Origin of the sequence: Helicobacter sp. MIT 03-1616 (assembly GCF_000765685.2) — a bacterium.
In the GTDB taxonomy this organism is placed as follows: Bacteria; Campylobacterota; Campylobacteria; order Campylobacterales; family Helicobacteraceae; genus Helicobacter_C; species Helicobacter_C typhlonius.
Genome location: NZ_JROY02000012.1, coordinates 1 through 57,671, shown reverse-complemented (window position 1 = coordinate 57,671; position 57,671 = coordinate 1). Strand labels below are relative to the sequence as shown.

Here is a 57,671-nt window from a genome sequence, read left to right as displayed (position 1 = left end):
TTTCAAAAGGATTCTCAAACTTTTTATACTCCTCAAGCAAAAATGCCATTTCTGTATAAAGTCTTTCGCTTGAAGGTAGAGGCATATATGCACAGCCACTAATAGCATCTATATGTGTTTGCCTCATTGTGCCTAAATTTTTATCTTGAACCAAATCTCTAGCGATAAGAGAGTGGATATTATGTAAAGAATGTCTATCTATTGTGATTTCATCGCTCATAATTTTGTCAAACACATTGCGTAAATTAAGAATCATTATGGCGTCTGTGTGCTTTTTACCCCCTGCTGTGATACCCATTTCAAGCAAACTTAATGTTTCAGCCTTTGTATAGGTATTCCCCTCAATTTGCGCTGAAGTATAGATAAAATCAAAACCAAACTTTTCATTAAGGCTTTTAGATTCTAAAAAATATTCAAGTGCCATATCTTTTTGTAGCGAATCTAAATAATCTAACTCATTTGCGCTAAATATGGGCTTTTTCTCCAAAAATTCAGGATTGTATTCAATCATCATTTATCCTTAAAGTTATAAAATTGCAAAACTTATACCTTAGGCTATCTCTGTGCTTGAGGCTACTTGTAATATCTCGTCTTTGATATTTAAAAACTCTATTTGGGCTTTTGTATCATTATATTCATTAATACCTAAGCCCTCACTAATAGCTCTTTTGTATGAGATTCTATCATAAAGAATAGATTGAAGTAAATACAAATGCTCATAGCTTTGCTGTGCTTCTTTAATTGCGTTACATAAGTCTTGTAGCTCTTTATGCAAAAGCACAAACAATTTTACTCTTTAGAATCTATGCCATTTATAATCGTACATCTAAAAGCTTTTATGTCTCAATTCTACTTGCCTAATCCTCGTGAGTTATTGCTTTTTGCTCATTGACTGCTTGAATGGCTAAGTCGCTTAATGTCTTTGCAAGCTCACGGCGTTCATGCACTACGCCATATACGCCATTAGCTTTCATTTGGGATTCAATGGCGCTACTCTTTGTTTTGAGTATGACTTTACACATAGGCGCGATAGATATAATGTTATGGTAGAGGTGCTGCACCACCTCAATCGAATCTATGGCAATAATCACTGCCGCACATTTTTTTATGCCTAAAAATTCAAGCATACTTCTATGTGTTACATCGCCATATATAATATGCTCGTCTTTTTTTATACCCTTTTCGACTTTGGCGTGATTTTTATCCACAGCGATATAGCTTACCTCGCACCCTTTGAAATATTCTAAAATCTTGACGCCAAGCTCACCATATCCACATACAATGATATGCCCCTCAAGCTCCTCTCCTTCCTCTTTGGTTTCGTGTGTTTGCTCATTTTTGTGAGTTTGTTTATTTTTGCGGAATAGATTCAAAGGGCGCATATAGCGCAAGAAAAAGTCTGTTACTTTATCTAATCTATCAAGTATAAAAGGCGTGGCAATCATAGAGAAAATTACCATTAGCGTGAGGAATTGATAAATTTCTTCAGGTGTAATTGCGGCAAAAAATGCTTCGCCAAAAATGAGTTTCAAAATCCCACCATCAAGGGTGAGATTTAAAATCTTATATTGACTTGCAAGGAGGAAAATAGCAAAAGAAAATTCCCCGATTTGCGCGAGAGACAATGCTATACGCATACCAATTCTCTGCCCTTGAAAAAAGAATAAAAACAAATACATAAGGAGTGTTTTTGCGCCCATCATCAAAGCCACAAGCAAAATCACCACGATAAAATGTTTAAGCAAAAATATAATATCCACTTGCATTCCCACGGTGATAAAAAATACGCCAAGGAGTATGTCGCGGAAATGCACAAGGACAGAGGCGACTTGGTATTTATATGGGGTATTTGATATAATCATACCAGCCAAAAACGCGCCAAGCGTGAGTGAAAAGCCAAAGACTTTACTTATATACGCTGAACCTAGCACAACAAGAAACACTGCTCCCACAAAAATTTCATCAGTTTTCATAGTGGCAGAAAAGCGCAAGGCTATTTTTGCAATAAATCGCCCCGGTAGCACGAGCACGGCTAAGAGAATGAGCGCGGAAAAGAGGGTTGTGAGAATAAGCACCCATAGATTGGAATCTTTGTCGCTCAAAAGCTTAATCATAAGCAAAATAGGGATAACCGCAATGTCTTGAAAGATAAGAATCCCTACTGCCGCCTTGCCATAGGGCGTTTTCGCTTGATTGCTTTCGTTGAGGAATTTTAGCACAATGGCAGTTGAGGAGAGGCTTACCGCACTTGCTACGATAATAGAGGTATCAAAATTGAATCCTAAGAAAAAATAGAACGCCACAAAGAAAAACGCCACAGAAAGCCCGATTTGTAGCCCACCAAACACGAGCACATCTTGTTTCATCGCACTAAGGGTTTTGAAGCTAAAATCTAGCCCAATCATAAACATCAAAAATACAATGCCAAGTTCAGCTATGTCGTTTATGCTCTCTGAATCTTCAAGCCGAAAGCCAAAAATATATGTCGTTAGCACACCTGTGATGATATAACCAATTATTGTTGGAATCTTCAATCGATTGAGGATTACTCCAAATACGACAGCCATTCCCAACACACATAAAATAATCAAATACGGGTCGATAGTACACCTCACATAAAAATAAAGTGACAGATTCTATTTGGTATAATATTGCATATTGCAAAAAAAGTTCATATTCTATCTCAAAGATGCTTAAGATATGTCAAATTTGTGTGTATTTATAGTAAGGTTAAAGTAATGGAAGGCGGTGTTTACATATTTGTGGGTATTATATTTTTAGTCCTAAGCGCGATGAAATGCTATGTGTATCTGCGCTTTTTACGGCACAATAGATTTATTCATAGGTATATTTCACTTGGTTTTCTCATTGTTTTGGCAATAGGGGAGGTTTTGCCTTGGCAATACTTTCTTGTTGGTTCTTGTGTAGTGCTTGATTATACACTTTTTATCGCGTGTGTATGTGTGGATATTGCAAGATTCTGTTTTAATCTTGCGCGGAAAATTGTCGCGAAAAAGAGACGGGTGGAAGTTTTGGAATCTAGCGCGCAAAGTTTGCAAAGCACGCCTTTAAACACAGCAGATTCTAAAATTTCTAAGGCGCAAGAGAGATTATCTTATGAATCTTCACAATTTTTATCATCTCTTAGCACATCTCCCATTATAGAATCTCCTTGCCCCGCGCCATATCCATCTATGTGTTCTCAACCTATTTCTGCCCCTCGCCGTGCATTTTTGCACATCATTGTTGATGTAATGGTGGGTATTTTGTTTGTGTGTTTTAGCATAATAGGCTTTGTCAGTGCCCTAAGTGTGCCACCTGTGAAACGCGTATCTGTGCGCCTCCCTAAGCTCAAAAGGGCTTTGCGTGTGGCGATGATTACTGATGTGCATATTGGTAAAACTTTGAAGGGTGCATTTCTAGCAAAAGTTGTAGAGAGGATTAATGCCCTTGATGCTGATTTTGTCGTCATTGTGGGTGATTTGGTCGATGATAAGATTCATAAAATTAAAGATGATTTAGAGCCATTGCGAGAACTCAAAAGTCGGCAAGGTGTGTATTATGTCGCGGGAAATCACGAGTATTATCACGGATTAGACCCTATTCTTGCTCATCTTAAAACGCTCAATGTGCGTATTTTGCATAATACACATATCGAGCTAGATGAACTCAATCTCGCAGGGGTGAGTGATTTGGCGGGATTGCGTTTTAACTATTTGCCACCAGATATAGAATCTGCCAAAAAGGATTTGAATCTACTTAAGCCGAGTGTGCTTCTCGCGCATCAGCCTAAATTTGTGCGCTCAAATGATGTAAGCGAGTTTGATTTGGTTTTATGCGGACATACACACGCCGGGCAGGTCTTTCCACTCTCATTTTTCGTATGGCTCGATCAAAAATACATACACGGGTTATATAATGTGCCTTCAAAAATGCCAAAAAATTTGCCAACACAGCTTTATGTAAGCAGTGGCGTTGGTTTTTGGGGTCCCGCAGTGCGCTTTCTGGCACAGAATGAAATCGTGCTTTTAGAATTAGAGGGCGTATAGGATTTGGCAAACAGATTCTATTGCCAAATCTAAAAGCCTTAAATATTTGTTTGATTCTAGGATTTGTCAAAACGAACGCATTTTTATGAGAATCTAGAATCTTTGTGTCTAAAGATTCTAAGGCATTGAGCCACAAAAGTAATGAAAAATTTTAACTTTAAAGAGGCTTTGAAAGCTTAAAATAGGGATTTACACGATTTATCAAAAGTTTTTCATAAATTGTGTTTTGTTTGTAAAAAAGTGCTAAAAATTCTTTTTTATTTGTCGCCCTGCAAAATTATGTAGCACATAAGCATTTTAAGGAGAAATGATGATAAGTTTAGAAAGTCTCAAAGCTGCCTATCCAGAAGCCCTCAAGTATCATATTGGTGGCAAGGTGGGGATTGTCCCTCGCAAACGATTGCGTTCCATTAATGAATTAGGCTTGGCTTACACTCCTGGCGTGGCTGTGCCTTGCAAACAGATTGAAGCTAATCCTTTAAGCGCATATGACTACACTTCTAAAAGTAATCTTGTGGCGGTTATTAGCAATGGCACAGCTGTGCTTGGACTTGGCGATATTGGCGCAATGGCGAGTAAGCCGGTAATGGAGGGCAAGGCGATTTTGTTTAAGACTTTTGCCGATGTCGATGCTTTTGATATTGAAGTTAATGAGAAAGATGTGGATAAGTTTGTTGCTGTTGTTAAGGCGATTGCACCGACTTTTGGGGGCATTAATTTGGAGGATATTAAGGCTCCAGAATGCTTTGAGATTGAAAGGCGACTTATCGAGGAGCTTGATATACCGGTAATGCACGATGACCAGCACGGCACAGCGATTATTTCTACTGCAGCAATTATGAATGCCTTACATCTTGTGGGCAAGGAGGCAAAGGATATTAAGGTAGTCGTGTGTGGTGCGGGAGCGGCGGCTATGGCGTGTGCGAAGATGTATCTTGCACTTGGTGTAAAAAATCTTGTGATGTTTGATTCTAAAGGGGCGATTAGTGCGGATAGGACGGATTTAAATGAGTTGAAAAAGGCGTTTGTATGCAAGGAGAAGTATCACTCTATAAAAGACGCGCTCAATGGTGCAGATGTGTTGCTCGGGCTATCAAAGGGTGATTTGCTTACAGGAGATGATATTAAGGGAATGAACGAATCTCCTCTTATTTTTGCTCTAAGCAATCCAACACCAGAGATTATGCCAGATGTCGCTAAAAAGGCGCGACCCGATGCGATAGTAGCCACAGGACGAAGCGACTTCCCAAATCAAGTGAATAATGTGCTTGGATTTCCTTATATCTTTAAAGGTGCGCTTAGGGTGCGTGCGAGTAAGATTAATGAAGAGATGAAGTTTGCTGCGGCAAAGGCGATAGCCGAGCTTGCGCGTGAGCCAATTACTGACAAGCTAGAACAGCTTTTGCAGCATAAGGTAAGCTTTGGCAAGGAGTATATTATCCCTTCGGCATTTGATGAGCGACTGATTGATGTCGTCTCAAATGCAGTTGCAGAGGCGGCGATAAAAAGTGGCGTGGCGAGGGTGTAGCAAGGGTAGTTTTATCTTAAAAGGCTTTATGCACTAAAGCGAGGGCATAAAGTTTTACTGCATAGATTCTAAGGCAATGAGTTCTTTTATAAAAGTAGAATCTATTAAAGAGGAGCAAACAAGAGTATTGTTCGTATCAAATTGCTTTTGCAAATCATAAGGTAAAGAATTTATATCTATGCCTTACAATAACATTTTTAAAATTATCTGCTAGTAACATCTTACTCCTTGTTCTATGGCAAATTTGGTAATTCTTGTTCTAAAAGATTAAGGGCATTTTGTGTGCGTATTTCAAAGGTATCATAGTAATCTTGCATTTGCTTTTGTGTGAGTTTGTGTTCTTGTGCTGTATATCGTGCCAAATCGTCAAAAATTTGCATATAAAGATTGCAAGTAGCTTCAAACTCCAAACCATCAAGGCGATGACATACATTGATAACATCTTGCAAGTAGTAAGCCACTTCAAAGCCTAGCACATTATGCAAGGCTTGTATATTTTCGGTGCTTAAAAAAGCAATGATTTTATAATGCAGAATAGAATCTAGTGAATGTATATCAGTGTTTATATGTTTTTTTGTTATAAGCTCTGCAACCTTAGTTCTAAGACTATGTATTGCTGCATAATAACAACTCTGCTCTTCACGATAAACCTTATTGCCATTTTGTGAATCTTGCAGGTTTGTGCTATATGCGTGTTGTAGCTTTTTGCATTCCTCCTGCGTCAAACTATTTAGGGAATCAAGTTTAGCTACATTGATAAGATTTTCTAATACAGAATCTAATGACTGAATAGTTTGTGTTATAGATTTTATGCTTCGCATACCCTGATTGTTTGATATGCCCAAAGCATAACATACAATACCACATAGCAACAAGCCTAAAACTTTCATTCCCTTATTTCCTTTTTGCTTCTCTCTCCATTTGCTTTCTCGCTCCGCCTTAATCTCCCCACCCTTAACTACTGATCCATTAGAATCTATGACTACTTCTACTCCACCAGCTTTAATAATAACACAATCTCCCTTAGCAGTAATAGAAGTGTCTCCTACTTGGTGAAGGATAGTGTTATCTGTATTGACACTATAATTAGTTTGAATCTCACTATATTTAGAAATTGCGGTTTCTGTATTCAAAGCGGATATACTCGATAATTTCTATTTTATCGCCGAGTTCTTTGCCCTTTGATTCTATACTCGCAATGCGGCGCACAACGATGTTCCCGCCGATTTTGGTATGCTGCTTACAAAAAATAATGTAGAATCCTGTCTCTCTTTATTAAGCGCACAGATTAAAAACTATCGCATACAATCTAAATAAATTAAAAATTAACCCCTTTAACTTTAGCATTTGTTATGAGCCCTCCCATAACAACCCCAAAAGGTATAACTAGAGGCGCACCCCAAACATATATAGGCATACGAATAGAGAGCATAAGACTATCTTGAGATGGGTAATGCGAAGTGTAATCTGTGCGATGTGTGAGTGCAAGATATATCGGTGAGCTTGGCAAAATCAAAATACCCTTATCAAAATACGCTCCATTTATCGCACTATCCCTATATCCACCACCTACATATAAACTCAGAATCTGCCACCCACGAATATTAAAAAATGTAGGATGCCAATAACCCTCAACCCCAAACCGATGAGAAGTTTGCTCATTAAAGCCATATTCATAGCGAAATTTTGCTCCAAAAAATTGAGGAAATCTTTGCCCAACACCACCAAAAGAAAGTGTGCCAAAGTCAAAGGCAATATGCTTTTGTGAGAGTTGCTCTAAGCTGTTATGAGCAAGGGGAGATTCATTGAATACAAACCCATATTCAGTGCCAAGCACATTCATTATTATGCTAAAATGCGATATATCTCCGCCAAATGTTGGTTGTTCTCCCAGCTCTTTATCATAATAAAAAGTCTTAGAATAAGTAATCCTCTCATCAGAAGCAAAATCCCAAAAGCTATATCCATAGGCATTTACTACAAACAAAATACCTAAACCAAATCGTAAGATATAATTTATGCTTAATCTCCTATTGCATTTGTGCAGCAACTTCTGCGGCAAAATCCTCTACTTTTTTCTCAATACCCTCGCCTAATTCAAAGCGGATATACTCGACAATCTCTATTTCATCGCTGAGTTCTTTGCCCTTAGATTCTAAAACTTGAGCAATTGTTTTCTTATCGTCCATTACATAAAATTGCCCCAAAAGTGTCATTCTTTGGTCGAGCAATGTGCTATCAGCGACAAATCGCTCCATTTGTCCGGGTAGAATCTTATCCCAAATCTGCTCTGGTTTCCCTTGAGCTTTCAAGTCCTCTCGTAATTTTTGCTCTTGCGCTTTAAGCACAGATTCGCTAAGTTCGTTGCGGCTGATGTATTGTGGAATCTTATGAAGAGGTTTGCCAAGCCTTTTAAGCTCCTCATTTTCTTTCTGCAATTCGGCAATGATAGCAACCTTTTCTTTTTGGATAAAGTCATTATCAAGCTCTGTATAGCTTAAAACTTGAGGTTTCATCGCTGCTGCGTGCATACAGATATTTTTCGCAAGTTCTACACAAGCAGCCTTTGAAGATTCTTTGCTATATTTCATTGCGATAAGCACACCTACGCGTCCATTTGAATGCACATAACCATTAACGATGCCGTTGCCCTTTGATTCTATACTCGCAATGCGGCGCACAACGATGTTTTCACCAATTTTTGCAATGTTTTGTTGCAAATATTCCTCAAACTTCGTGTTACCAACATTCATCGAGTGAAGCTCTCGGGTGCAAGAGAGAGAGTTTTCATAAACGATTTTTGCGGTATTTGCCACAAGCTCTTTAAAGGTATCGTTTTTAGCTACAAAGTCTGTCTCGGAGTTGATTTCAATAATACTTGCCTTGCTAAAATCACTTGCTACCTCTACACTCACAATACCTTCGCTTGCTACTCTATCAGCCTTTTTAGCAGCTTTGCTTAAGCCTTTTTCACGGAGATATTCTACCGCTTTATCAATATCGCCATTGGTTTCTACAAGTGCCTTTTTGCAGTCCATCATACCTGCGTCTGTCATTTCTCGGAGTTGTTTCACAAGCTGTGCTGGAATATCTGCCATATTATGCCTCCTCTTGCATTTGTGTAGCAACTTCAGCAGTTACTTCATCAAGAATCTCTTGCTTTTCTTCATTAGTGACTGGAGCAATTTGCTCTCCTTGCTCATTCTGCTCATCTTTATTTTCAGATCGTCCCTCTAAAATTGCCTCACTAATCTCCTTACAGAAAAGTTGAATAGAGCGGATAGCATCATCATTTCCCGGAATTGGATAATCCACCATATCAGGGTCGCAGTTTGTATCAAGCGGTGCGACTACGGGAATACCAAGTCTTCGTGCTTCGGCTACTGCGATTTTTTCTTTCACTGTGTCAATCACAAACACCATATCAGGGGCTTTTTTCATATGGCGCACACCACCGAGATATTTATTGAGCTTTTCTTTTTTGCGCTGCAACATTAGCTTTTCTTTTTTAGTCAGCAAGTCAATTTGTCCGCTATTTTCCATTTCTTCGATGATTTCAAGCTTACGCACAGATTTTTTAATTGTGCTGAAGTTTGTGAGCATTCCGCCTAGCCAACGATAATTGACATAGGGTGCATTCACAGATTCTGCGTATTGTTTGAGTGTTTCACTCGCTTGTTTTTTTGTGCCTACAAACATAATTACTTTGCCTTCACTCGCGGCTTCTTTAACGATATTATAAGTGAAGCGGAAGTATCGCAAAGTCTTTTGCAAGTCAATAATGTGGATATTCTTTCTCACGCCAAAAATGAATCTTTGCATTTTTGGATTCCAGCGGCGCGTTTGATGCCCAAAATGCACACCGCACTCGAGTAGGTCTTTCATTGTTGCCATAGTGTCTCCTTGTAGTTATGTGGTTTATCCTCCATACCCATTAACAACCCCAGACTAAGTAATTTCAGGGGTTTGCAACCTAAAAAGGATTGGTATGTGTGAATTTGAATGATAAATGCTCAAATCCTTGAGCCAACAAGGGTTTGGAGCATTTTGCAAACAAAGGGTGCGATTGTATCTTTTCTTTACTAAAGTTTTGCTTATGCGTGAAATTTGCTGAAGTCTTCGCACCTACTCATAAAAACTGCCAAACAAAATGGAATCTTGCCTACTCAAAAATCACTTATCATTTTTATGTTTCTTAATAGAATCTTTAGTGCTTTATTTGTTTAAGCTCTCACAAATATAATAAAACTTAAGCCCTAAAAAGCTACAATATGCCTCTTGTTTTATTATTTCACATTTTTAAAGAGGCGGATACAATGGCAAAAAAACTGCATACTTTTATGGGAGATACCCCAGCCCAAGCTCTCAAAAAAGCGCAAGATACTTTTGGAGGCGATGTTTTGCTTGTGGAAAATAAAGAGATACGCAAAAAATCGCTCACACAGCCAGGTTTGTATGAGATTGTCATTGCTGTTGATGGTGATGTGCAGCCTGCCACACCAATTGAATCTAGTCCAGCGACCTTTCAACAAGATGCAAAGCAAGAGGAAGTGCTGTCTGCGCCAAATAGCGTGCAAAAAAGGCTTGATGAGATTGCGGACAAAAAAATAAAAAAGCGCAAAGAAGCCCAAAAGCCTAGAATCTACGATGAGGTAACGCTCCAGCTTTCTGATGCGGTGAAGCAGATTTCAAAAATTGCAAATGTTCCAAGCAATATGCCCGAAAATCCACAGATTCAGCCCGCAACTCGTCCTTTCCCAAGTGCCACTCCTGCGCCAAAATCTCAAGCTAAGGCATTTGCGCCAACTATGATAAGTCAAAGTATTGATGAACGTGCTAATGAGAAGATTCAGGATTTGCAACAAACGCGCTTAGAGCAGCACCTCAATGATAAAATGGAACTTAAAAGCATAAAAGCCGAGCTAAATGAGCTAAATGATAAATTAAAAATTATTCAAAATATGCTGTGGGACGAGAAAAGCCCTAAAAATGAGGGGCTCAATATCCCACAAGAGTTTGCTGAAATTTATAGAATTGCAAAAACGAGTGGTATGAAAAGGGAGCATTTGGATACAATAATGCAGCTTTCTTTGGAGCTTATGCCTCTAAAAATGCGCTCAAATTCTACGACAATCAAACGTTATTTTCGTGAGGTTTTGCGTAAGATGATTTATTGTCGGGGTGAGAATCTACAAAATAATGCAAAGAAAATTCTAATGCTTGTAGGACCCACAGGTGTGGGCAAGACAACGACTTTAGCAAAACTTGCCGCGCGATACTCTTTAATGCTTAATGCACGCTATCGTGTGGGTGTGATCACGCTTGATACCTATCGTTTGGCGGCAGTAGATCAGCTGATGGCGTATGCGCGTATGATGAAGCTAAGCATTGACACGGTGGTAGAGCCTGAGGAGTTTGGTAAAGCCATAGATTCACTTAAGCATTGTGATTATATCCTTATCGACACAGCGGGGCATTCACAGCACGACCACAAAAAACTACAAACGCTTAAAACCTATCTCAATAGCGACTATAAGATTGATATAAATTTAGTCTTGTCAGTAAATACCAAATACGAGGATTTGCGCGATACCTATAATGCTTTTAGTGAGCTTGACATTGACACGCTTATTTTTAGCAAACTTGATGAAAGTCGTTATTTTGGGAATATTTTCTCACTCGTGTATGAGACAAAAAAACCCATTTCCTATCTCTCAATCGGGCAGGGAGTACCTAATGATTTAGTTTTAGCAAGTAATGACTATTTGGTGGATTGTCTGCTTGATGGATTTAGGCGACCAGAACCAAGATAGCCATAAAAAGGCACACAATGATACACAATCAAGCATACGAACTGCAGTCTATAATCAAAAGCCAAGATAAGCGCAACTTCAGCTCCACACGATTTGTGGCGGTTACTTCAGGTAAGGGCGGAGTGGGTAAATCAAGTATAAGCGCAAATCTTGCCTATTGTCTATGGAAGCAAAAAAAGCGAGTGGCGGTTTTTGATGCGGATATTGGTTTGGCAAATTTAGACCTCATCTTTGGTGTGCGCACACAGAAAAATATCCTTCACGCATTGCGTGGGGAGGTGGGTTTTCAAGAGATTATTCATACCATTGAAGAGGGCTTGTATCTTATTCCCGGTGATAATGGTGAGGAGATTCTAAAATATGCTAATAGCGGGGTGTTTGAGCGATTTTTGCAAGAAAGCGATATTTTAAATGATATTGATTATATGATTATCGACACAGGCGCGGGGATTGGTGGTGTTACGCAGGATTTTTTAAACGCAAGTGATGTTGTGATAGTGGTTACTATGCCAGATCCTTCCGCGCTCACTGACGCATACGCGACAATTAAGCTAAATAGCAAAATACATAGTGATATACTTATGATTCTTAATATGGTGAAAAATGCTAGAGAATCCCAGCTTGTCTTTGAACGCGTCCTTTCCCTCGCGCAAAAAAATATCCCCTCTTTGAAGCTACGCCTTTTAGGATATATCGAGCAAAGCCAAGTCGTGGCAAAGGCGGTGCGCCAGAGGGAACTTTTTGTTAAGGCAGAACCTATAAGTGCAGTAAGTGGGCAGATAGAGATTATTGCTAAAAATCTACTTGCTAATGTGGAACACAATATGCTTGCTTCACCTCAAAAGCAGCATTTTGCCGATTTCTTTAGGCGTGTGTTTGGCTATTTTTAGGGCTTAGAGTAGAGGTAGGATATGAAACCAGATAATTATATGAGTTTTAGCATTGTCGCAGGGTTTTTTGTTGGACTTGCTTTTTCTATTAGCAAGTTTGATGAGCCTGAAATTATGGTGTTATGGACGATTATAACGACAATGGGTGTATATCTTATTGTGGCGGTGAGTGTGTCGCTCTATTTTTGGTTTTTGGATTTTGAACGTTCAAAATTAAAAAAGTCTAAGTTTGAGAATAATTTAGAATTTTATCGCACTGAATTTGACAAACGAGAAAAAGAGTCCGCCAAGATTCGCAATTTCATTAGAAGTATAGAATCTGATGACGAGGAAATGGTGCAACAAAATGAAGATTCACATTAGGAGCAGTGTGTGAAGAGCATAAACAAAGGCAATGGGTATAATCAAACACTAAAATACGCGCAAGATGAGCTTGCTCTGCAGTATCTTCCAGCTGTTAAGGCAATGGCATTTCGGCTTAAGGAGCGTTTGCCTAGTTCGATTGAAATGGCAGATCTTGTGTCTATTGGCACAGAAGAGCTTATTAAACTTGCAAGACGTTATGATAGTAGCATCAATGATTCTTTTTGGGGATATGCGAAAACGCGCGTAAATGGGGCAATGCTTGATTATTTGCGTAGCCTTGATGTGCTTTCTCGCTCTAATCGCAAACTTGTAAAATCCATTGACTATGAAGTATCAAAATATTTTAACGAGCATCAAGAAGAGCCAACTGATGAATATCTTGCGCAGATTCTAAATGAGGATATAGCAAAGATTAAGGAAGCACGAGTGGCTTCGGATATATACGCACTTGTGCCTATTGATGAGCAATACAATGCCATTTGCGAGGGCAATATCGTAGAAGATGTGCAGAAAGAGGAGCTTATGGAGATTATTCATAATATCCTTAAAAAGCTTAGTAAGAGGGAACAAATGGTGATTCAGCTCTACTATTTTGAGGAGCTAAGCCTCAAAGAAATTAGCGAGATTTTAGATATTACTGAATCTCGTATTTCGCAGATTTCAAAAGAGGTGATTAAAAAAATTCGACAAGGACTAGGAGATATAAATGGCTGATATATTAAGTCAAGAAGAAATTGATGCCCTCTTAGAGGTTGTCGATGATGACGGCGATGCCTCCGATATTGATGAGCAGGATTTAGCCCACCAAAAGCAAGTTACGCTCTATGACTTTAAGCGTCCAAATCGTGTGAGTAAGGAGCAGCTACGCGCCTTTAAGTCTATACACGACAAAATGGCAAGAAGCTTGTCTTCGCAAGTCTCTGCGGTAATGAGAAGTATCGTGGAGATTCAGCTCCATAGTGTGGATCAAATGACTTATGGTGAGTTTTTAATGAGTTTGCCCTCTCCTACAAGCTTTAATATCTTTTCAATGAAGCCCCTTGAAGGTGCGGCGATTTTAGAAATTAACCCAAGTATCGCCTTTCCTATGATTGATAGACTTTTGGGAGGGAAAGGCGACCCTTATGAAAGCTCAAGGGAGTTTAGTGATATTGAGCTTAACTTGCTTGATACACTTTTGCGACAGATTATGCAAAATCTTAAGGAGGCGTGGAGCTCTATCACAGAGATTTTTCCAAGTGTTGATGCTAAGGAATCTTCTCCTAATGTTGTGCAAATCGTGGCACAAAATGAAATTGTTATTATGGTAGTTATGGAGATTATTATTGGGCATAGTAGCGGTATGATGAGTATTTGTTACCCTGTTATTTCGCTTGAAACAGTGCTTTCGCGTTTGGCAAGTCGTGATTTAATGTTGAGTGATACAAGCTCTAAAAAATCTCGTAACAAAGAGCTTCAGGCACTCGTATCTGGTGCGAATGTCGTAGTAAATGGCTATTTGGGAGATGCTACCCTGACGCTCAAAGAGGTGCTTGATTTACAAGTGGGTGATATTGTGCGGCTTGATACCGTGGCTGATGATACTATCATTGTATCTGTCGATGGTAGGGAAAAATTTGTCGCCACAATCGGTTTGCAAAGATATCGTAAGACTTTACAGATTAAAGAAGTGATTAAAACCGAAAAAGACCAAGTCAAAGAAGTGCTTGAAATGCTTGAAGCGCAGCGTAAAAATAAAATTGCTGATATTTCGGAGGATGGAGAATGAAAGCCTTTATAGATTTGATTGTTGCTGAAACCATAGCTACTTTAGAAGGATTAATGGGTAAAACGCCTAGTGTAACACATACCAGCGATACCGATGTGAGTCTTGAAAACCTCCCTGTGCCTTATTCAATTAGCTATATTGTTGCAAGTGGCGATGGGAGCGGTGAGCTTGCTATGGTAATTCCTGTGGCTATGGGGACAGCTCTTGCTGATATGATGCTTGGCGGAGATGGTGAAAGCAAAGATGATATGAGCGATGATGATTTAGATGCGATAAAGGAGATTAGCTCTAATATTTTTGGAGCGGTTTCTACCTCACTCAATGCGCAAAAAGAATTACCAAAACTCAATTTTAGCTGCACCAATATTGAATTTGTAAAAAACGAGATTGATTTGTCTCGATTCAGCAAGGCGTATCTTTTCAATTTTTCGTTAGATTCTATTCAAGCAACCTTTGTTGTTTTGGCTAATGCGAGTTTCGCAGGGCTATTTGAGCAAAATGCCCAACCTCAAGGCGTTGCGGTAGGGACTGCGAATACTGCTCCCGCTCACGCACTTTCCCCCGTGGAGTTTAAAAATATTAATATGATTCTTGATGTGCGCCTCAATGTCAAGGTGCGTATCGGGCAAAAGAGAATGCTCTTAAAAGATGTCATTGCGATGGATATTGGGAGCGTGATAGAGCTTAATCAGCTCGCTAACGACCCGCTTGAAATACTTGTTGATGATAAGGTAATTGCTAAGGGCGAAGTTGTGATTGTTGATGGGAACTTTGGGATTCAAATCACAGATATTGGCACGAAACGCGATAGGCTAGAGCAGCTTAGAGGCTAATTTATTGCTTTTTGGCTCCCTAGAGGGCTTAGATTCTTAAAAGTATGGTGTAAGCACTTCTTGCATATATTCAATCAATATGTCTGCTTGATTTCTAAAGGAGTGGATTAGTTCATCTTCTCTTTGCTGCACTATTTGAAAAATACATTCTTGTTTGCCCTGATATCTTTCGTGCTTTTTTAAATGTGTCCTCTGCATCTGCAAAAACTTTTTTATCGTTGTCGTTTTGAGAATCCCCAATTCTTGTTGCAGCTTAATCTTTAACTTTATTATGAGATGAGTAAAATTAAAATGTAAGTCGCCTAAAAAATGAGCGAAGCAAAACCTAAGGTGTGTGGATTGTAATGATTTGGGCTTATTTTATTTGGATAAGCCCAAATGGGCGTGGTGCTTTATTCTTGCTCTTTGTCTTTTTTAGAGATAGGGCAAGCGCCAAGTGGACAAGCCTGTCTCCCTGTCCATACATACAGAGGACAAAAACCAAATGCACCTGTGAGTAAAGGGATAAGCCCCACAAGTCCCCACCAAGATTCAAAATAAAATCCAGCAGCAAAAATCACAAAGGCAAGCACGACTCTTATAATTCGTTCTGTTGTTTTCATATAAGCTCCTTTTTTGCAAAATGTGTGAGGGAGTATAGGGTAAAAAAATAATGATGTCTGTGATAAAATCACATTTTAATGACAAAGCAAGGAGGGTGAAGTGAGCAAAGAGCGACTGAAAGCTATTTTTGCCCCGCTAGGCTTAGCACAGCAAGATATTGAAAGCATAGTCCAACAAGCATATTTTAAAAGTTTTGCGCCAAATACACTTATTAATCAAAATGAGAATTGCTTGGGCTTTATTTATGTGTTTTCAGGGGCTTTACGCGTTTATATTATGGGTGAGAATGCTAAAGAAATTACACTTTTTAATCTTAAAGAGAATGATTATTGTCTTCTTTGCTCGCATTGTGCGCTGCATTCTATACATTATGATATTTTACTTGAGAGCAGCCAAAACACAGAAGTGCTTATTGTGCCCCATCAGTTATTTTCTAGGCTTAAAGATACTTATCCTACGCTTTCAAATTTCACACTCACGCTTATTTCTAAGCGACTAAGCCAAACCATATCCACACTTGAGCAAGCATTATTTAAGCCGCTTGTTGAACGAATCCGTGAATTTTTGTATGAAAATGCGCATAATGGGGAGATTCTCATAAGCCACGAAGAAATTGCTAATCATCTAGGGAGTTCGCGTGAAGTCATCTCACGAATCCTCAAAGAAATGGAAAATAAAGGCGAAATTAAACGCGCTTACAAAAAGATTATTCTGTTAAAGATAAAGGGACAAAATGTTTTTTAAATGGTGTCTTAAAATCGGTGGTGCATTAGCTGTGGGCTCACCTGTGCTTTTTGCTATGATTGCAATTATGATTGAGCCTGTGGGGATTGGATTTGCTATTGGCTATGCTCTTGCCTTTGCACCTTTTATATTCCTTGCATTTTGTGTATTGGGTGTTATTTTAGAGGGTATTTATACTTTTTGCACGCGCAAACTCCTTTTGCCCAAACTCAAAGAATTTACTATTTTTCGTGCCCGAAATGGACATTTTCTCATCTCTTTTAAAAGGCAAAATATTTTTCATAAGCTAGAAATTAAGCTTTTAGGGGATATGCGATGTCAAGTGTGGCATAGCACGAGGCAGAGTGTGAATCAAGAGTGGCGTGAGCAATCTTCACAACAAAGCCTTATCAATGAATTTTGCAATAAAAATCTGCCTTTGGTTGGCAATCTCCCAGCACTTTTTACCTTTCTTGATTTTTGTGCAAAAGTGCCTTTAGTAGGGGATAAAGATGCAATCCTGCTTCATCGGGGTATGTCTATCTATTGGGATTTTCCGCTTTTAAATGATGAGCCACTTCCGCAAGAAATTCAATCTCTGCACAAGCGAGAGAAAAAAGTCATCATCAAAAGATTTTTCGCATTATGCTTGTTGATTATCACGCCTATATTTGCTCTGTGGTTGTATTTACAGAGTGCTTTTTATCCTTGTAGTATTTATTATGCCGTGCAAGAGGGCGATATAAAAAAGTAGGGAATCTTTTAAAAAATGGAGCAAATCCAAATGTGTTATGTTGGAAAAGCAAACTTGCTGCATTTTTATCTGCGATATTGAATATAAATTGGGCAATCTCCGCTCCAAAAAGCGATTGAGGATAATGAAAAATACATTGAGCAAGAGCGCACATATCGTAATAATAGTGAAATAATCAAGCTCCTTATAGAATTTGGAGCAAAATAGAAAATCCTCTCTTCAATAGCAAAGAATCTTGATTGTCTTGTTGCTATAAGATAGAAAAATAAAGAGCAGAATTGAAACCTTGCGTCTACAATTACAAAAAAAAAAAAAACGATATTTTTGCAGATGAATGTGCTAGAATGCAGAAATTTGTTCTTTGGGGGTGGCTATGAATCTTAAAGATATGCAGAGGAGAGAACTTGAATCTTTAAAGAAAATTGGTTTATATTCTAGTGTAAGCTTAAGCACAATGCAAAAAATATGCAAATATGTATCGGCTATCATTGTGTTTGTGTATCTTGTTTTTGTTCAGGTGAAAACACCTTTTCTTTCACATACTTTTATTAATGTATTGATAGGAGCGGGTTTTGCTTTTTACCTCTTTAAAAAAGACTATTTTAAAGTTGGGTTGCTTACGCTCTATATCGCTTTTGGCGGTATATGCCTTCTTGGTGTGCTCTTTTATCAAGGAATTTTTGGAGTAGAACATTTTAAATTACAAGAAATACTTGAAATTATCGCATCAAACAATGAGGATCTACACTCTCCTTATCAAGTAGGTTTATTGATGACTTGGAGTTTTGTGCCGCCACTCCTTTTTACACTATTAGCAGCCTTAAGCGTCTTTATGCGGCGATTTGAAAGCAAACTCCCTGCTTTATTTTTACTCTATTTACTTCTTTTGCCTTTTGTATGGTTAATTGGCTGTATAATTGTGGGTGTATTTATAATTGATGATATTTAATTCTTTGCTCTTTTTGCAATCTCTTTGGCAATATCATATCCATACTTGATAGCAGCAGCGATTGAGCCACCATTTTTAAGCGCAATATCCCCCGCTACAAAGATATTTTTCACACTGCTTTCCCATAAAGGAGAGCAAAGCGGCACACCCTTTTCATCTGTGGCAATAGAGCATTTTTTCAAAAAATCAATAGGTGAAGCACCACCAATAGCATAAATCACCCTATCAAATACATCTTTACTCCCATCGTTAAAATGCACTCCTACCTTTCCGTTATTATCACTTAGCTCTGTAATATCAATGCCAAGCTTTGTGTGAAGTGAGCCATTTGCAATCACATTTTTAAGTGCAGCCGCATTTGTATCATTAATGCGTGAAAACTCACTTCGGCGGTAATTAAGTGTTACGCTCCCACCATTGTCTGCACTTTGGGCTAAATCATACGCATATTCCACAGCAGAGTTTCCTCCACCTACAACGAGAATCTTTTCATTTTTTTGCGCATCATTGGCATTGAAATTAATATATTTACGAATCGTTGGAGGTAGAGCATAGCTTGGCTTGTTGGGTTGTCCCATTTTCCCTATACAGATAACGACAAAATGCGCCTTATAGCTGCGATTATCTGTTGTAGTAATCACAAAGCCTTCACTATCTTTGCAAGGCACAACAGATTCCACATCGCTTTGATAAGTTACTTCAACAGGAGAGAGAATCTCATCAAAAAGTGCTAATGTGCTTTCTCTATTGCCATCTTTAAAGTCAATCTTTCCTTCTAATTGCACAACTTGCCCTTTGTAGTCCTTATCCACGCGTTTGCCTTCTTTGTAAAACTTGCGAATACTCATATTGTGCGAATCACCTTTTTCAAGTGCTATCACACTTAAATTGCGTGCTTGAGATTCTATAATAGCACTAATCCCAGCAGGTCCGCAGCCTACTACAGCTACATCATATACTTTATTCATCATTGCCTCCTTTATTTTGTATGGCAGGTTTATTTTGTTTTTTATCAGTTTTTGCAGCAAGGTTTAAGTCTTCCACAGAATCAAAAAGCACACCCTGCATCATTTTGTTTGCATCATCAAATTGTCCATTTTTTAGCCCCCATATAAACGCAAGTAGCCCAATCAAGCCAAGCACAAGCGATACAGCAAGCATAATCGCAACCATTTCAACATTCATTTTATGCCTTTGGTAGTGATTTAAGATGCACGGATTTTAGCATATTTTGGTAGGTTAAGTTAAATGAATCTATAAGGATTTTATATTTACTAAATTGTAGCTACAATAATTGTAGTATTAGTAAAGTCATAACTATATTTAGGAGGTATATGATGTCAAAGGAACAGCAAATATTAAAACCAAAGAAAAAGATGGGTGTGGTGCTTCTGCTAAGCATAGGCTTTTGTATGCTAATGCTTTTTTCGTGTGTTATCGTGTTTTTAAGTCTTAATCGCGTGGGTAATATCAACTCGGCACTCACTCAAATCAATGATGAAAATGCTCTTGCTCAACGTTATGCGATTAATTTCCGCGGCAGTGTGCATGATAGAGCTATTGCCATTCGTGATGTAGTGTTGATTGATGGTGAAGACAAAAAGGGCTTACAAGACCTTTTGGGGCAGATTAACTCATTGGAGCAATTCTACAAAGAAGCCGAAGATAATATGAAAAATATCTTTATTAATACAAATAGGCTTAGTCAAGAAGAACTTGCTATACTCCGCAATATTGATGAGATACAATCAAAGGCTATTCCGCTTATCGTGCAAATCACTCAAGCAAAACTTGCTGGAGATTCTAATAAAGCCTATGTTTTACTTAAGAATGTCTCGCCATATTTTACACAATGGCTCAAAGAAATAAATGTGTTTATCGACCACAAGGAAGAGCTGAACGGGAAACTAACGCAAAAGTTAAGGAGTGATGTTGATAGCTTTAGAATTGAGCTTTTGGTTATTTTGGCACTCAGTATTGTTTTTGGTGTGATTGTGGCGGTTGTTATTGTGCGCACATTGCATAGTTTGCTTGGTGGTGAGCCTTATATCGCTTCACAGATTGTGGCAAAAATTGCAAATGGTAATCTCATTGATCCTGTAGGATATAAAGGTGAGGATTCAATGTTGGCTTCCATTGCAATGATGCAGCATAAACTTAGAGAAATTGTGGAGTTTATCATACACTCTTCAAATAAAATTAATGATGCAGCTATACAAGTGGCGGATACTTCACACAAAGCTCAAGATGCTGCTCATACACAAATGAAAAGTTCAATTGATGTAGCAGATAAGATAGGACAAATGAATCAATCTGTCATTGAGGTGTCAAATATTGCCAAACAAACAGAGGAAAACTCTATGAAGAGCGTAGAAGTTTCTACAAAAGGTGTGGAGATTATTAATATCACAGCTCAAGAAATTGGTAAAATTACAGAAATGATTAGCTCTTCAGCAGATAAGATTCGTAGCTTACAGCAGCAATCTGTGGAGGTTGGCGGAAGCGCCGAGCTGATTGCAGAGATTGCCGATCAAACAAATCTTTTAGCCCTTAATGCAGCTATTGAAGCAGCAAGAGCAGGAGAACACGGAAGAGGATTTGCTGTTGTTGCTGATGAGGTGAGAAAGTTAGCAGAACGCACTGCTTCTACAACGACAGAAATTGCAAATATGATAACACTTATTCAAGAAAATATAGGCTCTTCTGTTAGCTCAATAGAGGCTATTGTGCCACAAATTGATAAAGGACAAAAGCTTATTTTAGATTCTGTGCAAACACTAGAAGAAATCCAATCTCAAGCCCAAGATTCTCTCCAAAAAGCCCAAGTGGTAGCTTCTTCTTCAAGTAAGCAGGAATATACTATGGAGAGTATTTCACAAGATATACAAGACATCACAACGCTTTCACAAGAAACACGCACTGCTTTAGAAAATGCAGCTCAGACAATTGAAGAGCTTCAGCACATCTCTGATTCACTCAAAAACTATATGGCATACTTTAAAGTATGAGAAAGCCCCACAATTTATGAGAATGTAGCCTTTTAGATTCTCATAAATTTTTAAGGAAAAGATATGCAAATTTATGTGCTTGGTGTGCATACGGATACAGGTAAGACGCATTTTAGCGCAGCATTTTGTAAGGCTTTTTCTTATGATTATTTTAAGCTCATTCAGGCAGGGGTGCCAACTGATAGTGATTTTGTGAAGACATTAAGTCCTACAACACATATATTTGAATCTGGTATATTTTTACAGACCCCCGCCTCTCCTCATCTTGGAAAAAAAATAGAACATTTGCATTACAAAGCTTTTGATATTGCTTTGCCTCAAAGCAAAAACCTTCTTATAGAAACTGCGGGTGGGCTTTTTACACCTATTGATGAAACTTACACGATGGTTGATTATGTGCAAAGATTCAAACACCCTTGCTTCTTGGTGGCAAAGTATTATCTTGGTGTGATTAATCATATCTTGCTTTCACTTGAAGCTTTAAAGCAAAGGCAGATTCCAATCCTTGCCTTGCTTTTAATGGGTGAAGAAGATATTTCAATCGATGAATTCATCACTTCATATACAGGAGCGAGAATATTCCATTTACCTTTTTTTACACCTCAAGACTTTGAAGCAAAAACTCAACTCCTCAAAACTCAAATGCAGGAATTGATGCAAAATCTATCTTTTTTATAAAATTTTGCACTATGCAAAGATTCTCAAGGTAAGCCAAGTTTCAAATATCAATTCAAACATTACAAAATTAAATAGAGTATTGTGATTAAGATTCAAATATACTTGATTGCACGATGAATGTATGCCAACACTGCCAATTTTATAAAACTTATCAGTCATTTTATAAATAAACTTGACATTAAATGACTAAACTTATATAATGCTATCTATATAAAATTTAAGGAGTTTATTATGAATTTATTTGAAAAATTAACAAATCAAATGAAAGAAGCACTTGATAGCGCAGCTTCACTCGCTTTGCATTCTAAAAACCAAGAAATTACCCCCGCACATATGTATTGGGCGCTTTTAAGCAATCATCAATCCGTGCTTAATCAAGCCCTTAATAAAATGAATATCCGAAAAGAAGCCATAGAACTTCAAGCAAGAAGCGAGGTTGATAAGCTTCCTAAAAGTTCAAATGTTGCAAAAGAGAATCTAAGTTTGAGTAAAGATTTATCCTCTGCGCTCAATCTTGCTCAAGGCGAGGCAACTAAGAATGGTGATAGTTTCATTGCGGTAGATATGTTTTTAATTGCCAATATCAAAGAAAGTGTTTTTGTAGCGATATTTAAGCCTTTTATGGATATTACAGAGTTAAAAAAGACATTATTAAGCCTAAGAGGAGAAAGCAAGATAGAATCTCAAAGTGGTGATGATAATTTAGAATCTTTAAGCAAATTTGGTATTGATTTGACCCAAAAAGCTTTAGAGAATACGCTTGATCCTGTGATAGGACGCGATGATGAAGTAAATGCAATGATGCAGATTCTTATACGCAAGAGTAAAAATAATCCTATTTTGCTCGGCGAACCCGGTGTGGGTAAAACTGCTGTTGTAGAGGGACTAGCCCAAAAAATTGTGGCGAAATCTGTCCCCATAAGCCTACAAAATAAAAAATTAATTGCCCTTGATATGAGCGCACTTATCGCTGGAGCAAAGTATCGTGGGGAATTTGAAGAGCGATTAAAAAATGTTGTTGATGAGGTGAAAAAAGCTGGAAATGTGATTTTATTTATTGATGAGATACATACGATTGTAGGTGCAGGAGCGAGTGAGGGCAGTATGGACGCGGCAAATATCCTTAAGCCTGCTCTTGCACGAGGCGAACTTCATACCATTGGAGCAACTACATTAAAAGAATATCGCAAATATTTTGAAAAAGATGCTGCGCTTACACGGCGATTTCAGCCTATAAGTGTGAATGAGCCAAGCATTAATGAAACATTGCAAATTTTGCGCGGGATTAAGCCAAATTTGGAAGCTCATCATAATGTAAGTATTACAGATAGCGCACTTGTGGCTGCAGCAAAGCTTTCAAGTCGTTATATTGCTGATAGATTCTTACCTGATAAGGCAATTGATTTAATTGATGAAGCGGCAGCAGAATTAAAAATGCAAATAGAATCCGAACCTTTAGAATTGAGTAAAATTAAGAAACATATTGCGAATTTGCAGGTAGAAAAACAAGCTTTAAATATGGAAAAAAATAATGCCAATGATGTGCGTATAGGGGAGATTGATAAAGAATTGGAGAATTTGCGCGAAGAGAGAGTGGCATTGGAGGGGAAATTTGAGCAAGAAAAACAAGTTTTTACAAATATAGCATCGCTTAAATCAAATCTCGATAGTTTAAAAAGAGAATCCGAACTTGCCAAAAGAAGCGGGGATTATAATAAGGCTGCAGAAATTGACTATGGCAAGATTCCCCAAATTGAGGCACAAGAGAAGGCATTGCAAGAGCAATGGGAGCAAATGCAGCAAAATGGCACTTTGCTTAAAAATGCTGTTACACAAGAGAGTATCGCAGGAGTTGTTAGTCGCTGGAGTGGCATACCGATTAAAAAAATGCTCCAAAGTCAAAAGGAGCGTATTTTGGGTATAGAATCCGAGCTAGAAAAAAGCGTAGTGGGGCAAGATGATGCGATTAAAGCGATTGCTCGGGCGATTAAACGCAATAAGGCGGGATTAAGCGATGTAAATAAGCCTATTGGAAGCTTTTTATTTTTAGGACCAACAGGCGTTGGTAAAACACAATGTGCGAAAACTTTAGCAGAATTTTTATTTGATAGTGCCAAAAGTCTTGTGCGCATTGATATGAGCGAATATATGGAAAAACACGCGGTGAGTAGGCTCGTGGGCGCACCCCCGGGCTATGTGGGCTATGAAGAGGGTGGTGTGCTGACTGAAGCTATAAGGAGAAAGCCTTATAGTATCGTGCTTTTTGATGAAGTGGAAAAGGCGCACCCTGATGTGTTTAATATCCTTTTGCAAGTGCTTGATGATGGGCGACTGACTGATAGCAAGGGTATTGTTGTGGATTTTAGCAATACGATTATTATCTTAACAAGCAATATTGCAAGTGATAAGATTATAGAGATTGAGGATAAGCAAGAGAGACAAAAGGCTGTTAAAGAGGCATTAAAGATGTATTTCAAGCCAGAGTTTTTAAATCGCCTTGATGATGTGGTGGTGTTTAATCCATTGGGAATAGAGGAGATTACAAAAATTGTAGATATTATGTTTGAATCTTTAGCAAAAAGGGCGCAGGAGCGAGGCATAAATATTTCTTTAAGCAAAGAAGCAAAAGAGCATATAGCAGCGATTGGTTTTGATAGTATTTATGGTGCGCGTCCGCTAAAAAGGGCATTGTATGAGGAGATTGAGGATAGGTTAGCAGATTTAATTTTGCGCGATGAGGTGAGTGAGGGTACTAAGGTGCGCTTTGTGTATGAGAATGAAAGTATTGGCACACAGATTGAAAATGCGTAAGAGTAAGCAGTAAAGTATCTGTGGAATTTGCTAGATTCTAAAACTCCCTAAAAATTGCCTCTAAGCTTTCTTTTACATAGCGCACTTCATCATAGCTCACAATGTAGGGGGGCATAAAGTAGATTGTATGACCAAGTGGGCGTAAAAGTAAGCCTTTTTGCAAGGCTTTTTGAAATACCCAAAGCCCGGCGCGTGCTCGTTTTTGACTTAGAATATCAAAGGCATAAATCATACCTTTTTGCCGAAAATTCCCCAAAAATGTAAATTGTTTTAAAGATTCAAATTCTTTGGCAATATACGCACTTAAAATGCGATTTTTTTCTATAATATTATCTTTTTCAAAAATATCAAGCACTGCATTTGCTGCCGCACACGCTAGAGCATTGCCTGTGTATGAATGAGAATGTAAAAATGCCCTTTGAGTTTCATATTCTGCATAAAAAGCATTATAAATTTCATCATTTGTTACGACCACAGATAAGGGCAAGAATCCACCGGTAATGCCTTTTGAGAGGCAGACAAAATCGGGTTTTTCCTTGCATTGCTCCATTGCAAAGAGTGTGCCACTGCGCCCAAAGCCCACAGCAATTTCATCAAAAATGATTTGCACGCCAAATGCACGACAAAGCCTTATGGCTTCATCGATAAATTTTGCGCTATACATATTCATATTACCCGCACATTGAATGAGCGGCTCGAGGATAAAGGCGCAAATATGCTTCCCTTGTGCGGTAAGAATGTGCTCTAAAGATTCTAATTCTTTGTGAAAATTGGCATTTTCAAAATCACTCACACTCTCTTGTGTATTTGCTATTGGCACGGGAGTGATGAGACAATCAAGCAGCAGTGGCTCATAAGTGCGCTTATAGAGTGCCACATCACCCACGCTCAAAGCCCCGAGTGTTTCACCGTGATAGGAGTTGCTTAAAGATAAAAATCTGTCGCGTTTTTGCCCGAGATTAAGATGATAATGAAAGCTCATCTTTAGGGCTACTTCAATCGCACTTGAGCCATTATCTGCATAGAAGCATTTACTGAATCTCCCTCCCAAAAGGGTGCAAAGTCTTTGTGAGAGTGTAATAATTTGCTCGTGTGAAAAACCTGCCAAAATGATATGGGCTAGTTCATCAGCTTGGGATTTTATCGCATTTGCGATATATTCATTACAATGCCCGAAAAGATTTACCCACCACGAGCTGACACAATCCATATATTTTGCATTATCAAAATCATAAAGATACATACCATTTGCTTTTTTTATGGGGATTAATGGCACATTTTCGTGGTCTTTCATCTGTGTGCAGGGGTGCCAAATATGTGCTAAATCAAGAGCCTTTAACTCGTTTGCATTCATCTCTAAGCCTTTTTTGTAGGAAAAATTGGCACAATAATACTTCAATTTTTCATAAATGAGGCTAAAATGCTACCAAAGCCTTAGAATCTAAAAAGCAGGGGCGAGATATGGATATTAAGCGGATTTTGTTGCAGTTAAAGAACAATGATAATTTTCGTTTCTTTGCACCCTTGAAGCATCACGACATATTTGTGTATGAAAATAACCAAAAGCTGCTTAATCTCGCGAGTAATGATTATCTCGGCTTAAGTGCTAATCACACATTGAAGCGGGAATTTTTAGAATCTGTGCGCACAGAGGATATGCTCTTTTCAAGTAGCTCCTCGCGCCTTTTGAGTGGGAATTTTGAGATTTATGAAAAATGCGAATCATTGCTTCATAGCCTCTACCATAAACACACCTTACTTTTTAATAGTGGCTATCACGCGAATATCTCCTGTATTCAGGCACTCTCCACCATTCCTCATACGCTTTTTGTCATCGATAGATTTATTCACGCAAGTGTAATTGATGGACTTCGTTTAGGCAAGGCACGATTTAAGAGTTTTGAGCATAACAATATGCACGAGTTGGAGCAGATTCTTAATGACAATACGAAATCTTATGAGAATATCATTATCATAAGTGAGGGTGTTTTTAGTATGGAGGGGGATTTTGCGCCATTAGATAAGATTGTGCGTCTCAAAAAGCAATTTGATAATGTTTTTATTTACCTCGATGAAGCCCACAGCGTAGGCATTATAGGTGAGAATGGTTTGGGCTTAGCGGCTTACTTGCACCTTTTAGAATCTATTGACTTTGCGATACTTACCTTTGGCAAGGCAATCGCCTCTGTGGGTGCGTGTATGCTATGCAGTGAGGATTTGCGGACATTTTTTATCAATTTTGCGCGTGGGCTTATTTTTTCTACCGCCCTACCTCCTATTAATGTTGCTTTTAGTTATTTTGTTTTCAGCAAGATTCACAGCTTTTGCAAAGAACGTGAATATATGAAAAATATATCTTCATATATCAAGGAGGATTTGCAAAAAAAGGGCTATAAAGTGCTAGGAGAAAATCACATTTTGTCCGTGCTTTGTGGTGAGAATACACAGGCTTTGGCACTTTCCTCTCGTTTAAAGGAGCGCGGGATTTTTGCTCCAGCTATTAAATATCCTAGCGTGGCAAAGCACAGCGCAAGGGTGAGATTCTCTTTAAATAGCGCACTTACACAGGAACATATAGAATCTTTACTCAAGGCATTTGAATGAAATATATGTTTTTGCATACACACGCCCAAAGCCCGAAGTGCATTGTGTTTTTTGGCGGATTTGGGAGCAGGGCGGAGCATTTTAGGCATTTAGAGGCGCAGTGCAGTGTGATTTTGGTATATGATTACAAGGATTTTATGCTTCATCATACTTTTTTGCAAGATATGAAGCGTTTTAGTGAAGTTATTCTTATTGCCTTTTCAATGGGTGTAAGTATTGCGCCATTATTTGTCTCTCATCTCCCATTTGTAAAAAAAATAGCCATTAATGGCACAAATGTTGGCATTGATAGAGTGTTTGGCATACACCCCTCTATTTTTAAAAAAACCATAACGCATTTTGAAAATAAGCTTTTTTGTAAGGCACTTTTAGGAGAGAAAGATAATACCCTTATTCTTGCACCTAAAGAAGAATTACAAGCAGAATTGCAAAGTATTTTTGATTTTCTTTTATCCCAAAATCAAGCTAAAAATATAGAATCTGCAAAAGATGAGCAAGTTTCTAAAAATTCACTTGATTCACAAAAAATACAGGAAAGACAAATACATTTTCATTATGATACTGCACTTTTATCACAATCTGATGCGATTTTTCCTTTTAATGCCGCTAAAAGTTTTTTTGCCTCTTTAAGTCCTTTGACACATATTACGATAACACATAGCCCACATTTTGTATTTTTTGATTTTAGCTCGTGGGAGGAATTGTGCTCTATTTAAAGCGATTTCTTAAGGCAAAAGATACTTACACACAAAATGCTATCGTGCAAAAATATATGCGTGATAAATTATTAGAGATATTGCGCGCGCAGCATAGAGTGGATTTTAAGTATATTTTTGAATTTGGAGCGGGTAATGGTGAGCTAAGCGCACTTCTTTGCAAAATGCTCACTTTTACCTCATATGTATGCAATGATATTAATGACTATAAAGTGCATTTTGATGATACGCGTATGCGCTATGAATGTTTTGATATGAAAGAGCTTTTAAAACAGAAAATATGTCAAATGCAATTTGAACTTATCGTATCAAATGCCACTTTGCAATGGCTTGATTTTGAGCAAACACTTTGTGATATAAAGCAGATTCTCTCCCCTAATGGCTATTGTCTTTTAAGCACATTTGGGGAGCAAAACTGCTATGAGGTAAAAGCCATTACAGATTATGGTTTGAGCTATATTTCACTTGAGTGTATGCGAGAGATTCTTACAAAGCATTTTACTATTATATTGCTTGAGGAAGAAATTATGAATCTAGATTTCCCTACGCCGCTTGATGTGTTTAGGCATTTGCGCCTAAGTGGAGTAAATGCCTTAAGCCAAAATGGATTTATCGGTAAAAATATGCTTTGTGAATATGAGCGGAGATTCAAAAATCGCCTTACTTATCACCCAATTTATATGCTTTTGCGTCATAAAGAGAATCTTTAAGCATTTACCACCGCAAAGTCTTTTTATAAATCATCAGCACGCTTGCAATAATATACAAAATGCCTAAAAAACATAAATTTATAAAATATTCCCACACACTGCCAAAGCTTGCTCCCATTTGATTGAGCTGCAAAAGCCCATTTATGCCGTGATATGCGGGGAGAAGGCTTACAATAGCACTCGCCCAAGGGGCGATTTGTGTTTCTTGCCACATAAAACCGAGCAAAAAAACCACCGGCATAGAGGCGAGCATAATGATTTGCGTAGAAAGGGCGCGTTTGGGTAAAAGTGTGCCAAAAAACACGCCAAAAGCAGCAGTTGAGAGGATAAAGGCAATACTAAAAAGCCAAAAGTCAAGGATATGTGCCCCCACATACACGCCATAAAACTCATAGGCGAAACCAAAATAAAACGCAAAAAGCACCATATAAATGCAAAAAAACACCAATATTTTTGAGATAACAAGCAGTAATGGATTGGATTGTGCATAATAGTTGCGCACATCTTGTGAAAACTGCTGATTTTGTGTGCCACCGATAATTCCCGCCCCTGCAACAAGTGTTTGATGAAGTATAAAAATCAATATGGGTGCTAGAGTGTAATTAATATAGCCCATTGAGGGGTTAAAAAGTGGTGTAAATTTGGGTTCTAAAAGCTCTTTTTGTTGCGTATTAAATGTGATTTTTATATGTTCGTTAAAAGATTCTATACACTCTGCTGCCGCGTTAGCTATCGTGCCATAAATGAGCAAATACGAGGCATTTCCCATAATCGCCACGACAGGTGGAATGTGTTGATAGAGATGCTTTTCAAAGTCGCGCGGAATGCTTATTACGCCATATATTTGGCTGGATTCTATAAGCTCTTGCACCCTATTTGCATTATGCAAAATCTCCACAATTTCCAAATGCGGCGAGGCGCGCACAAAGCCGATAAGTTCCCTTGAAGAGTGGGTATTGTCATAATCGATAATGGCGATTTTTTGCGCACTTACCACATCGGCATAATAGGGCGTGGGATACAAAAAAAGATAAAAAAGTGAGCCGCCAAAGATAATAATCATCGCCGACACAGAGGTAAAAATATTCTTTGCTTCTAGGATAAAGGTGGAAAATAAAGCCTTCACAATGTGATATCCTTAATATCGCCAATGCGTAAAAATTCGTTATACACGTCCAAAATGAGCATTTGGCGATTAGTTTTTAATGCAGGGTTGCTGTCATTAACGAGTACAGATTCAAAGAATAGCTCAAGTGGGGCTTTGAGTGCAAACAGAGATTCTATATGTTCTTGCGTATTTGTGAATCTATGCTTCTTCAGTTCTATAAGCGCGTTGTAGAGGGATTTTTCTGCCTCAATATGAAGCAAAGATTCATTAATTGGTGCTAATTTTATATCGTCCTCTAAAATATTTGCCACCCTTTTAAAGAGCCTCACCAACGCTTCTTTATTGCTTTTTTCAAAGAATGTGCTTAGGCTTTTGGTGTTTTCTATAATTGTATGGAGATTACGCACCTTTTGATTATCTACACGCGCATTAAGCACGCAACGCACAAGTGAGGGATTAATTTGTAAGAATCCTTCAAGCCGCTCTAAGAAAAAAGATTCTATATGTGCGAGGTTGCTTTGCTTATAGCCCACTGCTTGATAAATGTGAGGTATATCACTGCTTAAATCAAAATCCAACCCATAATGCGTAATAATCTTTAGCACACCATTTGCTGCGCGTCTTAGGGCAAATGGATCTTTTGAGCCGGTAGGAATCTTGTTGATACTAAAAAGGGCAAAAATATTATCAAGCTTTATGCTAAGTGCCACAATAGCACTTAAAATATTGCTAGGCAATGGGGAAACTTCACCTGTGGGGAGATACTGCTCTTTTATACTTAAAGCGACAAGCGGGTGCATATCAAATTTTTGTGCATAGTAATAACCCATAATACCCTGCAACTCTGTAAATTCATATACCATTTGCGTGAGTAAATCCGCCTTTGCGTAAGTGATAGCTTCTTTTAGAATCTGCTTTGCTTCGTTTTTATCCAAAGTGAGTTTGTGGCTAAAAGATTCTAAGAGAATCTGCGCGATAACGCTCTCTCTATGCGATTTATCAAGCATAGAACCAAGAGATTCAACAAATACAATTTGGGAGAGTTTTTCGGGTTTAAAGCTATTTTTTATGTCATTTTCATAGAAAAATACCGCATCGCTTAATCGCGCTTTAAGCACCTTTTGATTACCTTGCACGATAGGCGCTAAATCCTTTGCTGTGCTATTTGCCACAAGCACAAAGCCATTATGTAGGGCATTGTTGGCATAGGTAGCAAAGTATCGCTGATTTTCTTTCATTGAGGTAATAATCACTTCAGGGGGCAGGGCTAGAAAATCTTTTTCAAAGCTCCCATATGCCGCGCGTGGATATTCAGTAATCGCCACGATTTCATTCAGTAAATCCTCATCAATTTCTACCTTTATATTTTGGGTAGATTCTATATCTGCGATTTGTTTTAGAATCTGCTCTTTACGCTCGTTTTGGTCTAAAATGACCTTGCCATTTTTGAGAATCTCAAAATAATCTTGAGCTGATTTTACCGCCATAGGTGCAAAACTCACATCTCTATGAACGAAAGTCTGCGCCTTGCTTGTGATATTAAAGGCATTTACTGCTATTTCTTCATTACCCAAAAGGACGCAAATATTACGCACCGGGCGGATAAAGGGTTGTTTCACATTGCCCCAAAGCATACTTTTGCCAAAATGCAAAGATTCTAACCATTGTGTGATAATCTCATTAAGCAAAGTGCTTGTTGCCACACCTTTTTTTGTGTAGGCATAATACAGCACTTCTTTGTTGTCCTTAAGCTTTGTTTGTAGTGGCGCATCAAGGCTAAGATTGTTTTTTTTATAGAAGCTCTCTCCTGCCTTGCTTAAGCCCTGTGTCTTATCGCTATTATTAAAGGCAATGCTAAGGGGAGGACCATAAGCTTCTATGAGTGTATCTTGCGTAAAAGTAGGGAAGTTCTCCTCATAAAGCGTGATTCGTCTAGGTGTGTAATAGAGTGTAGGTGTGGAGGTAATATTTACATTTTGCGCACTTTTTTGCCATTTTGCTATGATATTTGGTAGCTCCTTTAGCAGCGGCAGGGCGGGAAGCTCCTCGGTTACAATCTCAACGAGCAAGGGTAAATGTGGCTCTTTCAAGTATATTCCTTTAAAATTAGATATGATTGCGTGATTGTAACGCAAGTGTTATTAAAAGTGATTTATATAGCCTAGATTTGATGATTTTAGGAGGAGTAAATGCTGAAAAGATTCATAAAATGTATGTGTGCGATGATGATATTGGCGGTGATTATGCCTATTTTTGCCCTGCCATTGTATAAGGTTGAGGGCAAATGCGTGCAGCCTAAAGATTTTAACAAAAATCAAAAGCAGGTGATTCTCAAAGCCTTTAAATATGGTGCAAAAAGTGGCTTTGGCTATACAATGGCAGCGATTGCGTGGAAAGAATCTTGTGCTGGGGAATATCGTGTAAATTTTGCCGACCCATCTGCTGGAATCTATCACGCACATATTCCGGGTGTTATCAAAAAGCATAAGCAAAAGGATACTAACTTTATGCGCAATATGGTGGGAGAACTTTTGATGCGCGATGATGATTTTGCCTCGCAAACCGCGCTAGAAGAGTTAAGCTATTGGCATAAGGTGAGAAAGGGAAATTGGTATGAAGTGATAAAGTCCTACAATAAAGGCTTTAGCTGGGAAAAGGATAGAGAGCGCAATAAAATGGCGCAGGAGTATTTTGAGGATATTTTTACGCGTGTGAAAGCCCTGCAAAACTATATCCCTAAGCTAAGCCCTGCCACTGCAAAACTTGCCAAAAAAGATTATGCACTAAACTTTGCCAAAAATGCACAGCTACAAACGCAAAATTTGCAGATTCAAAACACTATAAACAATACAAAAAGGGCAAATACAAAACCACAGCCAAAGCAAAAAGATAGTTTTGTGATTTTAGAGGAGTGATGTGAAATTTTATATTTGATAAAAGAAGTTGTAATGTAACCCACTCCTCTCGCAAGGGAGGGGCAACACCATCGTAAGGGACGCACTATGAAGCAATAAGTAAAAGGTGTCCCACAAGAGCGTTATGCTTCAATTTTTCCATTTTTGGGTTTAAATTTGAGATGCTACTCAAGCGGTAGCTTTGGGGGAGTATTCCCTGCGGTGATTGAAGCACTGCATTTTTAGAAACTAGATTTTATTCCAATCCACCAAAGCGTCTCTTGCGCTGTGAAAATTCATTTAGCATAGTATCTAGCTCATCGGTGCGCAAATCTGGCCACAAAGTATGTGTAAAAAATAGCTCCGCATAGCTTAACTGCCAAAGCAAAAAATTCGATATGCGCTTCTCGCCCCCTGTGCGGATAAGCATATCCACATCAGGTAAAGTAGCGGTATCAAGATGCGTGTTAATTAGAGCGCAAACCTGCTTTGAGTTAAGGTTATTGATTTTATCGGGGCTAAGCGTATGGGCGATTTTGATAAAAGTGCGCGCAATTTCATCGTGTGCGCCATAATTAAGCGCGAGAATCTGCGTGATATTTGTGTGATTTTGCGTGATGTGTTCTAGCTCTAAAATCGCATTTTGCAACGCACTACTAAAAACGCTAATATCCCCTATTGTGCGGAATCTAATGCTATTTTTCATATATAGAGATTTTTCGTTGTGGAGATATTTTTCTAAAAGACGCATAAGGAAATCTACCTCCACTTTCGGGCGCTTCCAATTTTCGGTAGAGAAAGCATAAAGTGTGAGGTAGGGAATATGCTTATTTACACACCACTGCGTGATATCCCGCACGATTTTTGCACCCTCTTTGTGCCCTTGTGTGCGCTTTTTGTCTTGATTTTTTGCCCAGCGCCCATTGCCGTCCATTATCATTGCGATATGCTGTGGATACGCGGGATTTGTGGAAATATGTTGCTTCATAATTTTTCTTTGCGTGGATTATTGGGCAAGGGGCGTAAGAATCGCGCGGGATTGCCGACATAGAATCCGCTTTGTGTAATATCTTTTGTAACCACTGCCCCCGCGCCAATCACCACATCATCGCAAATGGATACGGGTAAGATTGTCGCATTTGAGCCAATACATACGCGATTGCCAATGTGTGTAGATTCCCATATGTCGCTTGTTGGTGCGGGCGCACCGATGCTAAATTTATCATTGATAAACATTACATTATGCCCGATGAAGCAATCCTCACCAATACTTACGCGTGAGCAAATGAAGCTGTGCGATTGCACCCGCGTGCGTTTGCCAATATGCGCATCGCATTGAATCTCGCAAAATGGTCCCACAAACACATCATCATCTAGCGTGCAACCATAGAGATTGCTTGGCGTTATGACTTTGACATTTACACCTTCTTTGACATTGATAACTTTAGATTCTATAAGTTGCATTTTAGCCCCGCAGTTTTTGTAGCTTATCTTGTAGGGATTTGAGCTCGAATGCGTAATTTTGAATCTTGTCAAAAGTTTCTTTCGCGTTTTTGCTAAAGTTATTAGGAATAGGTAGCTGCTCTAAATCTGTAGGATTGAGATTGCCGAGATTCTTTTCATAGAGCACGGCGAGCGCGTTTTGCCCCTGTGTAGAAAATAAATAGCAGTAAATGCCTATGGCTGTTTGGGGATTTTTCGCACGAAGGATAATGATACCCGCGTTTGGCACGACTTTAGATCCTTTGATATCCGGGCTTAAGATGGTGAATTTTGGTGTTGTGCCACGAATGGAAATAGCGATGTCATAGGGCAGAAGGCTGTATTTGTGAATCTTATGCACATCGCCCTTAAACCTCTGTGTAGAAAACTCATAGCAGAATCCAAAGTCGGTAAAATCGGCAATGCCCAAGTCGAAATAAGCAATTTTTTCATCTTTGCTCCCGCCATATACGCGTTGTCCGCGAAAGATTTGAATGCCAAGTGTGCTAAGTGGCGAGTGATTCTGCGCTTTTTGTATAGGTTTTTGCACATAGGCAGCGGCGGTAAGGTCGTGGGGATTAATATCTCGCATAGGTGTGAGGCAAGAATGTTCGCTCGTGCGCTTATTGCGATAAATATCGAGCAAATCATCAAGGTTAATGAGGCGATTATATTTGCCGTCTTTGTGATAAAAATGTGATGTGTTGGCGTTGATATGCAAAATAGCGTCATTGTTTTGTGAAAGCACAATGATAGAAAAATCGTGTGTTTGGTGTGGAAAAAGATTCTTTGGTAGCTCGATAATCGCCTCTATCAGCCCCTCCTCGCAAAGCCTCTCGCGCAGTTTGCCTTCAAGGGAGGATTTAAGCAAAGTTTGTGTGCGCAAAATAAACACACCCTTGTCTTTGAGATAAAATAGAGAATGGATAAGAAAAAGTAGCTCCGGATAGGTTTTGATGAGGGATTCATAAGTAGCAAATCGCTTGTCCTCTTTTAAAAACTGCGCACCGATGTGGCTATTAAGCGGTGGGTTGCAAATGATTTTATCAAATTTTTGGTGCTTGAAACTCTCATTTGTTAGGATATTATTCAAAAGCAAATGGCTTGAATCTAAATCCAAAATCTTGCAAATAATCTTGGCAATGCGCGAGAGCGAAGATTCTAACTCTTCACCATAAAGTTCAAATTGATGTGTGTTGTTTGCGATTGCAAAAAATAGGCTTCCCATACCATAGCAGGGGTTATATACGCTTTGATTCTGTTTAATATCAAGTAGCCCCACGAGCAGTTCATTGACTTCAAGTGGTGTGGAGTATGAAAAAAGTTTGTGCGTAGTCTTTTTTTGCGTGATGATATGCAAAAATTCCTCAATAGTGTAGTTTGAAGCATCATTTGCAATGATGACTTTTAGAATCTTAAGCAGATTTGAATGTGGATTCAGTGGGATATAGAGCTCCTCACCAAGTGCATTTTTTAGGGTGCTGGTGCATTCCTCGTAGATAGGTTTGCGCTTTGCCGCTAGGGTAATGAGGGTCTCTATAAACTCGGGGAAATGCCGCTTGAGCCAAAACATTTCAAGTATAATGCCTATGCACTCGAGCATATCGGTGTGGTAGCATTTGATATATTCAAAGCAGTTTAGCAATTCTTTCAAATTTTGCTCGCGCTCTCCCATTCTGTTCCTTGTATTGCTTTTTTGTGTTCTATGCACGCACGGCAAGTTTTGTGATAGCTTCTATATTGAGGTCGTCCATATGGCTTTTCATCACTTTAGAGTACATATCCACGAGGCGGTTTGTCTCGATAAGCGAACTCATCTCACGCACCGCATTAACATTACTTTTTTCGATAAAACCCTGCGCAAGTATGGCATTATGCACGAGATCTCTCTCATCTTCTCTTTGTGTTGGAAATTCATATAGATTCTGTCCCACTTTTTTCAAATAACGTGGATTCTCAAAGCTTACTATGGCAAGTGAGCCGATGTTGATTTGCTCGGCTATAGCGTCATTATTGAGATTTCTCACATAGAGATTACCAAATGTATCGGCTTCGAGATTTAAACCCACAGAAATATGAATTCCTTCTTGTGAATCTAGCCCATCACGACTTATTACCAAATGTCCGCTTTTATTGACTAAATACCCATTGCTATCAATACTAAAGCTACCATCTCGCGTATAGCGGATTCCATCGGGAGTTTTAATGGCAAAAAAAGCATTTTCTTTTTGCAGGGCAAAATCAAGTGGATTGTCTGTCTGGGCGAGATTCCCTACGCTCCTATCAGTGTATTCCTCGCTAATAATTGGCACACGATTCATCGTGCGATTGATAAATTTAGCTGCTTTGCGCGTGTGGTCTTCAATGGGTAGTTGTTCCTTGTGCGTTTCAAAAAGGCGCAAATAATCGCCAATTACCACATCATCACGTTTAAAGCCCGTGGTGTTGAGGTTGGCTAGATTATTTGAGATGAGGTCAAGGCGGTTAAACTGCGTAACCATACCGCCTGTGGTGTTATAATATCCGCTTTGCATAAGCTTCCTTTACATCAGTATGTAAGCCTAAAAAGCAAAAGATATTCCTAAAACCTACTTGAAAATACTATTGAGGAGTTTTTGCGCACCCTCTTTTGCCTTGTCATCTTTGATGTATTTATCTATCGCCTTTTCTGCACCCTTTGAAATTGCCTTAGTCGCTTCAGCTTTGATTAAATCACTCGCATCAATGTTAATATCGGGCGAGGAGAGCTTGTTGCGCGCTTTGAGATAAATATATTTATCTTTGATTTGGAACTTCAAATCTGCGTTGATTGTGTTTTTATCCATATCAATACTTGCGCCTTTTGCTGCAATAATCGTATTATGGCTTTTTAATCCAATATCTGCGATTATAAGGTTTTTATCAATATTCGCATTTAGCCCTGCGTCCTCATAAGTCTCTTTAGTAATATCAGTCTTAAGATATTGCTGTGCGAGGTCTGTAATTTTATTTGGCATTAGCTTACCATTGCTTAGCACCGCCTTGAGTGTACCTTTTTCTGTTAATGTATCATATTGCAAGTTACCATTCATATTTGAGCTAAAGACTTCAGGGAGCTGTGCCATTGTGAAAAGTTTAAGTGTATTGACATCTTTGAGTGAGGCATTGAGTTTAGAATTATCAAGCACCGCGTCTATATTGCCCCCGAGTGATTGCGTATGAAAATCTGCATAGAGCGTTTCAGCGAGCTTTGCTATACCTGTGGCTTTAAAGTCTCCGGCAAGTTCTATGCCCGTGATAAATTTAAGCTTTTTAAGATTTGGAATTACCGCTTCGTAAGGGACATTCACAGCAAAGTCATTAAGATTAATGCTCGTTTTGGTGAGTTTAAGTGTAGCAATATCAGAATCGAGCCTAGAATCTGCGTTGCCTATGCCCTTATCAAGCATTATATTCGAGGCAAGGTTGAAATTTGTATTTGGCATATCTAAATCCATTTCTTTTTTCATTACCGCGTTGTTTGTTATACCCTTGAGATTAAGAGTCGTTTTTGTAGAAATACCTTTATCAAAATCGCTTAACACAGCATCGAGATTAAGCTTCATATTTGCATAGCGCGGCATATATATCATCCACAAGAGTGTATCAAGGGACATATTTTTTACCTGCACTTGCGCACTATGAGGCGCAAGGTCTCTAAGTTCCGCATTAAAGGTTGTCTGTGAATCTGCCACATTCGTGCTACCCCTTACCTCTAAAGATTCCATTCCGCCTATAATATCAGCTTTTGTCGCGTAGCTCCCGCGTATAGGCATACCTGCAAGTGGTGTGAAAGCCGATAAATCGCTCAAATTCACATCAATATGCGTTTTGGTTGTGAGATTACTAATGAGCGTTTCCCCTGTGGAATGGATATTGCCGACATTTGAGTTAAAGTTAAAGTCGTGGTTGAGTTTATCCATATCAAAAAGCGCATTAAGCACGATAGCAAAGGTTGTTTTTGGCACTTCTATTTCAAAGTCTTTTTTAATTAATGTGCTATCGACCAAGCCTTGAGTAATGTTTAAAAGCGCGTTGCCATTGAAATTCATATCCTTATCGCCCTTAATATCAGCATTGAGATTAAGGGCACCGTTTGCGTAGGGCTTCATACCTACCATAGCCAAAACCTCTTTGATTTGCAAGTCTTTGATGTGGGCGATGATTGAAGTAGGCGTGTAGTCTTGCAAAATTACAGCAATATCGGTAAAGGACTTTGCTATATCGCTTGTTGTATTGATTGCGAGATTATTGAACGCACCTTTTGCGGTGGTATTGATAATAAATCCTCCTTGCAATGGCGTATCCACAAGCTCACCAAGTGCTGAAATATCTCTTGCATCGACCTTGAGAGCGATATCAAGTGTTTGTGAGAGGAGTGAGAAATCCCCGCCAAGTGTGATAATAATCTTGTTGCTGTGCGTAATTAAAACATCAATGCTTGAGAATCCTAGCGAAAACTTATCCACATCAAGCTTGAGTGGCGCATACTTATCAATTTGAGATTGCAAAATGCTTTTTACGAGCATATTGCCCGGTGGCGTGAAGAGCACTATAATCACAAGCAATACTAACGCGCAAATAATCCCAAGAAACCACAATAAAACCTTCTTCATTTTTCCCCTCCAATTTTTTATGAAAGTTTAGGCATATTAAGTTGCCTATTTCTGCTCGCGATAATAACGAGCACAAAAATGCTTACGATGATGAGTTTAAACCATAGTGGTAGCGGTTCAGATTCACCCGCAGCATAGCTATGCATACCGGTAAGATAATAATTCACACCAAAATAAGTCATAAGCACCGAGAAAAAGCCAAGCACCGAGGCACTCGCAAAGACAAAAGGTAGATTTGTTTTGCATATGAGTCGCAGGTGCAAGATAATAGCATACACACCAATGCTAATAAGCGCCCAAGTCTCTTTAGAATCCCAGCCCCAGTATCGCCCCCAAGATTCATTTGCCCATACACCACCGAGAAAATTTCCCACACTTAGCAGAAATAGCCCTAAAATCATCGACATTTCATTGAGTGCAGTGAGGGAGAAAATCGAGCTTGTGATATTTTCCCGAGATTGTGTTTTGAGTGTGATTTTAGGGTGGCTAATGATAAACATTAAAAGCGTGATGAGCCCTAGCACAAAGCATAATCCTAAGAATCCATAACTTGCTGTAATCACAGACACGTGGATATTGAGCCAATAAGATTTAAGCACGGGCATAAGATTGCCAATTTGCGGGTCCATATCGCCAAGATAAGCGACAAAGAGCGTAACTCCAGCCAAAAAGCTTGACGCGCACAAAGCAAGGTTTGATTTTCTAAAAAATACCACGCCAGAGAGCATAGCAGCCCACGCAATGTATATCATTGATTCATAAGCATTGCTCCACGGGGCGTGTCCTCCCACATACCAGCGTAACGCCAAGGCACAAGTATGAATGATGAAAAGTAGAAGCAAAATAAGATAGAACGCATTATGTAGGAGTTTATGCAGAGGCTTATTGCGAACAATCGCGCTAAGCACAATGATAAAAAATACCACGCTTATAAGAATATATGGCAGGGTGAGTTGATAGAAAGGATTGTAAGTATTGAGGAAAATTTCTGAATCCACCTTTGCCTGTGATATTAATGTATCCTGCGCGTTTGCTTGTTGATACTCACGCATAGCCCCTATGGCTTTTATCGCCTCGTCCCACTTGCCCGCTTCTAATCCATTTTGGATACCAATGCCTAGCTGCTTATATATTTCTAAAAGCTTCGTTGCCTTTGCCATATCCTCTTGTGCCACAGCGGAGGATATCGCATCAAGCGGAGAGAACCATTGGTTATTTTCAGCCTTGCTATCGGGGAAGATTCTAAGTGCCTCTCCGGTGTAGATAAGATATGCGTAATTAACGCGCTTATCAACATTGATAACATCTTTTTCAAAGGCATTGCGTGAAGCGGGGCTTTTGAGATTTGCCTCCTCGACATAGTTTTGTAAGAGATATTGTCCATCTGCCAAAACATCAGCAAAAGAAATATATTTTTGTTTCTCATCAAGCCCTAGAATCTGACGTAATTGAGGGGTTTCTGTCGCTATCATTTTTACGCCCTGCATTGCATCGGGCAAAAAGGTCATTGTCAAAAATACTTGAGTAGAATCCATTCCTAGAAATTTTGTTTTTTTGGTGATTTGGTGGATATATTCATTTGCAAGTGTGTGAATGGGCTTCGTGCGTCCGCCAAAATCTTGCATTAGCACCTTGTCAAATTCCTTGCTAATCGCACCAAAGCTTTGTATTGCAAGCTTGAGTTGCTCCTCTGTGGTGACATTTAGGAGCGAAGAGGTATTATCCATTTTTTCCATTCTTGCGTGAGGATTTATAGAATCTCTCTCCTGTGTTGCCTCCTGCTGTAATATAGAATCTGCTTCATCTAGTGCCTCTTGCGTCATCTCCTGCGTGTTTGAATATGTTTGCAAATTTGTGGAATCTGTCTGTGCGTGGAGGGTATATGGCAAAAGAGCCGCGCTAAAGGCTAAGGCAATACAAAAGTTTTTTTGTGTTTTGAGGAATCTGCTAAGAGTTCGAAAGCGTCCATTTTTATCAAAAAGTAGCCAAATCACGCCAAGCACGAGCAGAGTATAGCCAATGTAAGTTGGTGTTTTGCCCGGGTCCCTATTCACAGAGATATGCGAACCTTTTTCGTCCGTATCATAGGAGGATTGGAAGAATCTATACCCGCCATAATCAAGCACATTGTTCATAAAGATTCTATATGGCATAGGCGGATTTGCGCCATCTAGCACCTCTACTTGCGAGGCATACGAGGCGGGGGAGTTTGAGCCCGGATATCGTTCAAGCTCAAATTTTTCTAGTTTTAGCTTAAAGGGAAGCGGGACTTGATCCACACCCCACGCGAGAAAAATCATATATTCATCGCTTGTAAGCAGAGTGATGCTTTCTTTTGTGGGTGTGAGATTCCCTTGTCTTAGAATCTGCGTGTTAGTGCTTTGCCCCGCAAAGTCTATCTTTGCATCAAGCACATATATGCCATTTTGTGGGATATGAACCTCGCCTGTGCTGATATGCAAAGGCTTGTCAAAAAATTTTATCGTGCGCTCTATTTTGCTATTGAGTTTTTCATCAATATGCGTTTGAATCTGCGCGTATTGCACATTATTTTGCAAATCCTTGACTTGTATAAAAATATAATGTTCGTTTGTTGTAATAAGATTTGTGCTTTCTCCCTCACGCAAATTCATCATACCCTCAAAACCAAAGTATCGCGTAATCCCCGCACCGAGTATGATAACGATAAAAGAAAAATGTAGGAGCAAGGAGGCATATTTCTTTCTTTGCCACGCCTGTGAAGTAATGAAACAGCCAATGAGTGCAACTACAAGCCATATATGCAGCACATCAAACCAAAATGCGCCATACACATAATATCGTGCCGCCATAGTGCCATCATATTTTTCAATAAATGTTGCAATCCCGCAGCCAATCGCATACACAGCCATTAGCACGAGGGCTACTCGCAAGTCGCAAAAAAGGCTTTTAATAATCTTCATTATATCTCCTCGTTGATTTCTCTATTGATTTGTTGTAAATTTTTTCCAGCCCACGCGCCACTTGCCATATACTCATAGAGTTTTAGCATCTTATCCTGTGGTAAGTAGCCGGGTAACTCATAAATAGCCTCGCCACTTTTGTCTATAAATACAAGCGTGGGTGTGGGGCGCATAGGGGATTTTACATAAGATTCCATAAGGTTATGGGTAGGGATTTTTTGCTCCTTTTCACCAAAATGCAAAATATGTGTTTTTGTGTAGCTTACATTGACATAATAGGGCAGGAAGTGTGCTTTTAGCATCTCTTTGAGCGCGGGATTTTTTGCAATATCATCTTTTAGTTTATCGCAATAGGTGCAATTATTTTTGCTAAAAATAAGAAGCGTGAGTTTGTTTTCATCAGTATTGATATGCTTTGTGTCTAAAAACACATCTTCTAGTCCTGCATAGCTTGATTTATCTCTATTTTCGGCTTGTTTTAGAATCTCGCTTTTATCCTGCGCAGTAGAGATTTTTACCTGTTCGTCCTCACAGCCTACAATACTCAGCATACAGAGCAAAAGAGATATTTTAAAGATTTTTTTCATTCCACAATCCTTCCTTGCTTTCTTTGATGATTTGCATAATGGCATTGGCAAATTGTGTATTATCATTAAAGCAACTACACACGCGATATTCAGGCATTCCTAGCTCCTTTGCTACTCCCGCATATAGAATCTTTAGCTCATACTCTGTTTCGGAATTATCAAGGGTGAATGATGGCGGATAGACTATCATCTTATGCTTTTTGTATTTGCGTATAGTGTCTTTGGTGCTAGGTTCTAGCCATTTCATACGTCCAACTTTTGATTGATAGCTTAGAGCAATTTTTTTAAAGACTATGCCCTTTTGTGCGAGGGCAGATTCTAAAGCCTCCTTGTTTTGATTACAATGCTTTTCATAGGGGTCGCCCTCGTCAATTCGCGCTTGTGGGAGACTATGCGCGGAGAGTAATAGCACAAAATCCTGTGCATTATCCGCCCCAAGAGTTTCCTCTATGCTTTTAACGATACAATCAATATAAAGCGGGTGAGTATGAAAATGTGCGACCTCTGTGATATGTGGCGTGTAATTTAGTCTTTGTAGTGCTTCCCTCGCATCAAGTAAAGATGATTTTGCCGTAGAAAATGAATACTGCGGATAAAGACTAAAAAGCACTATGGATTCTATATTTTGTCGTTGCAAATCCGCTAACACATCATAGTTAAAAGGCGGTGTGTAGCGCATAGCGTAAGTGTAAAGATTTGTAGAATCTAGCTCGTTTAGTTTATTTACAAGATTGAAAGTGTGGGCTGTAAGTGGAGATTTGCCCCCTATTAGCTCATAATTTTTTTTTGTATCTTCCACGCGCCTATGGGTGATGAAATTTGCCAACATTTTACGCATAAAATTGTTTTTTATCCCTAAAATCAAGGGATCGTTAAACACATTTTTTAGGAAACCTTCCACTTCGTAAATACTATTTGGTGCGCCCATATTGAGTAAGACAACAGCTTGAGATTTGATGATAGATCCTTCATATTATACTTTGGGTTAAAAATTTTAAGTGATAATAAACTACTAAGGTTAATCATTAATAAGGAGAAGCTATGCAAGAATTTGATACCCTCACATTACAAGAAACCTATATGAGCCTTTTGCTGTATCATAAAATCTTTGCCTATTTTTTCGCACTCCCTTTTGTTTTGAATCTGCTCGTTTTGTTTTTTGGCTCTCATAACCTCGTTAAGATGAATAAAAAAATATACTTCATCGCGCCTATCACCTTTTTCCTCCTCTCTGTGGCGGTGCTTAGCGGTGTGAATCTCTGGGTGTTTGGGCATATTGAGTTAGGGCTTAATCTCATTGTGATGATTACATTTTGCCTTTTTGTATTTGTGGGGGAAATATTTCGTATGAAGATTCTCAAAGTCGCTAGACGCACGAGCTTTGAGGCGATGCAAAGCTATATAAGATTTTCAAAGGTGCTTTATGTGCTTGATTTAGTCTTTTTCGCTCTTATCTTGTGGTTTGCCTAATGCAGTTTTTATATCATCAAAATGCTGGAGAATCCCCACTTACACTTAGCGATGAAACCTTTCATTATCTTTTTAAGGTGCGCCGCATTGCGCCAAATGAGCATATCAAAATGCGGAACCTGCGCGATAAAAATCTCTATATCTATGCCATAGCACAGGTGCAAAAAAAATCCGCGCTTATAGAGATTGTTGGTTTAGAATCTACAAATCCCGCAGATTCTAAACATTCAAATGAGGAGGATTTTACACTTTCAAATACTACACAAGATTTTAGAGCTAGTGTGTGTCAATCCCCAGCCTTACATTTATTGTGGGCGATAATTGAACCAAAAGTTATTGAAAAAACACTTCCATTTTTAAATGAACTTGATGTGGCGCGTATAAGCTTTTTTTACGCGCAATTTTCGCAGCGGCAGTTTGCACCCTCTTTAGAGCGATTAAACAAGATTCTTATCCAATCTTGCCAACAATGCGGACGCACCAATCTTATGGATTTAGAAATTTTCAAAAGTTTTGATGAGGTATGCACTGCATATACACCTTTTTACGCCTTTGACTTTGGCGGTGAGGACATACGCGCCTTTATGCCATATAGAGAATCTACACAATCAAATGCCACGCGAGATTTAGAATCTACACGATTAAAATTTGCACAAGATTCTAAAATCATCCCTCAAGATTCCCAAACTCTTCGTATAATGGTGGGGGCTGAAGGGGGTTTTAGCGATGCAGAAAGAGCGCGATTTGATAAGATTGTAAGCCTCAAAGAAGGCACGATTTTACGCAGTGAGAGTGCGTGTGTATTTCTAGCGAGTATTGCTAAACTTTGGCAGAAGCCATAATTACAAGGAGCGCAAATGCAAATGGAACAAATGAATATAGAGCAGATCAAAGTTGGGATTGTGGGTTTGGGCCTTATGGGCGGCTCTATGGGCTTGGCACTCAAGGCTTTGGGGCAGATTCAAAGTCGCCATATTAGCCGAATTTTAGGCTATGATAATAATCCCATTCACGCGCAACAAGCTTTGAATCTTGGGCTTGTTGATGAATGTGTAGAATTAGATGAGATTTGGCAATGTGATGTAATTTTTCTTAGCACACCGCTTGAAAGCATTGTTGCGCTCATTACATCGCTCACGCCCGATATGATAGGGCAAAAAACTACGATTATTGATGTGGGTGGGGCAAAGGTGGAGATTCTCTTACATATCCCATCGTGGCTTCGGCATAATTTTGTTGGCGCACACCCGATGTGCGGGACAGAGTTTTTTGGTCCAAAAGCAGCTTTTGGTGAGTTATATAAAAATGGCATTGTGATTCTTGCTGATGTGGAACAAAGTGGGGCATATCAAGTCGAGATAGCAAAGGATATTTTTATTGGCATTGGTATGAAGATTCTTAAAATGTCTGCAAAGGAGCACGACAAGCATATCGCGCTTATCTCACATATGCCTCATATTATGAGCTATGCTCTCGCAAATGCAACTTTGTCTCAAGAAGACCCTCAAACGATTCTCGCGCTTGTAGGTGGTGGATTTCGCTCAATGAGTAGGCTATCTAAAAGTTCCCCGTTGATGTGGAAAGATGTGTTTAAGCAAAATAAGGCAAATGTGCTTAAGGCTATGGCGCATTTTCAAGAGGCATTTGATGTGGCGCGAGAAATGCTAGAAAATGAGGATTGGAAGGGATTAGAGTGCTTTATGGCAAGGGCGAATACATTGCAAAAATTTATGTAAAGGGGTTTAGGATTCTAAAACCTTAATAAATTAAAAACAGAATCTTCAAAAAGATTTTCTCTATTGATGTTAAAATCCTATGTGTAAATTAAAGTATGGCAAGAAAATAAAGCCAAACAATCTTGCTCTATATTTAAAGAGAATATGGGAATGGGAGCAATTTTGGCTTTATTGTGCTTTGTGTTTAAGTTTATTATAAAAAATCTAATATAATCACGCTTACGCAAAATTCAAGGGATTTAATGAATAGAATCTTTATATGTGCTCTTTTGTGTCTTAGTGCGCTATGGGCTAGAAATATTGATGAGATACGATATCAGGGCTTGAGTGCCATTTCTAATGTCCTTGCCGATGAGATTGTAAATATCAAGCCCGGAGATAGTCTAGATATTGCTAAGGTCGATAAAGCTGTCGTAGCGTTGTATTCGCAGGGATTTTTTGAGGATATTTATGCGAGTTATGAAGGGGGTGTGCTGACTTTTCACCTTACACAGAAGCCAAAGGTGGCGAGTGTGGAGATAAAAGGATATGGGAGTGAGCAGGAGAAAGAGACGTTATATTCGCAGATTGGCATTAAAAAGGGCGATAGTTATGATGAGACAAAACTTGCGCGTGCAAAGATCATTATCCGCACGATTTTAGAATATCAGGGGTATTATGGGACGGTGGTGGAGAGTGAGATAGCCAAAGTGGGCGATGATAGCGCATATGCGATTACTTTCAGTGTAAATCAGGGGGAAAATATCGTTATCAAAAATGCCATTTATGATGGGCGCGAGAAGCTTAAGGTAAAGGAGCTAGAGGAGTTAAGCGCAAATAGGCAAAAGCAATTTATGGGGTGGCTGTGGGGGCGTAATAATGGTAAGCTCAAACTTGCTGATTTGGAATACGACCACGCAAGGATTCAAGATGTATATATGCGTAAAGGATTTTTAGACGCGAGTGTCTCTCAAGCGTTTTTAGATGCAAACTTTAATGATTATAGCGCGAACTTGTATTATAAAATCAATGAGGGGGAGCGGTATAAGGTTACAGGCGTGAGGATTGTCCTGCAAGTCCCAGTGATTGAAGAAGAAGAGTTACGCAAGATTCTCAAAGTCAAAAAGGATACATATTTTAACATTGAGGAAGTGCGCGAGGATGTAGAAAAACTGCGACAAAAAATCGCAAACTTGGGTTATGCGTTTGCACGGGTTAGCCCGGATTTGGATAAAGATAGTGAAAATGCAGAAGTGAAAGTGTTGTATCTCATACAAGTGGGGCAAAAGGTAAAAATCAATGATGTGCTTATCTCTGGGAACACGCGCACTGCGGATAGAATCATACGGCGTGAGCTACTTTTAGCCCCGGGGGATACCTATAATTTTACCGAACTCAAAGAATCTGAAAACACATTAAGAAGGCTTGGCTATTTTGGCAAGGTGCAGATTAATGAACGGCGCGTGAGTGAAGATTCTATGGATTTGCTTGTGAATGTCGAGGAGACGCGCACGGGCGAGTTGATGTTTGGTTTAGGCTATGGAAGCTACGATAAGCTTATGATAAATGCTTCTATACGAGAGCGGAATCTTTTCGGGACAGGGCAGAGCGGGCAGCTTTATGCGGATTGGAGTTATCGCCGACAATTAGTCAATCTCACATTAAGCAATCCTCGTGTGCTTGATTCTAAATATAGCACTTCTTTTAGTGTATTTCACTCTTTATATTGGAATTGGGATTATAGGGAGCAAACCACCGGTGGCACAATCACCGCTGGAAAGCTCCTCACGCATACTTTGAGAGCATCTCTTGGATATACACTCTCTACCACGCGAGTAGTGGATTTTTATGATACAAGCTTGGAGCAAATCTATAAAACTTATCTTACTATCGATAGACCGCTTAAATCTGCCATTAGCCCAAGTCTTTATTTTGACAACACAGATGACTACTATTTTCCTAAAAATGGTGCAATTATCTCGGCATATGTAGAGTATGCAGGGCTTGGTGGAGATGAAAAATATACAAAATTTTATGGCAAAATGGCACTTTATTATCATCTTAAATCACTTATGGGGATTGATTTGATTGCGCGCTATAAAACTCAAGCTGGGGCAATGCTAAACCACGGCTATGTGCCCATTACCTCTAAATTTTATATGGGGGGGATTTCGAGCGTGAGGGGCTATCAAATAAGCTCACTCACGCCACGCGACCCGAGCGGGAGGATTCGTGTTGGTGGGAATTATATGATGACACATTCCGCGGAGCTTAGCTATGGAATCTTAGAGAAAGCACAAATGCGTTTGGCACTTTTTGTGGATTATGGAATGATAGGCGTAGATAGCCTTAGCGAGACTACTCGCGCATCTTGGGGTGCGGCGATAGAATGGATAAGCCCTATGGGTCCTATTGTGCTTGTATTCCCACAACCTATCAATCCACAACCCGGCGATAGAACATCACGCTTTGAATTTACAATGGGAACGAGATTCTAAAGTATGCTAGGGATTTTAGGTTAGGACTTGAAAAAGTAAGGAGTAAAAATGAGTGAGACACCACAAACAAAGCGCGTAAGCGATGAGGAGATTTTGTATCTAATGAAAAATGCCTCTTTGCGTGAGCTAGGGGAGAGAGCGAGTGCAATAAAGGCGCGGTTGCACCCGGAGAACATTACAACTTTTGTTGTGGATAGAAATATTAATTATACAAATATTTGTTGGGTTGATTGTAAATTTTGTGCCTTTAAACGCAAGGTGGGCGAAGATGGTGTGTATATTTTAAGCTTTGAAGAGATTGATAAAAAGATTGATGAGCTTTTAGCTATTGGTGGCACGCAGATTCTCTTTCAAGGTGGCGTGCATCCAAAGCTTAAAATTGAGTGGTATGAGGAGCTTGTGAGCCATATCGCGCAAAAATATCCTATGATTACCATTCACGGATTTTCGGCTATTGAAGTCAATTACATCGCTCAAATTTCTAAAATCTCAATTCCTGAAGTGCTTAAACGACTACAAAAGGCTGGGCTATCATCAATCCCGGGTGCTGGGGCGGAAATCTTAAGCGATAGGGTTCGGGATATTATCGCACCCAAAAAGCTTGATACAAAAGAATGGCTAGAGGTGCATAGAGAGGCACATAGAATCGGTATGAAAAGCACAGCTACGATGATGTTTGGCAGTGTGGAAAATGATGAAGATATAGTCGCGCATTGGCGTGTTTTGCGTGAATTACAAGATGAATTTAGCGGATTTAGGGCGTTTATTTTGTGGAGCTTTCAGCCAGATAATACGCCTTTGCAAAAAGAAATGCCACAGATTCACAAGGCTTCATCAAATCGATATTTGCGACTTTTAGCGTGCAGTAGAATCTACCTTGATAATTTTAAAAATATCCAAAGCAGCTGGGTTACGCAAGGCTCGTATATCGGGCAACTCGCACTGCTTTTTGGAGCAAATGATTTAGGAAGCACGATGATGGAGGAAAATGTCGTATCAAGCGCAGGTGTGTGTAACTCGATGAACGCGCAGGAGATGATAGCCCTCATCAAAGATATTGGCTCATTCCCTGCTAAGCGCAATACGGCGTATGAAATTTTGGAGCGGTATTGATGAAATATATTTATGCATTTTTGATGATTTTCACAATATGTATAGGAGGCTGTATGAGTAAGGAGAAAGAGGCGGATATACAAAAACAGGGGCAAAAAAGCAAGGTTTCTAGCGCGGTAGATTCTATTCATATTAATGGTGTGAAAGTGCCATTTATTTTTGAAGGAAGCGCAAATTTGCCGGTGGGGAGCTTGCAGCTTGTGTTTATGGGTGGGAGCGCGGATAGCGATATACCCGGACTTGCCTCTATGAGTGCTAAGATTCTAAACGAGGGGACAAAGGCATTAGGAAATGTGGGCTTTGCAAATGAGCTAGAGAGTAAAGCAATCGATTTATACGCAAGTGCTGGATTCCAAACTTTGAGCTTCAATATTTCTTATTTGAAGGAATTTGAGGACGAGAGCCTAAGGCTGTTTGCAATGCTTTTAAAAGACCCAAACCTTACGCAATCAAGCCTTAATAAACTCAAAGATTTGACTTTAAGCAAACTCGCGCGAGATGAAAGCGATTTTGATGAAGTGGCGAGTAAGAATCTTAATAAGATTCTATTCAAAGGCACACCTTTGGCTATCCCTGTGATTGGTGAGAGGGAGAGTATAGAATCTATGACATTAAAGGATATAGAAGCATTTTTGGCGCGCAATCTTGTTTTGAATCGTCTCATTATTGTCGCTGGGGGCGATATGCAAGAAGCAGAGATTAAATCAAAGCTTGGCACACTTTTGGAATCCTTGCCAAAGGGCGAAGCAAAGCAGAGATTGCATTTTAAAGTGTCAAAAGAGATAGATTCTATAATTGAGAAAAAGCCAACAGAACAGGCTTTTATATATTTTGGCGCACCTTTTGATGTGGCGGATAAAGAAAAAAACTATATCGCTAAAGTGATGAGTTTTATACTCGGGGGGAGCGGTTTTGGTTCGCGTATAATGGAGGAAGTGCGTGTAAAAAGAGGACTTGCTTATTCCGCTTCTTTATCTATAAGCGTGGGTGGTATAGCAGATTATGCAAGCGGACATTTACAGACAAAGCTTGAAAACAAAGATGAAGCGATACAAGTTGTCAAAGAAGTGTTGAATGATTTTATCACAAATGGTGCGACACAAGAGGAGCTTGATGCGGCTAAGGCATTTTTGCAAGGCAGTGAGCCGCTACGTGAGGAGAGATTATCCCAAAGACTAAATGTGGCATTTATGAACTATTTTAAAGGGCTACCTTTAGATTATCATAAACAAGAATTGCAACGCATTAATAATTTAAGTCTTGAAGAGCTAAATAGCTACATCAAATCACATAAAGAAATACTACAAATGAGTTTTAGCATAGTAGAGTAGGTTTTAGAATCTAAGTTTGATGAGATTGTATATTTGCATAGAATCCAAAAAGTTGTATGCGTTGTGATTGTAAAGATTTGTGTAAATGGTGATTGAGATAAAGAGAGCTTAAGATTGTGAGTCTTGAATTATCTCAATAGCTTTAATCACCCTTAGCACGTGGGCTTTGTCATTTTTAGATTCTGTATTTTTGTTAAGAATAAGCTTTGCAAAATGTGCTATGGAATTATCAAGGGGCATACTTTGTGGCAAAGTAGGGCTAAACTGCTCTCCTAGCTTGTATTCAATCATTTTTTTATAGAGACTATTTGTATCAAAGGTATCTTTTATCACCACGCCTGTATCAAAAAGTGCGATTTTATCCCGCTTGGTTTCATCATAAATTGCACTTTTTTTGCTTCCGCCAATAATCATCTCACGCACTTTAACGGGGCTTAACCAAGAGAGATTGAGGGTAATAATAATGCCGGATTCTAGCCGTATATTGATATTGGCAAGAGCGTCATTGGGATAGTCAAGATATTTCGCGCTAAATGTGGAAACCTCTTTAATATGAAGTCCAACAAGATAATCAATAATGCTTAAATCGTGGATTGCTAAATCCCAAATCACATCTACATTGCTTTGAAATAATCCCAAATTAATGCGCCTTGCGTTAATATAGACAATTTCACCAAAACTCTCTATATGTTCTTTGAGGTATTGCACTGCCGGGGAGTGCAAAAAAATATGGTCGCAGTAAAGTTTCACATTATGTGAATCTGCTAAATCATACAAGATTTTAGCTTGCGTGCTTTGTGTGGTAAGAGGCTTTTCTACAAAGGTATGTTTGCCTTGTTTTAAAGCAGATTCTGCTAGGGCAAAATGTGTGTGCGGTGGTGTGATGATGAATACTGCTTGAATATGAGAATCTGCTAAAATTAGCTCATAATTCGCATAAGGAGTAAAGGCGTAGCTTTGGAGAGCTTCATCTTGGGCTTGTTTATCATTATCAAAAATTGTTGTAAGATGAAAATGTGGGCTATCGTGTAGAGCCTTAGCGACATTGCGTCCCCAGTAGCCATAGCCGATAAGCGCACATTCTATCACTCAAATCCTTTTTTAGCATTATTCATACTCTGCTTTTTCAATGCTTTTTGCGGGGCGATTTGCCTTTTATAACACAAACAAGCAGGATTTAGCACAGAGCTTAAAACCTTGCGTATGCTCTAGCACAAGTGTTTGTGTGATTATAAGTGATTATATTAAATGGGCTTTGTGGTGGCGCAGTGTTGTGTGCGGTGGTGTTGCGAAATGTCTTGTTTTACAAATCGCGCTTTATGTGGGAATAAAATCGTAATAATTTGTGTAGGTTTTGGATTAGGCTGGGTGATTTTTGCGTGAGTAGTGCCACAAAAGGTTTTAGCCAAGTAATAAATACCTAATCATAGGAGAAAATAAGGAAAATATTGTAATGAGATGTTTAAAAATGAGGAAACTTATTTGATTTGTGTTTTAAATTTTTTTGTTTTGAAGCTAATGAAGCCGCAATGTTTGCAGATAAAATAATCTCTTTCCTCTCCAATTTGAAAAACTTTTGTATGCACACGGCTATTAGAATCTTTTTTTTGCAAAGAGATAGTGTATGCAGAGCGAGTATCTGTATCTACAAATTTTAATCCAAAGCTTTTGCCGCAGTTTTGACAGAGTGTTTTTTGTTTGGCATATAAATACATAAGCAGAGCTATGATAAAAGGCACAGGAGCAAGGATATAAATGAGAGAATCATTTTGCATACAAATGCCAACAAATCCCATTACGCAAATAAGAATCACAGCTAATGACAATAAGATTCGCTCTTTTGCTTCCTTATGCATAGAATTCTCCAAAAGTTAATTTATCTTTTACTTTTTTATCCAAAAAAAACCAAAATATTTTTATAATATCCCCCCCCCCCCCATTAAAATCTACTTAAAAAGATTCTTGGTGTGTTATAATGAAGCAAAAATTTGGCTAAAAATACAAAATTTTGCAAACACCATTAAGATTTAGGATAAGATAAATGAAAATATTTTTTACTTTTCTTTGCACTCTTTCATTATGCTTTTGTGATAGCCCACAACAAGCCTTTGAGCTTTTGTTATTTGCATTTTTTCTTGTTGCACTTTTTGAAAAAAATAAAAGGGATATAGAATCTGTATATCGCACTCCAAAAATTATGAATATTTTGGCAAGATTCTAAAAAATGACAAAGGTGAATGATGAAACAAAATGCAGCGCAATCACACATCACAAAGGAGCAGATTCAAAACGCAAAGGTAATGATACACGCTCGTAAAAGTGTGATTGATTTTGACACGCTCGGGCGCACACTTGCTTATAGTCCTTATTTGTCGCGCTTTGAGGTGGAGGCATTTACCCGCAAGGGAGATGATAAGCCAAAAATCGCTAAAAGATTCTCTATACAAGCCCATTTTGATGAAGTCTTGTTTCTACAGGAGGCGAGTGATTATGCGCAGAGCAAAGATAATGATGCGTTTTTGCTTGATTTGAGGGCGCAATATGAGAAGATTCAATCAAGTGAGAATGGGCTAGATACAGCTTTAGAATCTATCTCGCTTTTGCGCCGCCATAGCACTTTGCCAATCATTCACGCAGATATATTCCTAGAGCCATATCAAATTTTAGAATCTGCGCTTTTTGGTGCGGATAATGTGCTTATTCCTTGCGCGATACACTCTAAAGATTCTTTAAGCGATTTGTTGCATTTTGCGAGGAAGCTGGGATTTGAGCCTTGTATTGAGGTGAGTGATAAAGCCGAGCTAAAAAAGGCAATTTTTAGTGGCGCGAGTATGCTTTATATCCCACAAAATGCGCTTGATGAGCTTTTGAGCCTCGTGCCAAATACGCAGATGATTATGAGTGATCATTCTAGTGATTATGGTGTTGATATAGTGATTATTAATTAAAATTAGGCTAAATTAAGTTAGCTTTAAAGTGAATTTAGTTAAAAAACACGATTTTTTATCATAAGAAATGGGAGCAAAAAATGGCTTTGATGATTAATGATGAGTGTATTGCGTGCGATTCTTGTGCTGAAGAATGTCCAAATGGCGCGATTGAGGAGGGAGATCCTATTTATAGTATTGATCCAGATGTTTGCACGGAGTGCGTGGGAAGCTATGATGAGCCAAGTTGCCTTAGCGTATGCCCGGTAGATGCGATTGCGCCAGATCCTGATAATGTAGAAACCATTGAGGAGCTACGATATAAGTTTGAGACTTTACAAAAGGGTGAATAGCACATATGGCAAAAATTACTTCTGTTATTGATATTGGCTCAAACTCTGCGCGTATGGCGATATACCGCCGCACTTCGCGCTTTGCTTTTCATTTGATTTATGAGACTAAGAGCAAGGTGCGCATTTCGGAGGGTTGCTATGAATCCGGCGGCGTTTTGGGTAAAGTGCCAATGGAGCGTGCCATTAGTGCGTTAAAAGAGTTTGTTCAAATCGCAAAAGCGCATAAAAGTCGCAAGATTTTTTGCGTGGCGACTTCTGCCCTGCGCGATGCGCCAAATGCGGGTGTGTTTATAGATAGGGCTAGACGAGAATGCGCCCTCTCAATCAAGGTGATTGATGGGAAAAAGGAGGCTTTTTATGGGGGCATAGCTTGTGCTAATCTCTCTCATTATAAAGATGGAATCACAATAGATATAGGGGGAGGAAGCACGGAGTGCGCACTTATAAAAGATGGCAAGATTACGGATTTGATTTCGCTTGATATAGGGACAATTCGCCTTAAAGAGCTTTTTTTTGATAAAAAGGAAAACATAAAAGGTGCGATTGAGTTCATACAAAAACAGCTAAAAGACATACCCGAGCATTTTAGGCACGAGCGTGTCTTTGGTGTTGGTGGCACGATACGCGCCTTAGCAAAAATCATTATGAAAAATAAAAAATATGCCATTGAAGAGGTGCACGGCTATGAGATTGATGCGATACAGAATCTCAAGTTTTTTGAGAAAATTTCGCACACACCCTTGGATAAACTAGCAGACCTTGGTGTGCCACCGGATAGAATCGACAATATCCGCAGTGGTGCGCTTATTTTGCACCTCTTCCTTATGCGTTTTCAAACTAAGCAAGTTGTGGCAAGTGGTGTGGGTGTGCGCGAGGGCGTGTATTTGAGCGATTTATTACGTGGGCATAAAAATGCCTTTCCAAAGGGAATTAATCCCTCTATTGGCGCGATAGAGGATAGATTTATGCTCGATAAAAAATATGCGGAGATGACACGTAAAGAATCTTTAAAGATTTTTGACGCGCTTTTTCCCTTGCATAAACTTGATGAGCAGTGCAAGAAACTTCTTCATATCGCCTCATATCTTTCAAGCGTTGGGCGGATTCTAAATTTTTATAATGCTGGACATCACGGCTCATATTTTTTGCTTAACGCCCTAGAATATGGTTTTTCGCATAGCGAGAGAATGAGTGTGTGCTTACTTGTGGAGTATAGTGGGAGGAAGATTCCACAAGATGAGCATATCAGCCACATAAGCGATATGATGCCCAAACTCCTTAGCCTGCAATGGCTTAGCTTTATGCTTGCTCTTGCAGAGACAATTTGTAGGAGCGAGGGAAATATGCAGGTTAGCTATGAGTATGTGAAGCCTAAGATTTTAAAGATTCATACTTCGGCAGATTTGTATCTCGCAAAGGAGAATATTAACAATCTCCACCAACCAGAGCCTTTGTGTATTGAGTTTGTGAAATCTTAGGGGAAATGAGTGAAAGCACAAAATGCGTCTATAAACATCGCGATTTTACGACTTTCTAGCCTCGGCGATGTGATAGTTGGTGCGTGTGTATTGCCCTTTGTGAGGGCGCATTTGAGTGAGAAATATCCACAAGGTGTGCGTTTGCATTGGATTGTTGATAGCACTTTTGGTGCAGTTTTGGAGGATAGCCCTTGTATTGATAATTTGATTAGCATACCTCTTAAAAATGGCGGTATAAAGGCGATTCCACACATTATGGCGCAATTACAGAATCTAGAACCTTTTGATATACTCATTGATATGCAGGGTTTAATCAAATCTGCACTTTGTGGAATGATGAGTAAAAAAAGCGCGTTTTGGGGTTTTGCGTGGGATTCTATAAAAGAGCCTTTGGCAAGTCTATGTTACACGCACAAGGTGCATATCTCTTATAGTGAGCATATTTTAAAACGTAATCTCACGCTTGTAAATGCCGCGCTTGAAATAAAAGAGGAAAGTAAGGATATATTTTATGCTAATCGTGCTCAAGCTTTTGGTGTGAGTAAGCAAGCACGGGAGCAGGTGGAGAGTATTTTGGCAGAAGCTAGTGTGCAAAATGGCGTAAATGGTGCGAATAAAGGGGATTGTATAAATATCCTACTCGTGCTTGAGGCGAGTTTAGAATCTAAAAGTTACCCGGTGGATTTATTTATAGAGGTGATACGAGAGTTTTTAGAATCTCACCCACTCGCGCGTATCTTGCTTATTCAGCACGGCACGGACAAGGCACAGCGTATAAAGGAGCATTTCAAGGCGGACAATCAAGTAGTGCTGTTGCCACCCATTAGTATGGGGGCTTTAAAGGCACTTATGCAAGAGGTGAATTTGGTCATCGGCGGGGATACGGGTGTTACGCATTTGGCATGGGCGATGCAGAGGGCTTCACTTACGCTTTATGGCAATACCCCACCGCAGAGATTCGCGCTCAATAGCCCCATCAATCGCTTTTTGTGCGGTAGTGAGAATCCAAATTATAAAAAAGATGATTTTTCCATTGCACGCATAGCCCCGCATACGATTTGTGCGTGTGCTAGGGAGATACTAGACACAGCTAGGATAACAAAATGAATGTGTTGGCAAAGATCTTAAGATATGTAGCCGATGGGCTTGGTTTTTTTCTAGCGCATATCCCACATAGGCTTTTTGTGTGGCACATCAAGTCTTTGGCTTTTATGATGAGAATCTTCGATAGGCGGAGATTCAAAGATGCTAAGGCGAATTTGGATTTTGTCTATGGGGAGGAGATGAGTGAGGAACAAAAGCGTGCGCTCATCAAAAAATGTTACGAAAATTTTGCTTTTGTGCTATTAGAGACCATACGCGTGCCATTTATCTCCACAGAAGCTTATGCGCGGTGTTTTACATTTATCGATGAACATTATATTTTAGAATCCCTACAGAAAGACAAGGGTGCGGTGCTTGTGTCTGCTCACTATGGGTATTGGGAGGCAATGGCGAGCGTGCTGCCACCTCGCTATGCTTGGTGCAATATGGCTTCTTTGGGGCGTTTGACGCCATTTGATGCGATTAATCAAATGATTATCTCAAGGCGAGAGTTACAGAAGGTAAAATTTATTGATAAAAAGGGTGCGTTTAAGCATTTGCTGAAGCTTTATGGCGGTGGTAATGCTCTCGTTGGTATTCTCATCGACCAAAATATTTCTGAAAGCGAGGGCGTGTGGATTGAGTTTTTTGGCAAGAGGGCTACACACACGACTATCGCCTCTGTACTTTCTCGCCGCTTTAATGTGGGAATTGTGCCTGTGATGATTAGTATTAACGAGGATTATAGGAGATTTGAGGTGCGATTCTACCCGCCCATTTACTGCAAGAAAAGCGAGGATAGCAATGCGGATATTTTAGAAGCTACACAATCTCAAGCAGATACGATTGAAGGGGCGATTAGGGCAAAACCTCAAGATTGGTTTTGGTTTCATAAGCGCTGGAAATCGGCTTATAGGGAGATTTACAATTCTTAAGGTGTTAGGATTTTGGAATCTATTGCGGAGCTGTCTCTTTCTCTGTCATTTTTTAACAAAATAGAGAAGATAAAGATTTTATAATTTACCAAAACAAAGTATAAAACCCTATACATGATGAAGATTCTAAAACCTAAAAGAATCGGTATAGAATAGTCTGCGTAGCGTAAGCAGTGGGGTTGGTTAATTTTTTATAAAAACTGCTATTTTTAGCATTTCTATTAAGCCCACTTTAAGCCTCGCTTTTGTAATATTTCACTCCCATTTGATTGAGCTTCTGTCTCTTCTTGTAGGTTTAGCAAATGTATGAGCTTTTTT

General features: G+C 39.1%; 54 protein-coding genes (1 of these 54 running past the window's edge). 30 read left to right on the top strand and 24 right to left on the bottom strand.

Annotation, left to right across the window (positions count from 1 at the left end; translation table 11 throughout):
* From LS67_RS08265 to LS67_RS08255, 3 genes are all read right to left on the bottom strand, one after another.
* Nucleotides 1–511, bottom strand: the 5' portion of a protein-coding gene (locus LS67_RS08265; RefSeq protein WP_052099947.1) for a Fic family protein. It extends 332 nt beyond the left edge of the window; 511 of the gene's 843 nt are visible here — the first part of the coding sequence; it begins with the start codon at nucleotides 509–511; its stop codon lies beyond the left edge, outside the window.
* A gap of 39 nt (nucleotides 512–550) precedes the next feature.
* On the bottom strand, nucleotides 551–787 hold the full coding sequence (locus LS67_RS08260; protein WP_034343755.1) for a hypothetical protein: 237 nt from the start codon (nucleotides 785–787) through the stop codon (nucleotides 551–553).
* A gap of 70 nt (nucleotides 788–857) precedes the next feature.
* Nucleotides 858–2,567, bottom strand: coding sequence for a cation:proton antiporter domain-containing protein (locus LS67_RS08255; RefSeq protein WP_034328050.1), 1,710 nt, complete (start codon nucleotides 2,565–2,567; stop codon nucleotides 858–860).
* A 171-nt stretch (nucleotides 2,568–2,738) separates the two neighbouring features.
* On the opposite strand from LS67_RS08255, the gene LS67_RS08250 reads away from it, so the two are divergent.
* Both LS67_RS08250 and LS67_RS08245 read left to right on the top strand, forming a co-directional pair.
* Nucleotides 2,739–4,049 (top strand): metallophosphoesterase, encoded by a 1,311-nt coding sequence (locus tag LS67_RS08250; protein WP_034328044.1) that lies wholly within the window; start codon nucleotides 2,739–2,741, stop codon nucleotides 4,047–4,049.
* 310 nt (nucleotides 4,050–4,359) lie between these two features.
* On the top strand, nucleotides 4,360–5,577 hold the full coding sequence (locus LS67_RS08245; protein WP_034328042.1) for a malic enzyme-like NAD(P)-binding protein: 1,218 nt from the start codon (nucleotides 4,360–4,362) through the stop codon (nucleotides 5,575–5,577).
* Between the two features lie 233 nt (nucleotides 5,578–5,810).
* On the opposite strand, the gene LS67_RS08240 is transcribed toward LS67_RS08245, so the two are convergent.
* From LS67_RS08240 to rpsB, 4 genes are all read right to left on the bottom strand, one after another.
* Nucleotides 5,811–6,710 carry a hypothetical protein gene (locus tag LS67_RS08240; protein ID WP_236096377.1) on the bottom strand — a complete coding sequence of 300 codons (900 nt, stop codon included), beginning with the start codon at nucleotides 6,708–6,710 and terminating at the stop codon, nucleotides 5,811–5,813.
* A 185-nt stretch (nucleotides 6,711–6,895) separates the two neighbouring features.
* Nucleotides 6,896–7,639 (bottom strand): hypothetical protein, encoded by a 744-nt coding sequence (locus LS67_RS08230; RefSeq protein ID WP_161594489.1) that lies wholly within the window; start codon nucleotides 7,637–7,639, stop codon nucleotides 6,896–6,898.
* Nucleotides 7,608–8,675, bottom strand: a complete 1,068-nt coding sequence (gene tsf, locus LS67_RS08225) for a translation elongation factor Ts (RefSeq protein WP_034328041.1) — start codon at nucleotides 8,673–8,675, stop codon at nucleotides 7,608–7,610. Before tsf ends, LS67_RS08230 begins: the two co-directional genes overlap by 32 nt.
* A gap of 1 nt (nucleotide 8,676) precedes the next feature.
* Entirely contained in the window at nucleotides 8,677–9,471 is a 795-nt protein-coding gene (rpsB, locus tag LS67_RS08220) for a 30S ribosomal protein S2 (RefSeq protein WP_034328040.1), read from the bottom strand.
* A 422-nt stretch (nucleotides 9,472–9,893) separates the two neighbouring features.
* On the opposite strand from rpsB, the gene flhF reads away from it, so the two are divergent.
* Genes flhF through fliY form a run of 6 tightly spaced genes read left to right on the top strand, consistent with a single transcriptional unit; the run spans nucleotide 9,894 to nucleotide 15,247 of the window.
* Nucleotides 9,894–11,390, top strand: coding sequence for a flagellar biosynthesis protein FlhF (flhF, locus tag LS67_RS08215; protein ID WP_034328039.1), 1,497 nt, complete (start codon nucleotides 9,894–9,896; stop codon nucleotides 11,388–11,390).
* 17 nt (nucleotides 11,391–11,407) lie between these two features.
* Nucleotides 11,408–12,280 (top strand): MinD/ParA family protein, encoded by an 873-nt coding sequence (locus LS67_RS08210; RefSeq protein WP_034328037.1) that lies wholly within the window; start codon nucleotides 11,408–11,410, stop codon nucleotides 12,278–12,280.
* Nucleotides 12,281–12,301: 21 nt separating this feature from the next.
* Nucleotides 12,302–12,643: a hypothetical protein gene (locus LS67_RS08205; RefSeq protein WP_034328036.1), complete on the top strand. Its 342-nt coding sequence runs from the start codon at nucleotides 12,302–12,304 to the stop codon at nucleotides 12,641–12,643.
* A 9-nt stretch (nucleotides 12,644–12,652) separates the two neighbouring features.
* On the top strand, nucleotides 12,653–13,360 hold the full coding sequence (locus LS67_RS08200) for an RNA polymerase sigma factor FliA (RefSeq protein WP_034328035.1): 708 nt from the start codon (nucleotides 12,653–12,655) through the stop codon (nucleotides 13,358–13,360).
* Nucleotides 13,353–14,414 carry a flagellar motor switch protein FliM gene (gene fliM, locus LS67_RS08195; protein WP_034343757.1) on the top strand — a complete coding sequence of 354 codons (1,062 nt, stop codon included), beginning with the start codon at nucleotides 13,353–13,355 and terminating at the stop codon, nucleotides 14,412–14,414. The genes LS67_RS08200 and fliM overlap by 8 nt, the downstream gene beginning before the upstream one ends.
* Nucleotides 14,411–15,247 carry a flagellar motor switch protein FliY gene (gene fliY / locus LS67_RS08190; RefSeq protein WP_034343760.1) on the top strand — a complete coding sequence of 279 codons (837 nt, stop codon included), beginning with the start codon at nucleotides 14,411–14,413 and terminating at the stop codon, nucleotides 15,245–15,247. Before fliM ends, fliY begins: the two co-directional genes overlap by 4 nt.
* 392 nt (nucleotides 15,248–15,639) lie before the next feature.
* On the opposite strand, the gene LS67_RS08185 is transcribed toward fliY, so the two are convergent.
* Nucleotides 15,640–15,849 (bottom strand): YgaP family membrane protein, encoded by a 210-nt coding sequence (locus LS67_RS08185; protein WP_034328519.1) that lies wholly within the window; start codon nucleotides 15,847–15,849, stop codon nucleotides 15,640–15,642.
* A 100-nt stretch (nucleotides 15,850–15,949) separates the two neighbouring features.
* On the opposite strand from LS67_RS08185, the gene LS67_RS08180 reads away from it, so the two are divergent.
* The 3 genes from LS67_RS08180 (at nucleotide 15,950) to LS67_RS08170 (ending at nucleotide 18,276) form a co-directional block, all read left to right on the top strand.
* Nucleotides 15,950–16,594, top strand: a complete 645-nt coding sequence (locus LS67_RS08180; protein ID WP_034328513.1) for a Crp/Fnr family transcriptional regulator — start codon at nucleotides 15,950–15,952, stop codon at nucleotides 16,592–16,594.
* The gene (locus tag LS67_RS08175; RefSeq protein ID WP_034328510.1) at nucleotides 16,584–17,327 is read left to right on the top strand and encodes a hypothetical protein; all 744 of its coding nucleotides are present in this window, start codon (nucleotides 16,584–16,586) and stop codon (nucleotides 17,325–17,327) included. Before LS67_RS08180 ends, LS67_RS08175 begins: the two co-directional genes overlap by 11 nt.
* Nucleotides 17,328–17,700: 373 nt before the next feature.
* The gene (locus LS67_RS08170) at nucleotides 17,701–18,276 is read left to right on the top strand and encodes a hypothetical protein (RefSeq protein ID WP_034326669.1); all 576 of its coding nucleotides are present in this window, start codon (nucleotides 17,701–17,703) and stop codon (nucleotides 18,274–18,276) included.
* Here LS67_RS08170 and LS67_RS08165 read toward each other — a convergent pair.
* Both LS67_RS08165 and ccoS read right to left on the bottom strand, forming a co-directional pair.
* Nucleotides 18,273–19,244, bottom strand: a complete 972-nt coding sequence (locus LS67_RS08165) for an NAD(P)-binding domain-containing protein (protein WP_034326668.1) — start codon at nucleotides 19,242–19,244, stop codon at nucleotides 18,273–18,275. The genes LS67_RS08170 and LS67_RS08165 overlap by 4 nt on opposite strands.
* On the bottom strand, nucleotides 19,237–19,461 hold the full coding sequence (gene ccoS / locus LS67_RS08160) for a cbb3-type cytochrome oxidase assembly protein CcoS (protein ID WP_034326667.1): 225 nt from the start codon (nucleotides 19,459–19,461) through the stop codon (nucleotides 19,237–19,239). The genes LS67_RS08165 and ccoS overlap by 8 nt, the downstream gene beginning before the upstream one ends.
* A 149-nt stretch (nucleotides 19,462–19,610) precedes the next feature.
* Here ccoS and LS67_RS08155 point away from each other — a divergent pair, with 149 nt between their 5' ends.
* Both LS67_RS08155 and bioD read left to right on the top strand, forming a co-directional pair.
* The gene (locus LS67_RS08155; protein WP_231944807.1) at nucleotides 19,611–21,284 is read left to right on the top strand and encodes a methyl-accepting chemotaxis protein; all 1,674 of its coding nucleotides are present in this window, start codon (nucleotides 19,611–19,613) and stop codon (nucleotides 21,282–21,284) included.
* A gap of 63 nt (nucleotides 21,285–21,347) precedes the next feature.
* Nucleotides 21,348–21,962 (top strand): ATP-dependent dethiobiotin synthetase BioD, encoded by a 615-nt coding sequence (gene bioD / locus LS67_RS08150; protein WP_034326665.1) that lies wholly within the window; start codon nucleotides 21,348–21,350, stop codon nucleotides 21,960–21,962.
* A gap of 9 nt (nucleotides 21,963–21,971) precedes the next feature.
* Here the strand turns inward: bioD and LS67_RS09665 are convergent, their stop codons facing one another.
* On the bottom strand, nucleotides 21,972–22,121 hold the full coding sequence (locus LS67_RS09665; RefSeq protein WP_156407266.1) for a hypothetical protein: 150 nt from the start codon (nucleotides 22,119–22,121) through the stop codon (nucleotides 21,972–21,974).
* A gap of 72 nt (nucleotides 22,122–22,193) precedes the next feature.
* Between LS67_RS09665 and LS67_RS08145 the strand changes: the two genes are divergently transcribed.
* Nucleotides 22,194–24,773 (top strand): ATP-dependent Clp protease ATP-binding subunit, encoded by a 2,580-nt coding sequence (locus LS67_RS08145; protein ID WP_034326663.1) that lies wholly within the window; start codon nucleotides 22,194–22,196, stop codon nucleotides 24,771–24,773.
* A 37-nt stretch (nucleotides 24,774–24,810) separates the two neighbouring features.
* On the opposite strand, the gene LS67_RS08140 is transcribed toward LS67_RS08145, so the two are convergent.
* The gene (locus LS67_RS08140; RefSeq protein WP_034326660.1) at nucleotides 24,811–26,127 is read right to left on the bottom strand and encodes an adenosylmethionine--8-amino-7-oxononanoate transaminase; all 1,317 of its coding nucleotides are present in this window, start codon (nucleotides 26,125–26,127) and stop codon (nucleotides 24,811–24,813) included.
* A gap of 107 nt (nucleotides 26,128–26,234) precedes the next feature.
* Between LS67_RS08140 and LS67_RS08135 the strand changes: the two genes are divergently transcribed.
* Genes LS67_RS08135 through LS67_RS08125 form a run of 3 tightly spaced genes read left to right on the top strand, consistent with a single transcriptional unit; the run spans nucleotide 26,235 to nucleotide 28,803 of the window.
* The gene (locus LS67_RS08135; protein WP_034326658.1) at nucleotides 26,235–27,377 is read left to right on the top strand and encodes an aminotransferase class I/II-fold pyridoxal phosphate-dependent enzyme; all 1,143 of its coding nucleotides are present in this window, start codon (nucleotides 26,235–26,237) and stop codon (nucleotides 27,375–27,377) included.
* Nucleotides 27,374–28,093 (top strand): pimeloyl-ACP methyl esterase BioG family protein, encoded by a 720-nt coding sequence (locus LS67_RS08130; RefSeq protein ID WP_034326656.1) that lies wholly within the window; start codon nucleotides 27,374–27,376, stop codon nucleotides 28,091–28,093. Before LS67_RS08135 ends, LS67_RS08130 begins: the two co-directional genes overlap by 4 nt.
* The gene (locus LS67_RS08125; protein ID WP_034326653.1) at nucleotides 28,081–28,803 is read left to right on the top strand and encodes a methyltransferase; all 723 of its coding nucleotides are present in this window, start codon (nucleotides 28,081–28,083) and stop codon (nucleotides 28,801–28,803) included. Before LS67_RS08130 ends, LS67_RS08125 begins: the two co-directional genes overlap by 13 nt.
* 4 nt (nucleotides 28,804–28,807) lie before the next feature.
* On the opposite strand, the gene LS67_RS08120 is transcribed toward LS67_RS08125, so the two are convergent.
* Together LS67_RS08120 and glyS are read right to left on the bottom strand one after the other, a co-directional pair.
* Nucleotides 28,808–29,929 (bottom strand): ABC transporter permease, encoded by a 1,122-nt coding sequence (locus LS67_RS08120; RefSeq protein ID WP_034326651.1) that lies wholly within the window; start codon nucleotides 29,927–29,929, stop codon nucleotides 28,808–28,810.
* Entirely contained in the window at nucleotides 29,926–32,001 is a 2,076-nt protein-coding gene (gene glyS, locus LS67_RS08115) for a glycine--tRNA ligase subunit beta (RefSeq protein ID WP_034326648.1), read from the bottom strand. Before glyS ends, LS67_RS08120 begins: the two co-directional genes overlap by 4 nt.
* A gap of 99 nt (nucleotides 32,002–32,100) precedes the next feature.
* Between glyS and LS67_RS08110 the strand changes: the two genes are divergently transcribed.
* Nucleotides 32,101–32,826: a hypothetical protein gene (locus tag LS67_RS08110; protein WP_231944808.1), complete on the top strand. Its 726-nt coding sequence runs from the start codon at nucleotides 32,101–32,103 to the stop codon at nucleotides 32,824–32,826.
* A gap of 235 nt (nucleotides 32,827–33,061) precedes the next feature.
* Here LS67_RS08110 and LS67_RS08105 read toward each other — a convergent pair whose 3' ends face one another.
* Genes LS67_RS08105 through hemH form a run of 8 tightly spaced genes read right to left on the bottom strand, consistent with a single transcriptional unit; the run spans nucleotide 33,062 to nucleotide 43,378 of the window.
* Entirely contained in the window at nucleotides 33,062–33,793 is a 732-nt protein-coding gene (locus LS67_RS08105; RefSeq protein ID WP_052082213.1) for a di-trans,poly-cis-decaprenylcistransferase, read from the bottom strand.
* A complete protein-coding gene (locus tag LS67_RS08100; RefSeq protein WP_034326646.1) occupies nucleotides 33,790–34,269 on the bottom strand; it encodes an acyltransferase in 480 nt (159 codons plus the stop codon). Before LS67_RS08100 ends, LS67_RS08105 begins: the two co-directional genes overlap by 4 nt.
* Nucleotide 34,270: 1 nt before the next feature.
* Nucleotides 34,271–35,962: an N-6 DNA methylase gene (locus LS67_RS08095; RefSeq protein WP_034326644.1), complete on the bottom strand. Its 1,692-nt coding sequence runs from the start codon at nucleotides 35,960–35,962 to the stop codon at nucleotides 34,271–34,273.
* 28 nt (nucleotides 35,963–35,990) lie between these two features.
* Nucleotides 35,991–36,821: a flagellar hook-basal body protein gene (locus LS67_RS08090; RefSeq protein ID WP_034326642.1), complete on the bottom strand. Its 831-nt coding sequence runs from the start codon at nucleotides 36,819–36,821 to the stop codon at nucleotides 35,991–35,993.
* Between the two features lie 54 nt (nucleotides 36,822–36,875).
* Nucleotides 36,876–38,921, bottom strand: coding sequence for a hypothetical protein (locus tag LS67_RS08085; protein WP_034326640.1), 2,046 nt, complete (start codon nucleotides 38,919–38,921; stop codon nucleotides 36,876–36,878).
* Nucleotides 38,922–38,938: 17 nt separating this feature from the next.
* The gene (gene ccsA, locus LS67_RS08080; protein WP_034326637.1) at nucleotides 38,939–41,863 is read right to left on the bottom strand and encodes a cytochrome c biogenesis protein CcsA; all 2,925 of its coding nucleotides are present in this window, start codon (nucleotides 41,861–41,863) and stop codon (nucleotides 38,939–38,941) included.
* Complete coding sequence (locus LS67_RS08075; protein ID WP_034326635.1) at nucleotides 41,863–42,450, bottom strand: SoxW family protein; 588 nt, start codon at nucleotides 42,448–42,450, stop codon at nucleotides 41,863–41,865. The genes ccsA and LS67_RS08075 overlap by 1 nt, the downstream gene beginning before the upstream one ends.
* Nucleotides 42,434–43,378, bottom strand: coding sequence for a ferrochelatase (hemH, locus tag LS67_RS08070; protein ID WP_034326633.1), 945 nt, complete (start codon nucleotides 43,376–43,378; stop codon nucleotides 42,434–42,436). Before hemH ends, LS67_RS08075 begins: the two co-directional genes overlap by 17 nt.
* 113 nt (nucleotides 43,379–43,491) lie before the next feature.
* On the opposite strand from hemH, the gene LS67_RS08065 reads away from it, so the two are divergent.
* The 6 genes from LS67_RS08065 (at nucleotide 43,492) to LS67_RS08040 (ending at nucleotide 50,577) form a co-directional block, all read left to right on the top strand.
* A complete protein-coding gene (locus LS67_RS08065; RefSeq protein ID WP_034326631.1) occupies nucleotides 43,492–43,920 on the top strand; it encodes a hypothetical protein in 429 nt (142 codons plus the stop codon).
* Nucleotides 43,920–44,762 (top strand): 16S rRNA (uracil(1498)-N(3))-methyltransferase, encoded by an 843-nt coding sequence (locus tag LS67_RS08060; RefSeq protein ID WP_034326629.1) that lies wholly within the window; start codon nucleotides 43,920–43,922, stop codon nucleotides 44,760–44,762. The genes LS67_RS08065 and LS67_RS08060 overlap by 1 nt, the downstream gene beginning before the upstream one ends.
* 45 nt (nucleotides 44,763–44,807) lie before the next feature.
* The gene (locus LS67_RS08055) at nucleotides 44,808–45,656 is read left to right on the top strand and encodes a prephenate dehydrogenase (RefSeq protein ID WP_034326672.1); all 849 of its coding nucleotides are present in this window, start codon (nucleotides 44,808–44,810) and stop codon (nucleotides 45,654–45,656) included.
* Between the two features lie 242 nt (nucleotides 45,657–45,898).
* Nucleotides 45,899–48,133, top strand: a complete 2,235-nt coding sequence (gene bamA / locus LS67_RS08050) for an outer membrane protein assembly factor BamA (RefSeq protein ID WP_034326626.1) — start codon at nucleotides 45,899–45,901, stop codon at nucleotides 48,131–48,133.
* A gap of 48 nt (nucleotides 48,134–48,181) precedes the next feature.
* The gene (locus LS67_RS08045) at nucleotides 48,182–49,246 is read left to right on the top strand and encodes a dehypoxanthine futalosine cyclase (RefSeq protein ID WP_034326624.1); all 1,065 of its coding nucleotides are present in this window, start codon (nucleotides 48,182–48,184) and stop codon (nucleotides 49,244–49,246) included.
* A complete protein-coding gene (locus tag LS67_RS08040; RefSeq protein ID WP_328590461.1) occupies nucleotides 49,246–50,577 on the top strand; it encodes a M16 family metallopeptidase in 1,332 nt (443 codons plus the stop codon). The genes LS67_RS08045 and LS67_RS08040 overlap by 1 nt, the downstream gene beginning before the upstream one ends.
* 108 nt (nucleotides 50,578–50,685) lie before the next feature.
* On the opposite strand, the gene LS67_RS08035 is transcribed toward LS67_RS08040, so the two are convergent.
* Together LS67_RS08035 and LS67_RS08030 are read right to left on the bottom strand one after the other, a co-directional pair.
* Nucleotides 50,686–51,666: a Gfo/Idh/MocA family protein gene (locus LS67_RS08035; RefSeq protein WP_034326622.1), complete on the bottom strand. Its 981-nt coding sequence runs from the start codon at nucleotides 51,664–51,666 to the stop codon at nucleotides 50,686–50,688.
* Nucleotides 51,667–52,055: 389 nt separating this feature from the next.
* Nucleotides 52,056–52,433 carry a hypothetical protein gene (locus tag LS67_RS08030; RefSeq protein ID WP_034326617.1) on the bottom strand — a complete coding sequence of 126 codons (378 nt, stop codon included), beginning with the start codon at nucleotides 52,431–52,433 and terminating at the stop codon, nucleotides 52,056–52,058.
* Between the two features lie 185 nt (nucleotides 52,434–52,618).
* Here LS67_RS08030 and LS67_RS08025 point away from each other — a divergent pair, with 185 nt between their 5' ends.
* The 6 genes from LS67_RS08025 to LS67_RS08000 all read left to right on the top strand — a co-directional run bounded on the left by LS67_RS08025 (nucleotide 52,619) and on the right by LS67_RS08000 (nucleotide 57,353).
* Nucleotides 52,619–52,798 (top strand): hypothetical protein, encoded by a 180-nt coding sequence (locus LS67_RS08025; protein WP_034328402.1) that lies wholly within the window; start codon nucleotides 52,619–52,621, stop codon nucleotides 52,796–52,798.
* A gap of 19 nt (nucleotides 52,799–52,817) precedes the next feature.
* On the top strand, nucleotides 52,818–53,525 hold the full coding sequence (locus tag LS67_RS08020; RefSeq protein WP_034328400.1) for an indole-3-glycerol-phosphate synthase: 708 nt from the start codon (nucleotides 52,818–52,820) through the stop codon (nucleotides 53,523–53,525).
* Between the two features lie 80 nt (nucleotides 53,526–53,605).
* Complete coding sequence (locus tag LS67_RS08015) at nucleotides 53,606–53,857, top strand: YfhL family 4Fe-4S dicluster ferredoxin (protein WP_034328399.1); 252 nt, start codon at nucleotides 53,606–53,608, stop codon at nucleotides 53,855–53,857.
* Between the two features lie 5 nt (nucleotides 53,858–53,862).
* Entirely contained in the window at nucleotides 53,863–55,335 is a 1,473-nt protein-coding gene (locus LS67_RS08010) for a Ppx/GppA phosphatase family protein (RefSeq protein WP_034328397.1), read from the top strand.
* A gap of 9 nt (nucleotides 55,336–55,344) precedes the next feature.
* Nucleotides 55,345–56,442: a lipopolysaccharide heptosyltransferase I gene (gene waaC / locus LS67_RS08005; RefSeq protein WP_231944809.1), complete on the top strand. Its 1,098-nt coding sequence runs from the start codon at nucleotides 55,345–55,347 to the stop codon at nucleotides 56,440–56,442.
* Complete coding sequence (locus tag LS67_RS08000) at nucleotides 56,439–57,353, top strand: lipid A biosynthesis lauroyl acyltransferase (RefSeq protein ID WP_034328395.1); 915 nt, start codon at nucleotides 56,439–56,441, stop codon at nucleotides 57,351–57,353. The genes waaC and LS67_RS08000 overlap by 4 nt, the downstream gene beginning before the upstream one ends.
* Nucleotides 57,354–57,671 lie beyond the last annotated feature (318 nt).

What these genes read in the sequence shown, in the direction of transcription:
- LS67_RS08145 (WP_034326663.1), top strand. Translation starts at nt 22,194, where the DNA reads ATGAATTTATTTGAAAAATTAACAAATCAAATGAAAGAAGCACTTGAT.
- LS67_RS08105 (WP_052082213.1), bottom strand. Translation starts at nt 33,793, where the DNA reads ATGAAGCAACATATTTCCACAAATCCCGCGTATCCACAGCATATCGCA.
- LS67_RS08175 (WP_034328510.1), top strand. Translation starts at nt 16,584, where the DNA reads ATGTTTTTTAAATGGTGTCTTAAAATCGGTGGTGCATTAGCTGTGGGC.
- LS67_RS08140 (WP_034326660.1), bottom strand. Translation starts at nt 26,127, where the DNA reads ATGAATGCAAACGAGTTAAAGGCTCTTGATTTAGCACATATTTGGCAC.
- LS67_RS08165 (WP_034326668.1), bottom strand. Translation starts at nt 19,244, where the DNA reads ATGAATAAAGTATATGATGTAGCTGTAGTAGGCTGCGGACCTGCTGGG.
- LS67_RS08010 (WP_034328397.1), top strand. Translation starts at nt 53,863, where the DNA reads ATGGCAAAAATTACTTCTGTTATTGATATTGGCTCAAACTCTGCGCGT.
- LS67_RS08065 (WP_034326631.1), top strand. Translation starts at nt 43,492, where the DNA reads ATGCAAGAATTTGATACCCTCACATTACAAGAAACCTATATGAGCCTT.
- rpsB (WP_034328040.1), bottom strand. Translation starts at nt 9,471, where the DNA reads ATGGCAACAATGAAAGACCTACTCGAGTGCGGTGTGCATTTTGGGCAT.
- LS67_RS08025 (WP_034328402.1), top strand. Translation starts at nt 52,619, where the DNA reads ATGAAAATATTTTTTACTTTTCTTTGCACTCTTTCATTATGCTTTTGT.
- fliM (WP_034343757.1), top strand. Translation starts at nt 13,353, where the DNA reads ATGGCTGATATATTAAGTCAAGAAGAAATTGATGCCCTCTTAGAGGTT.
- bioD (WP_034326665.1), top strand. Translation starts at nt 21,348, where the DNA reads ATGCAAATTTATGTGCTTGGTGTGCATACGGATACAGGTAAGACGCAT.
- LS67_RS08210 (WP_034328037.1), top strand. Translation starts at nt 11,408, where the DNA reads ATGATACACAATCAAGCATACGAACTGCAGTCTATAATCAAAAGCCAA.
- LS67_RS08000 (WP_034328395.1), top strand. Translation starts at nt 56,439, where the DNA reads ATGAATGTGTTGGCAAAGATCTTAAGATATGTAGCCGATGGGCTTGGT.
- hemH (WP_034326633.1), bottom strand. Translation starts at nt 43,378, where the DNA reads ATGGGCGCACCAAATAGTATTTACGAAGTGGAAGGTTTCCTAAAAAAT.
- LS67_RS08130 (WP_034326656.1), top strand. Translation starts at nt 27,374, where the DNA reads ATGAAATATATGTTTTTGCATACACACGCCCAAAGCCCGAAGTGCATT.
- LS67_RS08155 (WP_231944807.1), top strand. Translation starts at nt 19,611, where the DNA reads ATGATGTCAAAGGAACAGCAAATATTAAAACCAAAGAAAAAGATGGGT.
- flhF (WP_034328039.1), top strand. Translation starts at nt 9,894, where the DNA reads ATGGCAAAAAAACTGCATACTTTTATGGGAGATACCCCAGCCCAAGCT.
- LS67_RS09665 (WP_156407266.1), bottom strand. Translation starts at nt 22,121, where the DNA reads ATGACTGATAAGTTTTATAAAATTGGCAGTGTTGGCATACATTCATCG.
- LS67_RS08095 (WP_034326644.1), bottom strand. Translation starts at nt 35,962, where the DNA reads ATGGGAGAGCGCGAGCAAAATTTGAAAGAATTGCTAAACTGCTTTGAA.
- LS67_RS08170 (WP_034326669.1), top strand. Translation starts at nt 17,701, where the DNA reads ATGAATCTTAAAGATATGCAGAGGAGAGAACTTGAATCTTTAAAGAAA.
- tsf (WP_034328041.1), bottom strand. Translation starts at nt 8,675, where the DNA reads ATGGCAGATATTCCAGCACAGCTTGTGAAACAACTCCGAGAAATGACA.
- LS67_RS08030 (WP_034326617.1), bottom strand. Translation starts at nt 52,433, where the DNA reads ATGCATAAGGAAGCAAAAGAGCGAATCTTATTGTCATTAGCTGTGATT.
- LS67_RS08205 (WP_034328036.1), top strand. Translation starts at nt 12,302, where the DNA reads ATGAAACCAGATAATTATATGAGTTTTAGCATTGTCGCAGGGTTTTTT.
- LS67_RS08255 (WP_034328050.1), bottom strand. Translation starts at nt 2,567, where the DNA reads ATGGCTGTCGTATTTGGAGTAATCCTCAATCGATTGAAGATTCCAACA.
- LS67_RS08085 (WP_034326640.1), bottom strand. Translation starts at nt 38,921, where the DNA reads ATGAAGAAGGTTTTATTGTGGTTTCTTGGGATTATTTGCGCGTTAGTA.
- LS67_RS08250 (WP_034328044.1), top strand. Translation starts at nt 2,739, where the DNA reads ATGGAAGGCGGTGTTTACATATTTGTGGGTATTATATTTTTAGTCCTA.
- bamA (WP_034326626.1), top strand. Translation starts at nt 45,899, where the DNA reads ATGAATAGAATCTTTATATGTGCTCTTTTGTGTCTTAGTGCGCTATGG.
- LS67_RS08040 (WP_328590461.1), top strand. Translation starts at nt 49,246, where the DNA reads ATGAAATATATTTATGCATTTTTGATGATTTTCACAATATGTATAGGA.
- LS67_RS08060 (WP_034326629.1), top strand. Translation starts at nt 43,920, where the DNA reads ATGCAGTTTTTATATCATCAAAATGCTGGAGAATCCCCACTTACACTT.
- LS67_RS08245 (WP_034328042.1), top strand. Translation starts at nt 4,360, where the DNA reads ATGATAAGTTTAGAAAGTCTCAAAGCTGCCTATCCAGAAGCCCTCAAG.
- LS67_RS08015 (WP_034328399.1), top strand. Translation starts at nt 53,606, where the DNA reads ATGGCTTTGATGATTAATGATGAGTGTATTGCGTGCGATTCTTGTGCT.
- LS67_RS08110 (WP_231944808.1), top strand. Translation starts at nt 32,101, where the DNA reads ATGCTGAAAAGATTCATAAAATGTATGTGTGCGATGATGATATTGGCG.
- ccsA (WP_034326637.1), bottom strand. Translation starts at nt 41,863, where the DNA reads ATGAAGATTATTAAAAGCCTTTTTTGCGACTTGCGAGTAGCCCTCGTG.
- fliY (WP_034343760.1), top strand. Translation starts at nt 14,411, where the DNA reads ATGAAAGCCTTTATAGATTTGATTGTTGCTGAAACCATAGCTACTTTA.
- LS67_RS08075 (WP_034326635.1), bottom strand. Translation starts at nt 42,450, where the DNA reads ATGAAAAAAATCTTTAAAATATCTCTTTTGCTCTGTATGCTGAGTATT.
- LS67_RS08045 (WP_034326624.1), top strand. Translation starts at nt 48,182, where the DNA reads ATGAGTGAGACACCACAAACAAAGCGCGTAAGCGATGAGGAGATTTTG.
- ccoS (WP_034326667.1), bottom strand. Translation starts at nt 19,461, where the DNA reads ATGAATGTTGAAATGGTTGCGATTATGCTTGCTGTATCGCTTGTGCTT.
- LS67_RS08185 (WP_034328519.1), bottom strand. Translation starts at nt 15,849, where the DNA reads ATGAAAACAACAGAACGAATTATAAGAGTCGTGCTTGCCTTTGTGATT.
- LS67_RS08090 (WP_034326642.1), bottom strand. Translation starts at nt 36,821, where the DNA reads ATGCAAAGCGGATATTATAACACCACAGGCGGTATGGTTACGCAGTTT.
- LS67_RS08100 (WP_034326646.1), bottom strand. Translation starts at nt 34,269, where the DNA reads ATGCAACTTATAGAATCTAAAGTTATCAATGTCAAAGAAGGTGTAAAT.
- LS67_RS08135 (WP_034326658.1), top strand. Translation starts at nt 26,235, where the DNA reads ATGGATATTAAGCGGATTTTGTTGCAGTTAAAGAACAATGATAATTTT.
- LS67_RS08020 (WP_034328400.1), top strand. Translation starts at nt 52,818, where the DNA reads ATGAAACAAAATGCAGCGCAATCACACATCACAAAGGAGCAGATTCAA.